Here is a 57,671-nt window from a genome sequence, read left to right on the forward strand (position 1 = left end):
TTATGATGGAGTGTGTGTACTAGGAGCAGTGATCGAGGCGCGACCCTACATTTTTGACTATGGTGAGCCGCGGAAGGGACCACCTTAAAGGGGCACTTTGCCAACACCACGCTAAAGTATGGTCTGCCCGTGAGTTTTGGACTGCTCACCACTGATAACATCGAACAAGCCTTAGAGCGTGCGGGCACTAAGGCGGGCAATAAAGGCTTTGAGGCGATGCAAACCTTGATCGAATTGCTCAATCTCTATCCTCAACTCTAATGGCGACTCGCAGTCAGGTTAGGGAAGCGGTGGTGGGCCTGCTTTACGCCTATGAGAGTGGGAATGAAGCCATGCTTAAGAGTGCTCCAGATTTTCTCACCCAAAAGAAAATTAGAAACGCCCAACAACACTTTGCTCTTGAGCTCTTAGAAGGCACACTTGCGCATTTACCATCTTTGGACAACGCGCTCACACCCCTTTTAAAAGACTGGGATTTGGCACGCATAGGTTCTATGGAGCGTGCGATTTTGCGCTTAGGCGCGTATGAAATTTTGCACACCCCCACTAACCCGGTGGTAGTGATCAATGAGGCGATCGAACTCTCCAAAAACTACGGCGAAGACAACGCGCCTAAGCTCATTAATGCGATCTTAGATGCGCTGTGTAAGCAAAACCCCCACTAAACCTGTTTAAATTGGGCGTGCATTTCCAAAATGCGTTTTTCATCCAACATATCTGGATCGATCTGTTTGCCCAGTAACTTGGCATGGTGGGTTTTAAATCCTCTAGGCTGATCCACTCTATGTCCTTGGGCATGTGGGTGTTGCGCTTTTTCACATAGGAGAAGTGCCATTGCATCAGTTCGGGGTCGCCAATCACATCTTTAGCTGGCAATTCGAATGTTTCGATCGAACGATGGGGATTGCTTTGGTTTGGATTTTCGATGTGGCGACAATGTTTGTTATAAAAAAGGCATTGATCGCCCCAAACAGGCAACCAACCATAATCCCCCCCTTTTTTGTATCCACACCTGTTGATTTTGGACATAAAATTCAATCCTTGAATAGCACAAGAGTTCGTTTTAGATTCCACGCTATAGAAACTCCTGTATAATTTTTTGGCATGGTAAATGTGATCTGCATCGATTTTTATCACCCATTCCTCTTTGGGAATAAAAGAGAGCACATAATTGTAGTAATGGTAAAGTTGGTGGTGGAAATTTGGAGGATCAAACTCCATGATTTTATAAGGATAGGCTATGGGAATAAAAGTAGGGAATTTTTGACAGAAATCCAAGATCACTTCTGCACTCCCATCATCACAATCATTATAGCCAATCACTCCTCTTTGAATAGCCGGTAGCATGGAATGTAAACTTGCCTCTAAAGTCGCTATTTCATTTTTCACACGGATAAACGCCCAAGGGTTGAGGGGGCTTTTGGGGTCGCTGGCTTTGGGATCGTGTTCAAAATATCCCTTGTGCAGGGGCTTGTCCGGAATTAAAAGGGTTTTGTTGTGAATGCTAAGAATTACACCACCTCCACCGCTGGAGCGGTTAGCTTGAATATAGTCTTCATTTTTAAGAGGAGCGATTTTGGCAAAAACCCTCTGTTTTTGAGGATGGTAATAGATCGAATCTGAGAGTAGGCATAGTGCAAGGCGGTAAACATGTCTTAAGCGTTGATACCAATCTTACATCGTTGTTTTAGGGACACGAACACTCCTTTATAAAAGCTCGCATTATATACCAGTCGATTTAATAAGCATGTTAAAATGCGCTATTTATCCTTGTGAGCAAAACATGCGGCATTATCTGCGTATTATTATATTATTGGCGTTTTCTAGTTTTTGCTTGGGGGTAGCCGAATTCATTGTCTCGGGGATTTTAACTCCGCTTGGTGCGTATTATGGAGTTTCTGATAGCGAGGTGGGTAATTTGGCAACTTTTTATGCGCTCGGAGTGGTCTTTGGCGCGCCCATTGTGAGCGTGCTTATTTCCTCTTTTAATTACAGAAACCAGCTCATTTTCACCCTTGGGCTTTTTTCTCTCTCCAATGCGATCATGTTTGTGAGTTCTAGCCTCTGGGTTGCGCTAACAGCGCGCTTTATTGGGGGATTAATGCATGGGCTCTTCTTTGTGATCGCTACTATCATTAGTATCAAGGTTGCGCCCAAGTCCAAGACCACCATGGCGTTAAGCCTGATGGTTAGCGGGCTAACCATTGCGTTAGTTACGGGCGTGCCTATAGGTATTCTAGTATCTAAGCATTATGGGCTTTTAGCCCCCTTTTTGCTGATCGCCTGTGTGAGCTTTTTAGTCGCTCTCTGCGCTCTATTCATCATGCCCAAACTCAGCAGCAAGCAAGCAAACTTTAAAAATCTATGGGTGGCTTTTGGTTTTGCGCCCGTGTGGCAGGGCTTTTTGGTGACTGCCTTTTCTTGTGGCTCGATGTTTGTGGTCTATATTTATTTGCGCATGCTCTTAGAACAACACGGCTTTAGCCCAGTGAGCATTGCCAATGCCTATTTATTCTTTGGCATTGCCGCCATAGTGGGGAATCTCTTTGGGGGCAAATTAGCGGATTTAAGGGGTTCTTTTGCTTCTTTAAGCTTTTTGCTCACCATGCAAATTTTAGCCTTGAGCGCGATGAGTTTTAGCTATTACTTGCCAAAGTGGGTTTTAATCGCTAATGTCATGGGCTTTGGCTTTTTTGGCTTTGCCTGCATCGCCCCGCTTAAAATGTTGTGCAACCATCTAGCCCGTGTTTTCACCCCAAATACCCAAAATGACACCATCGCGCTCAATGAAGCCTCTTTTAATGTGGGGATCACCTTTGCCTCTTTGGCTGGCGGGCTGGTGGCGCATTTTAATGTCAATTTTAACGGGCTGTGTGCGGCTCTCTTTGCTTTAAGTGCCTTGAGTATCTTAAATTTTGGCATTAAAAAGGCAAGTTTTCAAGTAAAGTAGTTATACTTGAGCTAAAAACTTAGGATCACCATGTTACAAGCTACCCAAGTTAGCATGCGCTATGCCACAAAAAAGCTCTTTGAAAATGTCAATCTCAAATTAGACGCACACAAACGCTATGGACTCATCGGGGCTAATGGGGCGGGTAAGAGCACCTTTTTAAAGATTTTAGCCGGAGAAATCGAGCCTAGCAGTGGAGAGGTCAGCGTAGTTCCAGGGCTAAAATTAGGGGTTTTGGGACAAGATCAATATGCCTTTGAAGAGTTTAGCCTCAAAGATGCGGTTTTAATGGGCAATAAGATTCTCTATGACGCGCTCAAAGAGAGAGAAAAGCTCTACACAGAAGCGGATTTGAGCGATGATAAAATCAATGCCCGTTTAGCTGAACTAGAGATGATTTGCGTGCAAGAAGACCCGCTTTATGAATGCGAGGTAGTGGTGGAAAAAATCTTAGAGGATTTGGGAATCCCTGCTAGCCGCCACAATGACTTAATGCAAAGCCTGCCTAGTAGCGATAAATTTAAAATTCTGCTCGCCCAAGTGCTTTTCCCTAAGCCTGATATTTTGCTACTAGATGAACCCACTAACAACCTAGATTTAAACGCGATCGCTTGGCTAGAGGAGAACTTGAAACGCCACGAGGGCACGATGGTCATCATCAGCCACGATCGCCACTTTTTAAACGCCGTATGCACGCATATTTTAGATTTGGATTTTAACACCCTGCGGGAATTTAGCGGAAACTATGATGATTGGTATATCGCCTCTACGCTCATTGCCAAACAAAAGGAAGCCGAGCGCAATAAAAAGCTCAAGGAAAAAGAGGAATTGGAGCGCTTCATCGCGCGCTTTTCAGCCAATGCGAGTAAGGCGCGCCAAGCCACTAGCCGGCAAAAGCAATTAGAAAAGCTGGACATCCAAAGCATAGAGGTTTCTAGCAGACGCGATCCAAGCATTCTTTTTAAGCCCCACCGCACGATCGGTAATGAAGCCCTAGAGTGTAGCCAGATTTCTAAGTCTTATGAGGATTTGGTGGTGTTAAATAAGGTTAGTCTTAAAATCGCCCCAAGGGATAAAATCGCTTTGATCGGACCTAATGGGGTTGGTAAAAGCACGCTGTGTAAAATCTTGGTAGAGGAGTTGGCTCCTGATAGCGGGAGTGTGAAATGGGGGGCTACGGTGCAAAGGGGCTATTTTCCCCAAGATGTGAGCGAGAGCATTCAAGGGGAGGAGAGTTTGTATCAATGGCTTTTTAATTTTAATAAAAAGATTGAGAGTGGCGAGGTGCGTAATGCTTTAGGGCGCATGCTCTTTAGCGGGGCGGAGCAAGAAAAGAGCGTGAGCGCGCTGAGTGGTGGCGAGAAACACCGCATGGTTTTATCTAAGATCATGCTTGAGCGGGGTAATTTCTTGGTGCTGGATGAACCCACCAACCACCTAGACCTAGAGGCGATCATCGCTTTGGGCGAGGCGTTGTATAAATTTGAGGGGGCGGTGATTTGTGTCAGCCATGATAGAGAGCTTATTAGTGCGTATGCTAACCGCATTATTGAACTTGTGCCCACCAACAAGGGCGCAAAAGTAGTGGATTTTAAGGGGAGTTATGAGGAGTATTTGGCGAGCAAGGGGGTTTGACAATAAGCCCAATTTGTGGTTAACATTATATTCTCATTTTATATTGGTAAAGGAGATTTTGGTATGATAACAGCACACAGCACACAGCACACAGCACACAGCACACAGCACACAGCACACAGCACACAGCACACAGCACACAGCACACAGCTTAAGCGGGCATTTTTAGGGTTTAGTGCTCTTGCGCTCTTGTCTCTAGTCCCCTTGGGTGCAGAGGATAGCGGTCTGTTTATACAGGGTGGGTTTCAATATTCAAATTTTTCAGGTAACGATACATCTGTTGTTAAACCAACCAGTGTGCAGGATTTGGTTCAAGGGTTAGCGCAGCAATATATGCAAATCCTTGAAGAACAAGGGATACCGTCAGAAATAGCGCGAGAGATGGTACAATCAAAACTCCCAGAGATTGAAAAAAAGGTAAAGCAGACACACCCCAATGGACTACCCGGTTCTAAGAGTGAAATAACCTCTAATGGCAATCTTTACGGAGCAAATATTCAATTTGGATATAAACAATTCTTTGGCCAGAGAAAACATTTTGGCTTGCGTTACTATGGTACATTTAGTGGACAAGGGGGGAGCTATTACAATAAAAACGATGGGTACAGATTCAACCAACCTTCTGCAAATCTGTTTTATGGCATCGGATTCGATGCGCTTTACAACTTCTATGAGAACAATGACCACACTTATGGCATTTTCGCCGGTGTAATGATTGGAGGGAGCACATGGCTGATGGGGAAGGCTGAAAAAAATGGAAAATGTTTTTTAACAGCGGTGGAGAGTGTGTGAGCATGAACGATTTTTATCGCGATCTAGGGGAAGTGATCAACAAGGAAGAGGGCGATACAGGCAAATCCACTTTCTCCCCCACTTTCGTGCAATTCATTATCAATGCGGGCTTTAGAATGAATTTTACAAAACACCAAGGTTTTGAACTTGGCGTGCGCATTCCTACTATTAACGACCCTTATTTCAAAGTCACAGAAACGAAAGCGGTAGTAAAAGTGGATGATAAAGGGAATTTAACAGGGGAAGGAAAGGGGAGCGAAGCAACTCTAGCCTTTAGGCGCAACGCCTCTCTTTATTGGAACTATGTTTATAACTTCTAGTTAACAACCTAGTTTTATTTTGTTTCTGTTACGATCGTGAACTTGATGTCTGCAATGGCTTTCTTAGATCCCATAGGGAATACTTTAAAAATAGGGAATCATGTAAAAACATTCACACATTTGTAACCTTGAGGGATACCTGCACTATCGGGGCATCAAATCATGATAAAATCAAAAATAGTAATTCTTTCTTAAAGATTTATGAAGATTTTTAAAGAGGCACGAGGTAACAACCTTATCTATTGTGATCCCCCCTATATTGCAGATATGCAGATTATTTTAGTCCGTGGAACTGCGCACACGAGGACAATCCACATCCGCTCAAACGCACACAGGCTAGCTTTCTGCTCTCCACTTGGTATAGTAACGTTTACCAAACCAATCCATATGTCTACTACTAACTACTATTAGAAATACTAAGTAAAAACTCTTGAATCCTTTCTACCATTTGGGTGCTAAAGAAAAAACCACAGCGCCATGGATAAACTTTAGGGCAGTTATGAGGAATATTTAGCGAGTAAGGGGTTTGGCAAATAAGCTAAAAATAACTAGCATTACTTCATCTTTTTTTATTCTTATGTTTAAAGAGTTTTGGTAGAATGGCATAGCACAGCACAAACTTAATTGCAAGTTTTTAGGGTTTAGCACCCTTGCGTTTTTATTTCTAGCTCCTTTAGACGCAGAAGATAATGGCCTATTTATAGAGGGCGGGTTCCAATATTCAAATTTTAGTGGCATGACTACATCTGTTGTTAAACCAATCAGCGCGCAGGATTTGATTCAAAAGATGTTACAGAATCGTATTCGACGCTATGAAGAAGCAGGAATGACACCGGAAGAAGCACAGCGGATTGCGCAAGGCGATCTCCCAAGGATTGAAGACGTAGTAAAGGATGCATACCCCGATGGAGCACCCGGTTTTAAGGATAAAACAGATTATAAGGGCAATCTTTACGGCGGAGATTTTCAAATTGGATACAAACAATTCTTTGGTCAAAGTAAACGTTTTGGCTTGCGTTACTATGGTACATTTAGTGGGCAGGGAGGGAGTTATTATGATCAAGATGGCCGATACGACCAACCCATTGTGAATTTATTCTTTGGCGCGGGAGTTGATGTGCTTTTCAATTTCTATGATGATAATGAGAGAATCTTTGGCATTTTTGCCGGCGTGATGGCTGGGGGAAACTTATGGCTGATGGGGGAAGCTAAGAAAAATGGAAAATATGTTTGGCTCGACAGCAAGGGGAGTTGTGTGAGCATGAACGATCATTTTAAAGATCTAGCAGACAACACCAAAAGCACTGTGGGAGAGCCTAGAAAGGCTACCTTTTCTCCCGGTTATGCGCAAGTCATTGTCAATGCGGGCTTTAGAACTAATATTAACAAGAATCAAGGGTTTGAATTTGGCGTGCGTATCCCCATCCTTGACTACATCATTGACAGACCTTATTACAAAGCAACAATAACAGAAACAGTAACAGACCTAGGGGGTGTAACAACAGTTGTGCAGGGGGCTGAAGTGGTTTATACTTTTAGACGCAAGGTGGCTCTTTATGTGAACTATGTTTATAACTTCTAATTGGCAATCTAGCTTCATTTTGTTTCTGCTACGGTTGCGGACTTGTATTCGCTTGCTTGGTTATGAAGTTGATAGATTTTGGAGTTATAAGATTTAAAGGGTTTAACGGATTTAATGGGTTTGAGAAAATTATAAGATTATGCGCAATCTTGCAGAATATCTGCGCTACTGGGGTATTAGACCATGCTAAAATCCTCAAAAATAAGGATTCCTCCTTTAAAGATAGGGTATCAAGTCTAAGTTGTGTCCCATATCCAACAGCTATTTAGAGACTGGGATATGTCAGGGATTTATTACGAACCTTTCATGGAAAGTGGTGTGGTGGGGTTTAATTTATCCCCCAAAGTAGGCGTTTTTAGCGACAGCAATCCTCATATCATCAATTTTTACAATGCCATTAAAAGAGACGATTTCACTGAGGATTCTGTGCGTGCATTTTTGATTCAAGAAGGCAAGAATTTAGATAGAGACGGGCAAGAGCATTACTTGAGGGTGCGACAAAGATTTAATAAGAGCCAAGACCCTCATGATTTTTTATTTCTCAACCGCAGTTGTTTTAATGGGCTCATGCGCTTTAATGCCAAGGGAGACTTCAATGTCCCCTATTGCAAAAAAGATCGCCACTTCGCTCCCGCTTATATCACAAAAATTACTAACCAAGTTGAGTGGGTGCGTGAGCGCATTGCACAGAATGACTATACATTCCTCTGTTGTGATTTTACGCAGATTTTTAAAGAGGCACGAGGTGGTGACTTTATCTATTGCGATCCCCCCTATATTGGCAGATATGCAGACTATTTTAGTCCGTGGAACTGCGCACACAAGGACAAACTTCACGATCTACTCCAACACACGCAGGCTAGTTGTTTACTTTCTACCTGGCATAGCAATAACTATAGAACTAATCCATATATCTACCGCTATCAAGAGCACCGGATAAAATTCTTGGATCATTTCTACCATCTAGGTGCTAAAGAAAAAAACCGCAACGCTATAAAAGAGGCGTTAGTGCAAGACTTTAAAGGCAGTTAAGAGGGATATTGGCAAAAAGTTGTGTATGCTAAAACTAGCAATCAGCGCGCGCAAGGGGCAGGCGTAAACTTCTAATTTTCTCTCTAGACCTTTTTTGCCCGAGGTTAAACTTCTTTAAAGCATTTAAACATGCTCTTGTAGCCCCGTCTTGATCTTTGTTGACAAACATGGTAAAACCCGCCTCTAATGAGCATAACAACTTTTACTCTAATTTTTCTTTTTGTCTTTTTTTGCATGAACCTCTTTAGCTATCTGAGACTAAGGAAGTCTACCTATCCCTTTTTGCGCTTTTTGCCTATTTGTCTGTATGGTTTAAATATTCTCTATCGGGTCGTGCAGATGAAAGTTTTTGCCCATTTGGAAGCGTTACATACCTTCTTGTATGCCCTAGGGGGGATAAGTATGGCCGCAAGTTTTATTCTCTTCTGCCTGCTATTATTGCACTCCATCGCGCTTAAAACGCTTCCCCAAAGCACAGACACACACAAACGCCAAAGCCTTAAAAAACTCTTGGATATAGGTTTACTAGGGGTTTTCTCTACCTCTATGGCAAAGGGTTTTTATAATTCAACTAATCTTGTAATTACAAGGCGCAGTGTCAAGCTAAAAAATTTAAAAGAAGCGTGCCACCTTGTGATGATCAGCGATGTGCACATAGGCGCGTATCTTAAAAAAGATTATTTGCAAAAGATCGTCGATCGTATCAACGCGCTTCACCCGGATATAGTCGTGATTGTGGGGGACTTGGCGGATTTAAAGGCGGAATTGGTGCAAAAGGATTTAACCCCGCTTAAAAGTATCCAATCTAAATATGGCGCGTATTGTGTGCTGGGCAACCATGAATATTACCACGGGGTGGATGCACTTGTTAAAGTGTTTAAAAAGAATCATTTACGCATGTTGCAAAATGAGAGCGTTCAAGTTGCGGGGCTTAATCTAATGGGAGTAAATGACCTGATAGGGTATCGCTTTAAGCGTTTTGAACCCGATTTTAAGACTATCTTTACCCAAGCCAACCCCAATCTGCCTAGCGTTTTACTCTCCCACCAACCCAAATCCCTAAGGTATTTGGAGCAAAAACCCGATTTACTCTTGTGTGGACACACCCATGCAGGGCAAATATTCCCCTTTAGCCTCTTGGTGTGGCTGGATCAAAAATACATCTATGGGCATTACCATTTAAAAGATTGCCAAATGATTGTGAGTAGCGGTTGTGGCTTTTGGGGTCCCCCTGTGCGCATCTTCACCAAGAGCGAAATCGTGTCTATCCATTTAGAACCTGAAAATCAAGCCTAAAGGCTTGACATATAAGCCAAAAAGGATTAGCATTGCATTGTTTTTTTATTATCACTTTATTCTAGTTTTTAAGGGGTTTTTTGGTATGGTAGTAGCACAACACAACACAACACAACACAACACAACACAACACAAGCTTAAGCGGGCATTTTTAAGTTTTGGTGCGCTCGCCTTTTTCTCTCTCACCCCCTTAAGCGCAGAAGATAATGGCGTATTTATAGAGGGCGGTTTTCAGTATTCTAATTTTCAATATGCCCCCAGGTTTCAAGGCAAGAACTTTGCAGGTTTAGTAGAAGGTGTCCCCACTTATTCTGGCAACCTCTTTGGTGCGGATATTCAAATTGGTTACAAACAATTCTTTGGGGGAGGTAAGATTTTTGGTTTACGCTATTATGGCTTTTTCAGCGGACAGGGAGGGAGCGGTTCGTATACCACGCAGCTATATGATGAAAATGGCAATCCCTACACGGCTAAGGTCAATCAACCCGCTGCAAATTTATTTTACGGCGTGGGTGCGGATTTTCTCTATAATTTTTATGAAAACTCTGATCAAACCTATGGGGCTTTTGTCGGTGTAATGATTGGAGGGAGCTCATGGCTGATGGGTGAAGCTAAATACGATGGGCAATGCGCAATCACAGATAACAATGGCAACTGCCAAACTTTGAACGAAGCTTCTAAACAAGCCGTAGCAGGTTTCAACGATGTTGATGGGGTAAAAGCTACCTTTTCTCCTACCTATGTGCAGTTCTTATTTAACATTGGCTTTAGAATGAACTTTACCAAACATCAAGGTTTTGAGTTTGGTGTGCGCATCCCCACCATTGATGACCCCTATGTCAAGCTTGAAGCAACCAAAAACATAGAAGGTCTTGCTAAGAAGGGCGACTATGGCATGCAAACCCTCAGACGCACAGTGGGGGTCTTTGCTAACTATGTGATCAACTTCTAAACCAACGCCCCCTAGTTTAGAGGGGGCAGATCTTTAAGAATACTATCAAATTCGTGTTTGTAACGCTGGGGGTTTTCGATCTCAAAATCCGCCACGCTTTTAAGAAATTTGTCAAAATTTTCATTGCGCTGGGCTAGTTGTGGTGATTTGGGGAATGCGTGATTGATGGGAAAAGTCAAGCAAAATGGAACATGTGTTTACATTAATGCTAATAGTAATAGAGGTTGAGAAACCATAAACGATTTTTTAGCACTTTGAGAATGAACCCGCATATACTCAAGTCAAAATAATATATGTCTGCCAACTTAGAATAAGCCTGTGCGTTTCCTATATCTGTTGCTTTTAGAAATATTCTAAGACTTTAGAATAGTCAGAAGATAATCCTTTCTTTGAGATGTGGAGTGTTTCTAAGGCGATATATGCGAGAACTTCCCAACCTCCTGCCCTCTCAAGAAAAGCTAGAGCCCTTTTGTCGTCTTGCTGACTAGAATAGACTTGTACCTGTTTAAAAAAATCTCTGCATCCTCCACAGGTAAGCTTGTTCATTATAAATGATCACAAAATCTGTCATTTGTGCTTAAGATTGACTCTAATTTCATAGTTTATACTCTCATATAAAACTCCCTAAGCACCTAATTGCCAAACAGCCTTTTGACATTTTTACAGCCTAGCTCTTCCCCCATTTTGCAGGCTTTTTTAAAATATTCATGGGCCATTTCTTTATCGACCCCCACACCTTCGCCTTTGGTATACATGTTTCCCAAATTATTATACGCTCTAACATCCCCCGCATCGGTGGCTTTTTGGAAGTATTCCAAGGCCTGTTTATAATCCTTAATTGTCCCCTTGCCCTCGTAATACATATTCCCTAAACTCCAATAAGCCCGTGTATCTCCCAAACTTACGGCTATGATGTAACATGTCCATGCCTTGGAGTAATCCTTAGAAACACCTTGACCCTTGTAATACAACTGCCCCAAATAATAGCTAGCCTCCCCATCTCCCATATCTGTGGCTTGTTGGTAATATTGGGCGGCTTTTTGATAATCTTGAGACACGCCATGCCCTTCTTCATAGGCAAACCCCAAGTTTGTATAGGCTTCAGCAACCCCCGCATTAGCGGCTTTTTGGTAGTATTTGAAAGCTTGATGTATATCTTTATGAGTCCCCTCACCATTGCCATACATCAGCCCTAAAGCAAGATACCCCATAGCCTCGCCCGCATTGGCTGCTTTTTTAAAATACTCCAACGCCTTAGCATAGTTATCTCGCTTGTAATAGGTTTGGGCCTGCTTATAAAGCTCTTGTGCACTCCCTGCAGAACACAAGCCTACAGACAAAAACAAAGCCCCTAAGACTTTGATCACACGACCGCTAAAACTATGCAAACTCCCTATAGATTTTTATCCAAATGTTGGGCTAGGGTTTGTACCAGCTGGGCAGTGTTGTGCGTAGTGTGAGCCGAGATGGGCAGAATAAAGGCAGGCTTGGGGTTGAGGTTTGTCTCAAAGGCGTTTAGAGTGCTAACAAGCTTTTCAGTGGGGAGCAGGTCTATTTTATTAAGCACCACCCCAAAAGCGCGTTGTTGCAGAATGGGCGAAAACGCGCCCAATTCGTGGCGCAACTTTTGATACTGCGCCTCTAAATCCAAACTTACATCCAGCACAAAGAGTAAAAACTGCGTGCGCTCAATGTGTCTTAAGAATGCTAGCCCTAAGCCCTTGCCCCCGCTGGCTCCCTCAATGACCCCGGGGATGTCTGCGATCACAAACTCTTTAAAATCCCCTACACTCACCACCCCCAAATTAGGCACTAAGGTCGTAAAGGCGTAATTGGCGATCTTGGGGCGCGCATTAGAGATCACGCTAATTAAAGTGCTTTTTCCCACATTAGGAAAGCCCACCAAGCCCACATCAGCAATTAACTTTAGCTCCAAGCGCACGCTTAATTCCACCCCCTCTAACCCTTTTTGGGCGTAGGTGGGGCGTTGTTGCACGGCGTTTTTAAAGCGCGCATTGCCCATCCCCCCCCTGCCCCCCTGCAAAAGCTTAATAGGCGTGGTGCATTCTATAAAATCCCCTAACAACTCCCCGCTTTGCTGATCGTAAATTTGTGTCCCGGGGGGCACGATGAGAGTAACACTCTCCCCCTTCTTGCCACTGCAATTTTTAGGACCCCCGGGCGCGCCATTTTTTGCCTTATAGTGCTTTTTGCCCCTAAAGGCTCCCAGTGTGTCGGTGTTATTGCTCACCTGCACAAACACATCCCCCCCATCGCCTCCATCCCCTCCATCCGGTCCGCCCTTGATCACAAATTTTTCGCGCCTAAAACTCACCGCACCCGGTCCGCCCTTGCCAGAGGCGATTATAATTTCTACACTATCGACAAACATGGACTAAAAAAAGCGTTGCATGGATTTTTCTAAATGGGGCACGGCGTGTAAGAGTTTTTTAGTGTAGGGGTCTTTAGGATCGCTTAACACACTCTCCACATCGCCGCGCTCCACAATCTCGCCCTGATACATCACCAAAATGCGATCGCTGATGTGTTCCACCACACCCAAATCATGGCTAATAAAGACATAGGTCAAGCCCATTTCTTTTTGCAAATCTAATAGCAAGTTAAGCACTTGGGCTTGGATAGAGACATCTAAAGCCGAAACGGGTTCATCACAGATCACCACTTTAGGGCGGATGATGAGCGCGCGCGCAATGCCGATGCGCTGGCGTTGCCCCCCTGAGAATTGGTGGGGGTAACGGCTGATCCACTCGCGTTTAAGCCCCACATAATCCATCATTTCTAAGACCTTTTCGTGCCGCTCTTTCTTAGAAAAGTTCGTATTAAGCAAGAGGGGTTCGGCAATAATATCCCCCACCTGCCATCTAGGATTAAGACTAGAATAAGGGTCTTGAAAAATCATTTGTACATGTTTGCGGTATTCCTGCCAATCGGCTTTGCTAAATTGGGTTAGGCTTTTGTCATTGAATAAAATCTCTCCTGCGCTAGGACTCTCAATCCCCATTAAAAGTTTAGCTGTGGTGCTTTTCCCACAGCCACTCTCTCCTACCACGCTTAAAATCTCTCCCGGGTGCACCTTAAAGGTGATATTGCGCACTGCGTGGATGAGCTTGGGAGGCTTAAACATCCCTTGAGAGATGCTATAAGTCTTGCATAGATCGTTAGCTCTTAAAATCATCGAATCTCCCTGGGAAACTCTAAATAGTTCATATTTTCATCCACAGTTTGGAGGCGTTTTTTGCGGTGCTCCTTACCCGGTTTAGGGATAGCATTTAGTAGGGCTTGAGTGTAGGGGTGGCGCGGGTCATTAAAAAGCTCTTTGGCGCTAGCTTTTTCCACGACATGCCCCTTATACATCACAACCACCGCATCGGCTAATTGAGCGACCACGCCTAGATCATGGGTGATGAAAAGAATCGAAGTACCCTTAGTGGCTTGCAACTCTTGCATAAGTTCTAAAATTTGGGCTTGGATGGTAACATCTAGGGCAGTGGTGGGCTCATCGGCGATTAAAAGCTCAGGCGCGCACACCATCGCCATGGCAATCATCACCCGCTGGCGTTGCCCTCCGCTGAGCTTAAAGGGATAGTCGTTGTAACGCTCTTTAGCATGCGGAATGCCCACGCGCTCCAATTCAGCCAGCGCGCGCTCATAGCGTTCTTTGCGACTCAAATTGGGGTGGTGGATTTTGAGTGCCTCGCTGATTTGAAAGCCGATCGTATAAGAGGGGTTAAGGCTAGTCATAGGTTCTTGGAAAATCATACTAATTTTCTTGCCTCGAATCTCTTTTTGCATTTGCTTTTGGGTAAGTTTGAGCAAGTCCTGTCTATTAAACTCAATCACCCCATCCACAATCTTACCCGGTTTGTCGATCAGCCCTAAAATGGAGAGCGAGGTAATGCTCTTCCCGCTTCCACTCTCTCCCACAATGCACAGAGTTTGAGACTTTTTAAGCTCAAAACTCACCCCATCCACCGCCTTATTAATGCCCTTATCGGTAAAAAAATAGGTTTTAAGATTGTCTACTCTGAGCAAAGTCTCTTGCATAAGCCACCCCTAGCGTGTGTGTTTGGGATCGAGCGCGTCCATGATCCCATCGCCCAATAAGTTAAAGCCCATCACGGTCAAAAAGATCATCCCGCCCGGGAAAATGATGAGCCAGGGGGCTGTGTTGCGGTATTGCATCGCGTCTAAGAGCATCGCGCCCCACTCTGGTGTAGGGGGTTGTGCGCCCAGTCCCAAAAAGCTTAAACCAGCAGCCTCTAACACTGCAGAGGCAAAACCCATCGTGGCTTGCACGATGATGGGCACGGCGCAGTTAGGAAAAATAACTTTAAACATGAGGCGCAAATGTCCTGAGCCATTAACCTTAGAGGCAATGACATATTCTTTTTCTTTCTCTGCCAAGACAGAGGCGCGCACAATGCGCGCAAAGCCCGGAATGCCCACGATTCCAATGGCTAACATAGCATTAAATAGGGAGGGTCCCAAAATCGCCACTACGATAATAATGAGTAAAATAGAGGGCAAGGAGAGCATTAGATCCATAAGGCGCATGATGATCATATCAGTCCGTCTGCCAAAATAGCCCGCCACTAGCCCTAGCACAATGCCAAGGGAGAGAGCGATCCCTATGGAAACCACCCCGATCGTCAGTGAAATACGCGCACCATAGAGCAGGCGGGTGAAAACATCGCGCCCTAAATCATCTGTGCCAAGCAGGTGTTTAGAGCTCCCTCCAGCCTCCCAAACAGGTACTTTTAATCTCTCTTGGACATTTTGGGCGTAGGGGTTATGTTTGGTGAGCGCGGGAGCAAACAAAGCGCAGAGGATCAAAAAAAGCACGATCCAAGCCCCCACCACCGCTGCTTTATTCTTTTTAAACTGCCCCCAAAATTCTGTAAAGCGTTCCACTATGAGAGCCTTATTCTAGGGTTAATAAAGGCATATAAAATATCCACAAGCAAATTAGCTGTGATGAAAATCACCGCCACAATAAGACTAGAAGTTTGGATGATAGGAAAATCGCGCTGGTTGAGAGCGTTGACCATCCACTTGCCCACCCCCGGCCATGAAAAAGTGGTTTCTGTCAAGATACTTCCCCCTAGCAGGCCAGCTAACATAAGTCCTACAAGAGTGGTAACCGGGATGAGCGCGTTACGCAGGGTATGGATAGCGATCACTCTAAAAGGAGAACAACCCTTGGCTTTAGCCGTGCGCACATAGTCTTCTTTGGCCACTTCAAGCATGCTAGCTCTCGTCATGCGCGCGATAATGGCGGTGGGAATGGTAGCTAAAGCGGTGGCAGGCAAAATTAAATGCTTGAGCGCGTCTACAAAAGCCTCATAATCATGGGCTAGCAGGCTGTCAATTAGATAAAAACCTGTAGGGCCATCTAGGTAGAATTGATCGCTCAAACGCCCATAAGTTGGAAACCAACCCAGTTTGACACCGAAAAAATAAATGAGCATCAAGCCCAGCCAAAAGACCGGCATAGACACCCCAGCAAGAGCTAGGCTCATGCTAGTGTAATCAAAGAAGCTATAGCGTTTAATAGCGGCCAAAATGCCAACAAAAAGCCCCAAGATGATCGAGATGATTAGCGCGCTCAAAGAGAGCTCGATAGTGGCCGGAAAGCGTTGCAAAAACTCTTTAATCACGGGCTCGCCAGACATAAAAGACCTGCCAAAATCGCCATGAAAAATGTGGTTGATATAGAGAAAATACTGCTCTAAGAGAGGTTTATTTAGCCCCATTTGCTCCCGCAAGGCCTCTACAGATTCCTTGCTAGCATGCTCGCCTAAGATCATCAAGGCGGGGTCGCCGGGCACTAAGTGCACCATCGCAAACACGATGATAGTTACCCCAAAAAGGGTGGGGATAGTCCAAAGAATCCGTTTGAGGATGAAACTTAACAAAAGTACCTCCTACGATTCTATCTATCAAAATAAAAATTGGCAAAGCGGTTAAGTTGCACCCCCGTTAACTTGAGACCTTTGAGACTAGCCAAATGCGGGATAATTTCATCTGGATAAACTAGAGGTATCCATGGGACATCTTTATGAAAAACGACCTGCGCCTCTTTGTAAAGCCTAATGCGCTCCTGTTCATCTGTTACTTCTTTGGCGCGTGTTACAAGGTCTGAATAAGCCACACTCTTATAGAAAGAGTGATTTTGTGAGGGAATCTGCAAAGCGGCATGCTTGCTCCAAAGGGTGTAGAGAAAATTGTCCGGATCGCCTGTATCAGCGCGCCAGCCACTAAAAGCCATTTCATGTTCGCCCCTAGCTACCTTCTTTAAATACGCCCCCCATTCCAAAAACTCAATCTTGACCTTTATTCCTACTTTCAGAAGTTGCGCTTGAATGAATTCAGCAGCTTGTTTTCTGTGGCGCGAGGCAGTGTAGAGAGTGGTTTCAAAACCATCTGGATACCCTGCTTGTTTTAAAAGTTGTTTGGCTTTATCTGGATCATAGGGATAAGGTTTAATGTCTGTATTATAGCTCCACATGCCCGGTGGCAGGGGATTAACCGCTTTTTTAGCATACCCCTCATAGACAACTTTAATATAATCATCAAGGTTGACAGCATAATTGAGCGCGAGGCGTACCAAACGATTGCTAAAAGGTTTCTTTTGAGTGTTAATACTAATCCATGAAACCATGAGTGCGGGGTCTCTATCTACTACCACATTGGGAAGACTTTCTAAATTGGCCACTTCACTTTGATTAGGTGCGCTAATCATAGAAACCTCGCCCTTTTGTAAAGCCAAAACTCGAGAAGAAGGATTAGGAATCACGCGAATAACAACCCTGTTTAAGTAGGCTTTGGGACCCCAATATTGATCATTTTTGGTCAGAATGACTCTCTCGTCCTTGATCCAAAGACCAAATTTAAAAGGACCTGTACCGATGGGTTTTTTTGAGAGCTCTTCTTCTCTATTCTGACTGGCAAGATAATCCGCATAATCTGCGCTCAAGATAGAAAGAAAATCCATCCCCAAATCCGCCAAAAAAGGAGCTTCTGGCCTGTTGAGAGTAATTTTGATAGTATAATCATCTAAAGCCTGAATGCTTTTGATGATATCAGACATGTCCATGCTTTCCCAGTATACATAGCTTCTTCCGCTTTTATAGTAGGGTTTGCCAGCTTTCATTTGTCGCTCAAAAGAAAAGAGTACATCCTTAGCTTTAAACTCGACCTTTTTATTCCAATACTTGGTTGTATGAAAATAAACACCTTTTCGTAAATGAAAGGTATAAGTCAGGCCATCTGGGGAAATCTCCCAACTAGTTGCTAAAGAGGGTTCAATCTCTGTAGTGCCGTATTTAAAACGCACCAAAGTTTCATAAATGTTGCCTGTGGTGGCGTAACTCTCTCCATCAGTTACTAGAGCTGGGTCCATACTCGAACCATCTGCGCCCCTAGCATAGATTAGAGTCCCTCCAAACTTGCCCGTTGCTCCCAAGATGCCCCCTAGCAACCAAATCCCAAAAACCCCCAGCAACAAGCCTCTCATATTCGCTCCTACTCTCCTCTCCTAAGGATGATTTAACCCTGATCTTGTTGTGCTAACACGCTCACCTTCTTGCGCTCTTTATTTTTATAGCTAAAACACACCACCCCATCTACCAAGGCAAAGAGGGTATGATCCTTGCCCATGCCTACATTTTTACCCGGATGCACCTTAGTGCCTCTTTGGCGTACGATGATATTGCCAGCTCTGACAAATTCCGAGCCAAATTTTTTAACGCCTAAACGCCTTCCTGCTGAGTCCCTATTGTTTTGTGTACTTCCTTGACCCTTCTTGTGCGCCATATCTTAATCCTTTTACGCTACGATTTTTGTAATTTTTACTCGAGTGAAATCTCGTCTAAAACCTCTTTTAGTTTTGCTATCCTTACGGCGGCGTTTCTTAAAGATGATGACTTTTTTGCCTCGCCCCTCATTGATCACTTCAGCTTCAATTTTAGCCCCACTCACTAGAGGAGTGCCATAAACAACACCCCCCTCCTTAGATACAGCCAAAACTTGATCTAGCTCTAAATGGGCTTTAGATTCTAAATTGAGCCTATCTAGCAAGACAACATCACCCTCTTGCACTTTATACTGCTTGCCTCCATTTTTAAACACTGCGTACATGCCAAAGTCCTAAAAACAAAATTTAGCCTCCATCTTAACACGAAAAAGCTTAAAAATGAGTTGCCATACATGGCATACATCTTGCATGTCTTTTAGTAACTCATGTAAAGGGAGACTTATGCGCATTAGCGATAACGGCCGCTATAATCAAATGAACTACTATCAAAATACCTTGCAGAATAAGCTCAATACCGCTAATACTAAGATTGCTTCTGGACTCAAGATTCAGAATGGATACCAAGATAGCAATATCAATAATCAAAATCTTAAATATGGCTTTGAAGAAAACACCCTTGATCAAAATATTGATGTTGCTAAGAGTGCTCATACCTCAACACTCAACACTGATAAAGCCTTGAGCGAGCTCTCTAGTACAATGGAACAATTCAAAACAAAATTAATCCAAGCCGCTAACGATGTGCATTCTACTACCTCGCGCCAAGCCATCGCTCTTGACCTAGAAAAACTCAAGGCACACATGATCAATGTTGCTAATACCTCCATCGGGGACGAATACCTCTTTGCAGGAAGCAAGGTGGATCGTAAACCCTTTGATTCTAAGGGGAATTACTATGGCAATAACGAAAATCTCAACGCATTGGTAGGGGCAAATAATCTTGTGCCCTATAATGTAACTGGCAAGGCCCTCTTTTTGGGGAAAGATCTTGATAGACAAAAACATATCACCAGCAATATTAAAATGCTCAATCAAAGCAAGTTGCACCCAGATATTATGGATGCGCTCAATAAAACTGCTGAACCTAAAGAGGTGTTTGTGCAAGCAGACGACACTTTGCGCGACCTAATTGGAGACACCGATGATAATCCTAGCAATGACCCTAAAGAGTATTTTTATTTACAAGGTGTGCGCCCTGATGGAAGTGCTTTTAAGGCAAAATTTGCCCTAGATAAGGCTTATGACAAAGAAGAAGATGCCACCACAATTAAAGATCTACTAGAACAAATTGGAAAGGCTTATGGCAATACTTCTAGTAATAAAGTCGTGGATGTCAGCTTGAACGCATGGGGAGAGATTGAGATTAAAGACCTCACCACTGGTAACTCTACCATCGATTTTCACATGGTTTCTAGCGAAAAAAATGTGGATAATCTAGCCGATCTCTACACCAGTAACGCGCGGGTTACTCACTATGTCAAAAGCCCATTTTTAACCGATCGCGCTCTTTCAACATTGCGAGCAATACCTGATCCCTATGATCACCGCATTTTAGACCTCTCTAGTGCTTTTATCACTCAAGATAATACCCCAGCCAATCGCAACACTAAACTTAGCGAGATTTTAGGTCCTAATGCAGCTTCTTTAGAAATTAGTGGGACACGCCCCAACCATAAGGATGGTAGCATTGACTCCACCCCGCTAACTCCGGTGATTTTAGACAAAGACGCTAGCCTGCAAGATTTGATGGATAGCATCAAAACACATTTTCAAGGCAATTTAGAGGTGGAACTTTCTGAGGACGGGCGTTTACGCCTCATTGATAAAAATATCAAAAACAAAGAACATGATAGCAAGACTCCTCCTTTTGATGGTCCGCATGGGCTTAGTCTTACACTTAGAACTTTAGATGCTAAAGGGCAAGAGGTCAAGGCCTTGCCCACAGATTACGCTAGTGAATACCAAAAAACCTACTTCACTCACAGCGGGGCGCGCTTGGTGGGCAATATCTCTCAGGTGATCCCTAAAACGATGGAATATGCCACAGGTGCGACCAAGCTCTCTGAGGTAATGGGCACAACCATAGGTGAACAAAGCTACATTCTTAAGTTCAACGACCACAATGGGATACCCCTAGAGGCCAAATTAGATTTAGATAACAAGGGAGCATTTTTGGAATTACCTAGTAAAAGCGGAGGTGCACCTTATAAAATTCCCCTTTATAACCGCAATGAGACCGCTCCCACGCTCACAAAACCTAATGATTTTACCTATCGCCAGCTTATGGATGCGATTACTTTGGCAATGGACTATAGCAATCAAGATAGCAAGCTTTACAAACAAGTTCAAGCGTCCGTACCCTCCAAAGAGAGTAAGGAGGCCTTTCTGTCTTTACTTCAAGGAGCGGACACCCGCGTTAATGTGAATCTTGATGAAAATGGCAAAATGGTGATTCAAGATAAAATGCGCTCTAAAACTTTAATGCGATTCATGTTCTTTGACACAAAGGCGGATGATTTTTCTGCAGATACTCTCAGAAAAGACGCTCCTTCTATTCGTCTCAATGCCAACAACGCCCTCACTATCGATCAACCCCATATCAACTTTTTCAAGCAATTAGATGGAGTGATCGATTCGGTGCGTGATGGGATTTACCGCCCCGATGCTCTGCAAAATAATTACAATGAGCAAATGCGCAATCTGGGGATTCAAAATAATATCGAGTTGGTAGATCACCTAAGCGATCATATTGAAAAGATTATCGCTACTAATGGCGCGCATAGCCGTAGTTTTGCACATATTTTAAGACGCAACGAAGTGCTCAAATCTCAGGTGCAATCTATCCGTGGCGACACCGTGGGCACAGACATTGCAGAAACCTATAATAAGTTTTCTCAGTTGCGCAATAACTACGATGCCGTGCTCTCATCAAGTAGCAAAATTAATCAAATGGCACTGAGTAACTATGTATGATCAGCTCAAAGCGTGTATGGCCAAACTAGGCCAAGAGCAGAGAAAAGTTTCATGGTATTTGTAACCTAAGAGCTAATAAGGTTTTCTCGCTTTCAATTCTGCGATGTCTTTGGCATAGGTTTTTAGACGCGCTTGGGTAATGCTCTGATCCATCTTTTGCATCACGGATTCAAAAATAGTATTGAGTGCTTTTTTAACAGCATCATTGGAATTGTCTTTGCCCTTATAGAGCGAACTTAGCAAACCTCCGGTATGTTCAGACTTACTAGATTTAATAAAGGGCTCTTTAACATTGATCTCGCTCAAGTCAATCATAAAAGAATCTACAGACTCCCCACTCAAAGGTTCTACAAAGACCACTTTAATGTAGCCCATAGCAACAAGAGTGCCTTTTATTACATCCATACCACTAGAAAAGATGAGCCCGGGACTAGACTTTTTCTGCTCTGTAGTTTTGGGATCGGGGCGCAAGACAATCTCCCCGCTGGTTTCCAGTGCCAAATATCCATCTCGTTTTTGTGCAAAAGGAAGATCGTTTTTATCACTCACATCTACAAGAGTCACTTTATAACCCTGATTTCTAAGAATTTCTTGGATTTTTAAAACGATTTGTTCCCTAAATTTAAGTTCATATTCTCTAGCGATATTATCGCTGTATTGCAATACAGGCTTAAGAAGAATAACTTCTTTATTAGTAATTGGGGCTTGGTGTGCGCTAGTATGGTAAGCCAAACGCAAAGGCACTTGATCTGTAACAACAATATTGGGGCCACAACCAGCCAACAATAACACCAACCCTGCACTTACTAAATGCCGCTTCCACGCCATTCTCACTCCTTATTCCTAAAATATTCTCCGCTTTTCCCCCCACTCTTATGCTCTAAATAAATCTCTCCTATCACCATGGATTTATCCAAGCCTTTTACCATGTCATAGATTGTCAAAAGCCCTATGCTCACACCTGTAAGAGCCTCCATCTCTACTCCCGTCTGCGCTTGGCATCTTACGCTAACTTTGAGGACAAAAGCACATTCCTCCTCTTTTTCCAGCACTTCCACATGGACACCTGCAAGAGGTAGAGGATGACACATGGGGATAAGTGTGCTAGTTTGTTTAGCTCCCATGATAGCTGCAATGATTGCCGTTTGCAACACGGGGCCTTTTTTAATCTGATTGTCTAAAACGGCTTGATAGGCCTGTTTGCTCATGCAAATTTTGCCACACGCTAGTGCAACTCTACTGCTCTGATTTTTAGAGCTCACATCCACCATCAAGGGGTTATTTTGGCTATCCAAGTGGCTCAAATTCATTTTTTAGGGCGGAAAATCTGAATATGTTGAGGATTAGCCTCAATATACGCTCCTCCGATCAAATCGATACAATAGGGGATCGCTGGAAACACAGCCTCTAGGCATTCTTGAATACTCTTAGGCTTGCCGGGCAAATTTACAATAAGGCTAGAGCCTCGAATACCCGCGCTCTGCCTAGAGAGGATCGCGGTAGGGACATATTTTAAACTAGCCGCGCGCATTAACTCTCCAAAACCAGGTAACATTTTAGTACATACCGCCTGCGTGGCTTCTGGGGTAACATCTCTGGGGGCAGGTCCTGTGCCCCCAGTTGTAACAATGAGATCACAACGCGCTTCATCGCTTAAACTGATTAAGGTCGATTCGATGATTGCCTGCGCATCGGGGATCAAATGGTAGGCAAAGTGGAGCGGGTTCAAGATATAGCACTTTAGCACCTCTTGAATCGCCACTCCGCTTTGATCCTCATAAACACCCAAACTGGCGCGATCGCTACTAACTACAATTCCTACTTTAATCTCTTTCATGCCAATAACCCGCTCCCTCTTAAAGGATGACTCTGATTGTGGGCGTACAAGCGCTGATCGCCCCTTAACTCATACTTCCAAATGGGGGCGTTGTGCTTGAAATCTTCAATAAAGCGCGCGTATAACTCTAGTGCCTCTTTGCGGTGTGCAGAAATCAAACCCGCCATATAGGAGCTCTGCCCTACGCCCACATCCCCCCTAGAGTGCGCCATACGCAACGCAACACCTAAGGCGCGCGCCTCCTGATCCCATGCATCAAACCAGTTTTGCAATAAGGGCAAATACACATCAAAGCTCAAGCCTTTAAAGTCTGCCCCCTCTGCACGCACAATTCCGCTAAAAACGCACAAAGCCCCCCCATTTTGTGTTTGGCAAAATCCCCCCCATTGGCTATAGAGTCGCGCTGTGTTTAAAGCCCCATCAAAGACTTCTAGCACCTCTAACCTCCACACACAGGAGGCAAGAGCATGATATGATCGCCCGCCTTCAAGGGGGTGTGCAGATCGTCTATTAAAACCCCATTAAGTGCCACCGCGCTCATGGCCAGCCATGGTTTCAAGCTCTCTTTCTGAGCTAAAATTTCTTTGAGCGCATGTAAAGAGCTTACTTCCAGTTCTAGGGTCGCCTCTTGAATAGGGCCTAAAAACTCCACGCGCACCATTAGAGTAAATGTCCCATCTTATTTTTTTTGGTTTCAAGGTATTGCGCATTATGGCAATTACTGGGCACAATGATACTATGCCGTTCTACTTTCACAAACGCGCTCAACGCTTCCACTTTTTGGGGGTTATTTGTCAATAGGCAGATTTCTTCAATATTGTAATACTTGAAAATCTCTTGCACTACGCCATAATCCCGCTCATCGTCCCTAAAGCCGATGGCGCGGTTGGCTTCAATGGTGTCATAACCCTGATCTTGCAGAGCGTAAGCGTTGATTTTATTAAAAAGACCAATCCCTCGCCCTTCTTGGCGCAAATAAAGGAGCATACCCCCTTGTGGGTGGGCGTAAATTCTCTGTAAAGACATGGCGAGCTCTTCGCCACAATCACATTTTTGCGACCCAAAAACATCTCCAGTTAAACACTCTGAATGCAGGCGCACGAGGGGGGGACTCTCAAGGTGTGCGGTGAAGACCACGAGGTGATCAAAACTCTGCCCCTCTCTTTGTTCTCTAAAAGATTGGATGCGAAATTCCCCAAATTTGGTAGGCAATTCCGCTTGGCTTGAAACTTGCAAAAAACACTCCATAAATTACCTTTGAATAGCACATTCTAGCACGCTAATTTAACATTTTGGTAAAATTAGCTTAATTTTCCTTGAAAGCGTTTTTATTGTGAATGCCCAGCATTTTGGCTAACCCTAAATTTTGGATCATAAAGCCGATAAAATCCATGCCAAAGAGAGCGATTGCGCCTAGACTCTTAGACCCACATAGGCGTTTTTGGCGATCTTGAATGGTGCGTGTGGCGTAAAAAAACAGCTCCCCCACTAAAGGACCTACCGCTGGGGTACAAATGAGGTCCTGCCAGCTAGGGATTTCTACAAAGGCTTCTAAGCCATATTCCCAAAAAAAGGTAGAAACAAGAAAAGTAAAGAGCACGCAGGCGCGTTTGGAATAACCTGCCACGCGCGCTTGCATGTAGTAAATCGCCCCAAAATAAGGGTGCAGTACGCCATTAAAGATGAATAGATCGTGATCAAACTGCGGTCCTAAAAGCACATTCTGACACCAGCTCAACCACCCAAATTTTTCTTTGCTCCAATGGGTAATACTCTCGGGCATCAAATACAGCCCCACAATCCCCAACACAAAGGCTAGACCTAAAATGCCCACGCTAGCACACAAATACTTTAGGCGATCATTGGGGACATAACCCACCATGAACGAATCCAAGGACGGCACAACACACCTTAGTTTTTGGGATTCTCGACAAAAAAAAACTTTAAAATCCATTAGGTTTTTCCTGTTAGAATTCGCGATTTGGAGGATATAATGGCAGTAATAGGTAAACTAGACACTTTGGAACATTTGTTTAGGAAGACTCGAGAGCTCGAAACGCTCTATGATTATCTCAAAAATATGCTTACAAGTGGACATGCGTGGCATCAATCTCTGATGACTCAAAAGGAAGGTTCTACCAAGCGTCCCCTAGAGCACGGCATACATGCGATGGAAATCGTTTATCAACCCACGCAAGAGGGGGTTTTAGAGACACATAGGGCGTATGTGGATTTTCTCTTGGTGGTAGAGGGAAGTGAGCTTATACTTTGGAGTGATATTACAGATTTAAAGGTGCAAGATTCCTATGATGCTAATATAGATCGCCAAACTTACCATGCACATTCCAAACCATGTGCTATCCCTATGCATGCAGGAATGTTGGGCATTTTCATGGATTACGATGCGCACACGACACGCCCTATTGATTCTGAACTTGTACGCAAAGTGGTGGCTAAAGTGCCTAAAGAATTAATTAAACTAAAATTATGAGGTGAAAGAGTTAATGCATTCTTATTGGTTTTTTCTTAGCTCAATCGTGGCTCTTGGAGCTAGCACTTTGGAAGGAGTGTATAAAACCCAGTCTTTTCTCTATATGAAAAGCTCTTATGTGGAATTTTTTAAATATGGAGACAAATACTACGCCTACGGGATTGCTAATGTAGATGGCTCCAGTGCTCGCAAGGACATTTACAATAAAAATCCAGCACTCAGAGATCGTAGCGACAAAGGCGTGGTATTCTTGTATGGATTAACGCATGTGGAAGGAAACATCTATAGAGGAGGGCATGCCTACAACTTCTATGATGGACGGACTTACTATGTGCGCGTGCGTCAAAAGAAAAATGGCGATCTGAAATTTTTACCCAGCCTAGATAGACATGGTTTTTTTGGCAAAACTTTTATTTGGAAGAAGCTCGATAATGCCTATCTTAAAAATCATGACATTGTCAAGCCGGATTTTTCTCAAGTGCTAGAAACTCTTAAAGAAATCCCTAACGATGGCTCTTGATCCGCTCTAGGGCAATTTTCACCGCGTTGCTAGCTGCGCCGACTCTGAGTTGGTCGGCCACACACCACAGGTGTAAAATTTTAGGATCGAAGAGATCGGATCGTACTCTTCCTACAAAGGTTTGATCGGTGTGGCTAGCACTAATGGGCATGGGATAGAGATTTTTGCTAGGCTCATCTAAGAGCACGATGTTAGGCGCGCTTTTGAGCACCTCTTGGGCTTGATAAGCGTCTATAGCTTGCTTGAAGTGGATGCTAATACTCTCGCTATGGCTACGCAAAACAGGCACACGCACACAAGTCGCGCTAATGGGAAACTCCACATGCATGATCTTGTGCGTCTCTTGCACCATCTTCATCTCCTCTTTAGTGTAGCCAGAGGGCATGAAAATATCAATTTGAGGAATCACATTCAAGGCTAAGGGGTGGGGGAAGACTTGAGCTTGCTGGCTACCTGTCATCTGTGCTTGCAACTCTTCAATCCCGCGCTTGCCCGCTCCACTAGCTGCCTGATAAGTGCTCACACAAACCCGCTCGATCCCAAAAGCCTTATGTAGGGGGTTGAGCACCTGCACCATTTGGATAGTTGAGCAGTTAGGATTAGCGATGATATTTTTAGGGCAATCTTTTAAATCCTGCGCGTTAACCTCTGGGACCACTAAGGGGATGTCTTTTTCTAAGCGAAAAAAGCTAGTGTTATCAATGACCAGCGCGCCTGCATTAGCCGCACTAGGAGCAAAGAGCTTACTCACTCCACTCCCCGCGCTAAAAAAGGCGATGTCTATACCCTCAAAACTCTCATGGGTGGTTGGTAAAATCTCATATTCTTGCCCCATAAGTGTGAGTTTTGTCCCAGCACTTCTCTTGCTAGCTAAGGGTTTGAAACTCTTAAGAGGAAAATGCCATTGCTCTAAAAGTGTGATGATCTCCAAGCCCACCGCCCCGCTTGCCCCTACAAGGGCGACATTATAGCCCTTCATTCGCTCACCATCGCCAATGCGCCCAAAAAGCTCAAATGATTCACCTGCACCCCCGTCGTCATGTTCTTGAGGGTTAAGCTCTTGTTACGCACTTCTTCTTCTCCTAAAACCACCACAAATTCATGCCCCTTTTGGTTGGCATAACTGAAAGGTTTTTTGAGTTTTTCAATTTCAGGGTAGAGTTCTGCATTCACATCACTTTGGCGGAATTTTTGGGCAACTTGACTAGCATAGGCGAAGTGGGAGGGGTGCATGCACACCACTAACACCCGCGCGCTCGTGGATTTACTCTCCACTAATTCGAGCTCCTCTAAACCCACTAGCAAGCGATCTAGCCCAATAGATGCGCCCACACCGGGCAAACTCTGGGTGCTAAAGCTCTTAGAAAGATTATCATAACGCCCCCCTGAACATACACTTCCCAAAGTCGCTAGGGCATTGAGGGTGGTTTCATAGACGATCCCGGTGTAATACCCAAGCCCCCTAGCAATGGAGAAATCTACTTTAAAATGCTCAGGATTGATTTCTAAAGAGAGGAGGAGATTAAAGAGGCTCTCTAACTCCTCCAAGCCCTCCTTTAAAGTGGAGTTATAAGCTTTCAAATAAGCCACGCTTTTAAAAAATTCTAAGGGGTCGCCATTTTGCTTTGTGTTGATGATTTCTAGCAGGTCTGCAAACTGCAACTGCGGGAAAAGGGTTTTGAGCTCCAAGAGCACGCCCTCTTGACCGATCTTGCTCAGTTTGTCCACTACCCTTAAGAGTGCGTGAATCTCCTCTTGGGTATGCAAGCCAAAATGTTCGCACAACCCATTTAAAATCTTGCGGTGGTTGATCCACACGCTAAATTCATCCAAGCCTAAAGCTTTCAGACTGGCGATGATCACCTGAATGATCTCGCTATCACAAAGTAAACTTTTGCTTCCGATAAAGTCAAAATCGCATTGCGTGAATTCTCGATAACGCCCCCTTTGGGCGCGCTCCCCCCTAAAGACATTACCAATAGCATAGCGTTTAAAGGGCAGTCCTAGAGCGTGGTGGTGCTGGGCGATAAAACGGGCTAAGGGGATAGTTTGATCAAAGCGCAACCCCACTTCTCTTTTGCCATGATCTTTAAAGAGGTAGATTTCTTTTTGAATCTCCCCCTCCTCTTGGGTTAGAATGGAAGCGTATTCCAAATGAGGAGTTTCGATGGGCACAAATCCAAAACTTCTAAACACACTGGCCAATTTGTCTAGCACCGCTCCCTTAGCCATCGCCTCTTTGGGGAGTCTGTCTTTAAAGCCACTCAAAGTTTTAGGGGTGATCATGGCGATCCTTTGTTAAGATGCACTATTATAGCAGTTTAGTCAAAGTTGCTTTTTAAGCGAGCAGTTTTTCTAGGATTTTCTCATAGGTAAATTCTTGAATGCGTGCGTGCAATTGTTGGGAAATTTGTGCGTAATAATCAGGGTTGCCCAGTAGAGTATCTATTTTGACTGCCATTTGTGAGGCATCTTGCACCACCAATTCTGGACAAAGCCCTAAAGCATTGCCCACCGGTGTACAAATAAACGGAGTGGCAAATTGCATGCTCTCTAAAAGCACCATAGGAAAGGATTCGTAATTTCCCGTGCTGCCATGTAAAAAGAGTGTGGCATTTTTACAAAGCTCTAGGGCAACCTCGCGTCCGATGTCATAGAGAAACAGCACTTCTTTAAAGCCATATATTTCATCTAACTCATAGGTTTTTAACGATTTGAGGCGATCCAAAGTGTGTCCATGATTTAAAGAACCCACAAAGACTAGAGGGATTTGTGTTTGGCTAGCATAATAGGCCCGCAAAACCACCTCCTGCCCCTTTTCAGGGTAATAGTTGGAGATGTTGAGAATAAAAGGTTCTCGAATTAATTCTGCAAGAATGTTCTGTAAACTGGTGCTGTATGTGTTGAATCTGTCGAGTCTTTTTAGTTGCTGGGGGAGGGGGGGGGGGGGGTAAATTGCTTGGGTGCATTAATGTCTTTAGAAAAAACCCCATTGGGCAAAATCTCCACATTAAGAGAATCCAGGCTGTTTAGATACTGGTATAGAGAACTATCTTTATGTAACAAAAAGACTTTATCATAAGCTCTAAGCTGGCTTGCTATATAAACAAGAGGGTGTTCTGATTGTTGTGGCTTTGACTTGTGGTTAAATTTGTGAAACAGCGTCTTCCAAGAAATAGGCGAATGCTGAGGTGCAGGAGGGATATCTTTAAATTCAACATGGTTTCTTAAAAACTTTCTTTTTGCTTTGCAAGTGCTCAGGTGAAGATAGATTGCATCGCTGTTCCAAGTGCCAATTGAAGAATTAACTAAAATATCGCAATCAAAATTTTTGACAAAATCTACATAAGCCTCAAGTTCGCCCTGCCAAACCCACTTTTCATTATAAATATGAAACTCAACAATATAGAGATTGGGCGCAAACTCTAAAGCTTGTTTGGTAATATTGCCACTGGTAAGAGGATGCCTATCCCCCTGCCGCTTTAAGGACATCGCCACTTCTGCATGGTTAAAAGTATCGCTTGTAATCACATAGACCTGATGACCGGCCTGCGCCAGCGCGCTAGTCAGGCCATAATCCGCCGTAGCTGTGCCCGTTTGCAAGGGGATATATTGTTCTGTGCAATAAAGAATAACCATTGTTCAAACTAACCCTAACACTCTCTGAGCGTGGCCTTTGGCTTGGACATTGTAAAGCGCGTGGGCGATCTTGCCCTCTTTGTCAATCACAAAAGTGGAGCGAATCACGCCCTCTATTTCCTTGCCATACATGTTTTTAGCACCATATGCCCCATAAGCTTTAAGCACTTCCAAATTAGGATCGCTTAAAAGTTCAATGCCTAATTTTTCAGACTCGATAAAATGGCAATGACTCTTGGCATCATCTGGGCTCACCCCCAAAATCACCGCGTCCTTAGCTTGGAATGCGCTTTTTAATTTGGTGAAATCCTGCGCCTCAATGGTGCATCCGGGGGTGTTATCCTTAGGATAAAAGTAAAGCACCACGACTTTACCTAAAAAATCTTTTAGGCTTACGCTCTGCCCTTGCGCATTTTTGAGAGTGAAAGCGGGGGCTAGGGTATTTGGTTCTAAACGCATCGTTTCTCCCTAATATAAGATTACACGCACAGCCATAGGGCCATGCACACCAAAGACGGTTTGTAACTCAATATCTGCCGTGCGGCTAGGGCCCCCAATAAGGAGCATGTTAGTGGGCAGGCAATGCTTACAATCCTCATCGCGCATTTTGACATCTTGAGGCATGCCTGCTTTTTTAAGTGCTTCTAAGCCTTGTGCCAAATTGCGTACAATTTTAGATTTTTCCAATAAGATAATGCATTTGAGGGTGATGAGCGAGGTTAAGCGTGGACTAGAGGGGGAGGAGACCACGCCCACAATGCCCAAATTAGCCACCCCGCAAGTCGCCTTTAAGATCGCCGTATCGATATTAAAAATCTCTTCTCTAAAAGCCTCTACAGGCTGATTATAAGGGATTTTTGTGTAATTTCCTCCTAGCGCTTCTATATCACAGGGCAAGTCTGTGGCGTAGAGAAGTTTTTGGCTCTCAAAAGCATTGAGAGCGTTTTCTATCTCTGCGAGCAGATTTTCTGAGCTTGAATCAACCACCTCTGAGCGGTTTAAGTCTTGGTAATACTTATATTCCTCGAGCAGATCCTCTTTGGTATCCACAATCATATTTTTATAGGGAATGTCCACATGCGTAACACTATGGCGTTTGAGCGCGTTTTGGATGCGCTCTAGTACAACTTGCTTACTCATAAATCACCCCCGCTAGAGATTTCACTTTGGCATGCACGCTACCCCCCACTTGGGGCATTTCGCGATGCTTGAGCCACTTATTGAGCACAGGGGTATAATGCCCCACAAACTTGCCCAGCGGGGCAAACCATCCGCTCATTGTGAGCATAAGTCGCCATGCCGTGCCGCTACTGGCCAATTTAGCAAAGACCTTCATGCCCAGCTCCTCTAATTTGCTATGCTTAGTGTCCTTATAACCGCGTACAATCCCCCGCCCTTCATGACTTTTCTCCGCGCGCAAATCCCTAATGAGCTCAGGCAGGGGGATTTTTACCGGGCACACTTCCCCGCAACGCCCACACAAACTGCAGAGATTGGCGATGTGGGCGTAATTATCCAACCCAAAGAGTTGGGGAGTGATCACCACTCCAATGGGCCCGGGATAAGTGGCTAAATAGGCATGCCCGCCGATTTTGTCATAGACTGGGCAGTGGTTGAGGCAAGTCCCGCAACGAATACAGCAGAGAGCGCGGTAATATTTTTCATCAGCCAAGATATTAGAGCGGTTATGATCCAATAAAATAATATGCGCTTCTGTAGGGCCATCTAGCTCGCCCTCTTTGCGTGGTCCGGCGATGATATTTTGATAGCAGGTGATGGGCACACCCACCGCGCTAGGACAGAGCAGGTTATTTAAAAGGGATGCGTCCTCAAAGCTCTCTACCATTTTTTCAATCCCGCAAATAGCGACATGGATATCGCAAGCAGTGGTGCACATGCGTCCATTGCCCTCATTTTCTACTAGCCAAATGGCTCCCTCATTGGCGATCGCAAAATTCACGCCAGAGAGTCCCATTTTAAAGCCCTCAAACTCTGTGCGCATATGTTTTCTAGCAATGCCATTGAGCTTTTCTGGTTCACTTTCTAAAGGCGCGCCTAGCTTTTCTTGGAAGATTTTACCCACTTGGTGGCGGTTTTTGTGGATGGCAGGCACGACAATATGCACGGGGTGTTCGTCAATGAGTTGGATGATGAGCTCACCCAAGTCCGTTTCTTTGGCCACAATGCCCTTTTCTTGCATGAAGTGGTTCAGACCGATTTCCTCGCTGGCCATGGATTTGCCCTTGAGAATACGCTCTACCTTGCGCTCTTTGGCTAAGTTATAGATGATTTCATTGGCATCTCTAGCTGTGCTGGCATAATGCACTACAAAGCCATTTTTGGTGGCGTTTTCCTCAAACTTTTGTACATAGCTATCTAACTGGGCTAAAACTTTGAGCTTGGCGTTTTGCCCCATAGTGCGCAACTCTTCCCATTCAGGAAAACGGTTTGTAAGTAAATCCTTGCGCTTGGCAATGAGAGTGTCCATCGCAGAGCGCAAATTCGTGCGCATCTGCGTATCGCCCAGTTTCTCGTTAATAACATGTTCATAATCATGATCGCTATGAGTGTGTATCATATTAAGCTCCTATGCCTATTCTTTGGGCTAAAAAATCATAAAAGTGCATGGCTTTAGTGGAGCTGCGCATTTTAGCCATTGCCCCACTAATATTGAGTAAGCAACCTGCATCCGCTGAGAGAATGCATTCTACTTTTTGGTTTTCAATATCTTTAATCTTTTCGCGCACCATTGCTCCGGAAATCTCAGGTTCTTTGACCGCGAAAGTCCCTCCAAAGCCACAGCATTCCTCTTCTCTTTGCAAGGGTACAAGCTCTACATTATTTAACTGGGCGATAATTTTTTTCGCGCTTTCAATCACCTTAGACACCCGCAGGGCGTGGCAATTGGAATGCCAAGTAACCTTAATGGGCGCGCCTATGTCCTCATAGCGCGCCTCTAATTTTTTATCCAAAAATTCAGAGAGTTCAAAAACTCTTGAGGCGAAGTTTTTGACCTCCTCATATTCCTTATGCCCTTCAAAGAGCTCTAAATAGTCATGCGCCATCATCCCCACACATGAACCGCTGGGCACAATCACGGGATAATCCTCTTTAAAAAGGCGCACATTGTGCAGGACAATCTCGCGGGTTTGGGTGTAGTAGCCTGAATTATAGCTAGGTTGCCCGCAACAGGTTTGATCTTTTTTAAAGATTACCTCAACCCCTTCTCTTTGTAAAAGCTTGATACAATTAAGCGCAGTTTGGCTAAAAACAGCTCCTCCCAAACAAGTGGCAAAAAAATAAACTCTCATGCAAGTCCTTCTAAAAATAAAACATACCCTTTATTGTAGCTAAAATTGAGAAAAAGCGCGCGAGTAACCTTGTTACTAAGTTGATGGTTTTATTATGTGAAATACGCTTTAGAAAAGTTACTTACGTGTTTTTCTATGATAGTATTGTAAAGTTGATCTACTGATCTACTGATCTACTGATCTACTGATCTACTGATCTACTGATCTACTGATCTACTGATCTACTGAGACTTGTACATTCAGGGTTTGCCTGTGGAATGGGAGTCAAAAACGGAATTATGCAATTCTTTTTTTGGGAGTAGAGTTACTATGAGTTTCAAAACAAAAATTTCACTTGTTTTTGCCATCTTGCTATCTATAAGCTTTATAGCGACAGCCACTATCCTTAACTATAGGCTTTATTCTCGTATGACAAGAAGTGCTAAAGCACAATTGGAGAAGACCGTTGATCTGCTCTCTTATTCTCTCAAGGGCTGGGATGATGCCATTCGTGCCGCACTCATAAATACCTCTAGGCAAATTGAAAAACTAGACTTAAACGACATGGCGATGGTGCAAAAGATTTTAAGCTATGTGCAATATGGAATGGATAGCACAGATTTACATATCGCCTTTGAAGATGGGCGAATTTTTAAGACCGTGGGGCACATTCCTAAGGGCTATGATCCACGCAAGCGATCATGGTATCAACAGGCTAAAAGAAATCGGGGTCTTATCATTACAGAACCCTATGTCGATCTTTTTACCAATCACCTTGTAGTTTCCTATGCAGTCCCCATTATCCAAAATGGCGTATTTAAGGGTGTTTTGGGTTCAAATATTCCCTTAAACTATGTGGAAGATAGTGCTAAAAAACATTCCTCTAGCCAAGTACGCCTCTACTTCTTAGATCAGGGAGGCTTTGTTTTGGGTGCTGGGTCTTTGGAGCAAGGTAAGAAGTTTTTGGAAGTCTATCCGGAAAAAGAAGGCATTCTTAAGGAAATTCTAGCCCGCCATGATGGCTTGATTGAGAGTAGCGTGGATGGCACAGCCAAGTATTATGTTTACACCACGGTTCCGGGCTTTTCTTGGAAGGTGCTTGCTGTGAGCGATAAAAATTTTGTGCTCAAAGATTTAAGCATTATCCAACAAACTATTATTGCCATTTCTATCATCGCTACGGTCATTTCTATTATTTTGCTATTTATCCTGCTCAACATTCTCTTTAAACCCCTGAAAAGACTGACTAAACTCATCCAAGCCTTAGCTTCCAAAGATGGCGATTTGACCATACGCCTAGCCGTGCATGGCAAAGATGAAATTGCCGTGATTTCCAAGAGTTTCAACACCTTCTTAGACAAGACGCATGGCATTATCTCTACTATTAAACGCAATAGCGCGCAAAATACTGAAATCGCTCATAATCTGCAGAGTAGCTCCGATGTAGTTTCTCATAATGCTACTGAAGAGCAGCAACGCATTAAAGTGGTGGTACACAATGGAGAAGAGGTGATCACCAATATTCTCACGAGTGCGGATAATGCAGCGAGCAATAGCGATAATTTGATGAACACCACACACACGCTAGAGAAAGTGCGCACCACTATTGAGGAATTTAGCCGCGATTTGAGCAAAAACGCCCAATCAGGGGTTGATTGTTCCGACAAACTAGAGCAGGCTTCTAAAGACACCGAAGAAATCAAAAAAGTTTTGACCATCATCGCAGACATTGCCGATCAGACCAATCTTTTAGCACTCAACGCGGCCATTGAAGCTGCCCGTGCTGGTGAACATGGGCGCGGGTTTGCAGTGGTGGCTGATGAGGTAAGAAAATTAGCTGAAAAAACTCAATCTAGCTTAGGCGAAGTGCATGGTGTTATTAATGGTGTGGTGCAAAGTGTGAATGATATTAGTAAAGACCTCCACAGCAACGCTCAAGAGATTGTAAAAGTTTCAGAAGCCGCCCATGCTTTACAAGGTGTGGTTGATGAAAACGTACAAGGGATTCAAACCATCATCAATACCACCATTGAGGATGTAAAAGTCTTTAAAGATATAGCTAAGTTAGCTCAAAAGATCATGGAGGAAATTCATACGATTGGGGATCTCACAGCTTCCAACCAAGAGAGTGTAAAGGCTGTTGCCCAAGCGAGTACCTCTTTAAACCAAACAGCCGACATTTTTGCTTACGAATTGGGTAAATTTAAGGTTTGAAATCACAAAGAGGGGGTTTTGTTTTGCAATTTGGGGTTTTTCAAGTACTGATGTGCTTGGCTCATTTTTATAGACCACTTGCTAAGAGATGCTATGTTTGCTAGAATTCATTTATTCATTTATTCATTTATTCATTTATTCATTTATTCATTTATTCATTTATTCATTTATTCATTTATTCATTTATTCATTTATTCATTTATTCATTTATTCATTTATTCATTTATTCATTTATTCATTTATTCATTTATTCATTTATTCATTTATTCATTTATTCATTTATTCATTTATTCATTCGCGCAAAACTCTGTCTTTTAGGGCGGAGATATAAACACTTGGTAATTTTAATTATGCCAAAATCGTCGCATTCGCCCTTTAGGACAAGAAATGGCCTTATAGGCGTTAAACACAAAGCTTTTCGTGTCAGTGTCTGCTGGAACGCTTTGCTTAGGAAATCGCTCTCTTTTAGAAAGAGGCGTTTGACTCATTTAGCCCTATTGTTTTGCGTTGGACTTTCCGCACACTCTTTGCTAGAGACTCCCACTCTCCTAACCCCACACCAAAGACAATACATAGATTTCCTAAGTGAAAATGATGCCTATGTGTATCCAGTCGATCGCTATTACACGGCTGGAAACCGCGTGGGTTATGCAAGTAAAGAGTACAACTTTTGGGGCGCAGCGCATCATCGCTCTTGGATAGCGTGGAGTCGTTATTTGAGCTTGCTTTACAAATCTCCTAAAATGACTCGCTTTAGCATTTCTTTAACCCAAAGCATTTACACTCCGAGTTTAAAAAATCACCTTATTACCGGAGTTGTTCCCCATGATCACCTCTACGCCGGTTGGCTTAGAGCAGATTTAGGGGTGTTTCAACGCAGTAAACATGTTCTAGAAAAATTAGATTTCTCTTTTGGTATGGTAGGGCCTCATGCTTTTGCTAGAGAAATACAAGACTGGATTCATGACATGCGTGGAGATGCGAAATTTTATGGTTGGGCACACCAGTTGCGCAATGAATTTATTTTTGAGTTCACTTACCAATATCTTTATAAACTCCCCCTGCTTACTACGCGTTTTTTCTCTATAGACATGCTCCCGGGAGCTACGATCACTTTGGGCAATGCCATCACGCAGTTTAGACTAGGTTCGATGTTGCGTATGGGTTATAATTTAGATGCAGATTTTGGACCCAATAAGATCAATTCCAATTTTAGTGGGGGTTTTCCTTATAGTGATAAGCTTTCAATCTATGGTTTTGTAGGGGCGAGTGGGACCTATGCTCCTTTAGATATTTTTGTGCAGGGCAATAGCCCGGATACTAGAAATGTAACCTTTCTGCCCCCAGCTCTCTTTGGGATTGAAGGAGGGATTGCGCTACTCTATAAAGGTTTTAGGCTTGCGTTTGTAGCGACAAATCTGAGCAAGACTTTTCGCGACCAACCTTTAAGCCACAATATTGGCACAGCGGAAATTAGTTTGGCTTTTTGAAAAAAACTTAAGACTTAAAGAGTATAATTCGGGCTTCATAGCTAGGCTAATAGGAGCACTCATTAAAAAACTTCTTGCGGTTATCTTTATTTATGTGGGGCAACTTTTCTGTGCTTTGGATGCCCAAGAGAGTCGCATTAAAAGTATTGAATACGAAGATCTTTCCTATATGTCTGACATGCTTGCTAGCGAAATTGTCAAGATCAAAAAGGGCGAATCTCTTGATTTAAAAAAGATTGATGAAGCGATATTAGCTCTGTATAATCAAGGATATTTTGAGGATGTGTACGCGACTTTCAAAGATGGCAAACTCGTTTTCCATTTTAAAGAAAAACCTAGAATTGCAGGAGTAGAAATTAAGGGCTATGGTACAGAAAAGGAAAAAGAAACCCTCTATACTCAAATGGGAATCAAAAAGGGGGATACTTATGACGAGACTAAGTTAGAGAATGCTAAATATATTCTCAAGGCTGCGTTAGAACAACAAGGTTTTTATGGTAGCGTGGTGGAGACTCGTCTTGAACCTTTAGCTAGTGGGGGGGCTTACCGCATTATTTTTGATGTAAATCGAGGCAATCACATCTACATCACTAAGTCCACTTATGAGGGACGCGAGCAATTAAAACCTCGCGTGGTGGAGAGTTTGAGCGCGAACAAACAGCGCGATTTTATGGGCTGGATGTGGGGTTTAAACTCTGGAAAATTACATCTGAGCGAACTTGAATACGATTCGATGCGCATCCAAGATGTCTATTTACGTCATGGCTTTTTAGATGTGAATGTGTCCTCTCCATTTTTGAACACCAACTTTGCCACCCACAAAGCCAAACTCTACTATAAAGTTAGAGAGGGGATTCAATACCGAGTCTCAGGGATAGAGATTCAGATTGATAAGCCCGTTGTACCCATCCCCAAACTTCTCAAAGCCATTAAAATCCAAAAGAACGCCGTATTTAACATCGAAAATATGCGCGCCGATGCGCAGATTCTCAAACGAGAAGTTGCCGATCAGGGTTATGCCTTCGCTGTGGTCAAACCCGACTTAGATAAAGACGAAAAGCATGGCAAGGTGAAGGTGATTTATCGCATTGAAACCGGGGACATGGTCTATATCAATGACATTATCATTTCGGGTAATCAGCGCACCAGCGATCGCGTGATCCGTCGTGAGGTTTACCTCAACCCAAAAGAGCGCTATAGCCTTACAAAGGTAGCTAACTCAGAGAACGCTTTGCGCCGTTTGGGCTTTTTTTCTAAAGTCAAGATTGAGGAGCGGCGCGTCAATAGCCAGCTGATGGATATTTTGGTCAGTGTAGAAGAGGGGCGCACGGGGCAACTGCAATTTGGCTTGGGCTATGGGAGTTATGGGGGACTTATGCTCAATGGGAGCGTGAGTGAGAAAAACCTCTTTGGCACGGGACAGAGCATGAGTCTGTATGCCAATATCGCTACGGGGGGTGGAGGGAACAACTATGGGATTCGAGGGAGTGGGCGGATGTTTTCTGGCAACCTTACCTTAACCAACCCACGCATTTTTGATAGCCGTTATAGCACTTCCTTAAGCCTTTTTGCTGACTACATCATTAGCTATAACTATATCCAACAGGGCGGGGGGTTTAGTGCCACTGTGGGACACATGATCACCAACACCTTTAGTGTGAACTTGGGTTATAACTATAGTCTCAATAAAATCGTGGGTTTTTCTAGTCCTCTTTATGAGATGTTTTATAGTAGTAAAAACACAACTATTCGCTATCCAAATGGTGACCCCGTCGTGGGGCTTGATGGCAAAACTTTGCATGGTCTTTGGAATCGTGATTACCACACCCCCACTACTAGCTCTTTTACTTTAAGCACCAATTTTGACAACACAGACGATTACTACTTTCCTAAAAACGGCTTCACTTTTTCTAACTACACCAGCATGGCTGGACTCCCTTCTGCCGGTGGACTTAATTCTTGGAATGGTTTGGGGGGGAATGTACGCAATACGAAAATCTATGGCAAGTTTGCCGCTTACCATCATTTACAAAAATACCTGCTCATTGACTTGATCGCGCGCTTTAAAACTCAAGGGGGTTATATCTTCCGTTACAACACAGAGGATTATTTGCCATTAAACTCCGTCTTTTATCTAGGGGGGGTAACCACTATTAGAGGCTTTAGAAATAGCTCCATCACGCCCAAAACTCCAGAGGGCATGTGGGTTGGTGGCGATGGCATTTATACGGGTTCTGTAGAGTTGAGTTATGGCTTGCTCAAGGCAGCTAAAATGCGCGTGGCGTGGTTTTTTGACTGGGGCTTTTTGACTTTTAAAAACGACACCAAGGGCAAAAACTTTTGGCAAAACTCTTTGACGACTAATGTAAATTTCAAAGATTATGGCGTAGTGGGTGCGGGCTATGAACATGGCACTTGGCGTGCTTCTACAGGTTTGCAAATTGAGTGGATTTCGCCTATGGGTCCTTTAGTCTTAATTTTCCCCATTGCCTTTTTCAACGATTGGAATGATAAGAGAGGTCTCTTTTTCAACCCGAATTTTGGCGATCTAACCCAACGCTTTGAGTTTTCTATGGGCACGCGTTTTTAAAAGGACACACATGCAACGATTGGATAAAAAAACCCTTTTGGAGTGGATGGAGCGCAAGCCCCTCAAAGAATTGGGGCGTTTAGCTCTAGCTAAAAAAGAGGCCCTGCACCCGGAAAATACTACAACCTTTATTGTAGATCGCAATATTAATTACACCAATATTTGCTTTGTAGACTGCAAATTTTGTGCTTTCAAACGCACCCTCAAAGACAAAGATGCTTACTTGCTCAGTTTTGAAGAAATTGATGCCAAGATTGAGGAATTAATTGCTATTGGAGGCACGCAAATTTTATTTCAAGGCGGAGTACATCCCCAGCTTAAAATTGACTACTATGAAAATTTAGTTTCTCACATCGCTCAAAAATTTCCCACCATCACCATACATGGTTTTTCAGCTGTAGAAATTGATTATATCGCCAAAATTTCGCGCCTCTCTTTAGTGGAGGTCTTGGAGCGTTTGAAAGCCGCAGGCCTTAGCTCAATTCCGGGGGCAGGCGCGGAGATTTTAAGCGACAGGGTACGCGATGTCATCGCGCCTAAAAAACTTAGTGCCGATGCTTGGATTGAAGTGCACAGACAAGCACATAAATGCGGGATTAAAAGCACGGCGACTATGATGTTTGGGAGTGTGGACACCAATGAAGATGTGGTGGAACATTTGGAACGCGTGCGCAATCTACAGGATGAAACAGGTGGTTTTCGTGCCTTTATTCTTTGGAGTTTTCAGCCCAATTTCACCCCCCTGCAACAAGAAAGACCCGATATTAAAAAGGCGAGCGCAAATCGTTATTTACGCTTGCTAGCCTGTAGCCGTCTATTTTTAGATAATATTAAAAACATTCAAAGCTCTTGGGTTACACAAGGGGCGATGGTTGGGCAATTAGCTCTATTGTTTGGAGCAAATGATTTGGGTAGTGTGATGATGGAGGAAAATGTGGTCAAGGCTGCAGGTACAAGCTTTTGCATGGATCAGGAAGAGATGGTTGCCTTAGTGGCAGATTTGGGGGGCAAGGCAGCCAAGCGCAACACTGCCTATGAAATTTTAGAGAGATATTAAACTCGAGGTCTAAAATGAAAAGTGTCCGTTATGCGTTTCTACTGGCTGTAGCTGTGCTGATTTTAATAAGCGTAGGAGTTTGGATGAGAGATACACAACAACAAAAAGCAGAACAAGAACAAACAAAAGTGATCAAGCGCGATCGCGTGGGTGAAGGTATCAAGTATTTTGAGATCAAGGGGGTCAAAATTCCAGTGATCTATGAAGAGAACCATCTATTACCTATGGGTGCGATTCGTCTCATGTTTATTGGCGGGGGGAATTTGATGGACAAGGATAAATATGGATTATCCAAGCTAAGCGCAGAGATGCTCAATGAGGGCACGAAAGAGTTAGGCAATGTTAAATTTGCCGAGCAGTTGGAACAACTGGCTATTACGCTAGATACGGACATTCGTTTAGAATCTTTGCATATTGATTTAGGTTTTCTTAAAGAATACGAGTCAAAGGCGGTTGGTTATTTAATCGATCTTTTGCGCTCGCCTAATCTCACTCCCAGCGCACTTGAAAAGGTGCAAAAGCGCATGACCGCAGCCGCACTGACCAAAATGAGCAATTTTGACTATTTAGCCCAACTTGAGCTCAACAAAATTCTCTTTGCCAATACCCCTTTAGCTAATCCGGCTGTTGGTACACCAAAAAGCATCCAAAGCATTTCTTTGGAGGATGTGAAAAAACGCCTCGAAGATGCACTAGACATCGAGCGACTGATTATTGTAATGGGAGGTGATTTAGACACTAATCAAGTCCTCAATCAGCTCAAACCTCTCTTAGAAACCCTACCTTCCAACAAGCCCTTCTTTTCTCCCCATTTTGCTACCGCCAAAGAACCTCAAGAAAAAATCATTTATAAAGATACCCAACAAGCCTATATCTACTTTGGTTCTCCCTTTTACATGAAAGACTTAGAAAAAGAATTGCCCCTAGCTAAGGTGATGAGTTTTGTGCTAGGCTCTAGTGGTTTTGGATCGCGCTTGATGGACACCATTCGCGTTAAAGAAGGCTTGGCCTATAGTGCTTACATGCGCATACAACTCTCGCGTATCATCAACTGCGCGACTGGGTATCTGCAAACCAAACTAGAAAACCAAGATAAGAGTATCGCCTTAGTTAAACAAGTGGTGAAAGATTTTGTACAAAATGGCATCACTCAAGAGGAGTTAGACGGGGCTAAGAAGTTTTTACTAGGCTCTGAGCCTTTGGCTAATGAAACTTTGGGAGAACGGCTTACCAATAAATTCCATAACTTCTATTTGGGTCTCCCTCTTAACTATGACAAAATTATGCTTGATCGCATTAAAAACCTTAAATTAGAGGAAATCAACGCCTATATCAAATCCCACCCAGAGGTGGCAGATTTGAGTTTCAGCGTCTTGACTATGGACCCCAAACTTCAAGCCAAAAAAGCAGCACAAGAGGAAAAGATGGCCCCAGTGGAGCACAAATAATCTTTTACAAATCTTATTGTCAGGTTTGTAGAGGAACTTGTGTGGGGTTGTTTAAAAGGTATTTTAGAGGTGGGTGATGTTGCAATTATTATTAATTGCATTGCTTGGTATCCCACTAACTTTAGGATTGATCGCCTTGATGTCCTCACTCCCTTATATAGTAGTTTTCATAGTATGCTTGGTGGTAATTGGACTTATAGGGGGCGTTGTGGCGATGTTTAGAGATAACATAAGCGAGCATGGCTCTTGGAGAGGTGTGATGAGGTCTATTTTTGGTCTCATCTTGCTTGCCTTGATTGTCTATTCTTTTTTTGAGTGTGGCGGTCCATTTTGTATTCTTGCTCTGCTTGATACAATACAACATCTGTAACGCAATATTGATCACAAATAAAGGAGTTTTCATGTTTGAAACCATTATCGGGTTAGAGGTACATACCCAGCTCAACACCCAAACCAAAATTTTTTGTAGTTGTCCGACTAGCTTTAAAGACACTCCTAATAGCAACACCTGCCCGGTGTGTTTGGGGTTGCCCGGGGCTTTACCCGTACTCAATGAAGCTGCGTTAAAAAAGGCCATCGCCTTTGGGATGGCAATTAATGCCACGATCAACCAAGACTCCATCTTTGCGCGCAAAAACTACTTTTACCCCGACCTGCCCAAAGCCTACCAAATCTCACAATTTGAAATCCCCATTGTAGGCGCGGGCTATTTAGACATTGAGACAGAAACAGGGCTAAAACGCATCGGCATCGAGCGCGCCCACCTAGAAGAAGACGCAGGGAAAAATATCCATGAGGGGGAATTTTCTAAGGTGGATTTGAACCGCGCGGGCACGCCTTTACTAGAGATTGTGAGTCGCCCGGATTTGCGCAGCGCGCAGGAAGCTATCAGTTATCTTAAAAAATTACACGCACTTGTGCGCTTTTTGGGCATCTCGGATGCCAACATGCAGGAGGGGAATTTTCGCTGCGATGCCAATGTGTCTATTCGCCCCAAGGGTGAGGAAAAACTCTACACCCGCGTAGAGATTAAAAACCTCAATAGCTTTAGATTCATCCAAAAAGCCATTGATTATGAGGTGGAACGCCAGATCGAAGCCTTTGAGCGGGGCACTTATGCGCGCGAAGTGGTGCAAGAAACTAGGCTTTTTGACACCACCAAAGGAGTCACCCAATCCATGCGCGATAAGGAGGGTTCAGCAGATTACCGCTACTTCCCCGATCCTGATCTCAGGCGCGTGCACATTCCCCAAGCCCTCTTAGAGCAAAAAATCCCCGAGTTACCCGATGCCAAAAAAGCGCGCTACATAGAGCTAGGAGTCAAGGCTGAAGACGCGAGCATGCTAGTGAGCGATGTTGCCATTGCGCGCTATTTTGAAGAGATGATTGACATGGGAGCGAGTGTAAAGGCTAGTGTGTCTTGGCTGTGTGTGGAATTGCTAGGACGCTTAGAGGGGCAGGAGTTAGAGCATTGCAAAGTGAGCGCGCAAACTCTGGGCACTTTAGTGCAACGCATTGATAGCAAAAAAATCTCAGGCAAGGCGGGCAAGGAGATTTTAGACGCGCTTCTAGCCCAAGACTCCAGCCAGCCTAGCGATGTAGATGCCCTCATTGAAAAGCTAGGACTAGCTCAAGTGCAAGATGAGGGGGCTTTATTGCACGCTATTGAGGCACTTCTCTCTGCGCACCCAGACAAGGTAGCAGAATACAAAGCCGGCAAAACCAAACTTTTAGGCTTTTTTGTAGGACAGATTTTAAAGAACATGAAAGGGGCAGATCCTAGCGCGCTCAACGCGCTTTTAAAAGAGAAGTTAGAGGGGTAGTTGCAGGCTTTTCACTCTCTCAAAAATCCGTATTGCCAAACTTTGGGGGTGATTTGGACGCGTAAGAGTTCTAAACTCTCTTGCAGGCTGGCGTATAAGTCTTTATAGCGCGTGTCTGTGGCTTTACTTGGGGGGTTGAGCTTGCCCTTAGCATCCCTTCCACTAAAAAACTCCTTGATGTCATACAGGCTTGCATTGGGGTTGGAGTTTTGAAAGGTGTGGTAATAGGCATAGAGTTCACGCCCCTTATTTAAAACCTTTTTAGCTACCGCACCAAAGGTGGGCAAGAGCGATTGGGTAGGGGCAAAAAGCGCGCTTGTTTCTGGCTCTAATTTGCCGGCTAAAAAGTCTAGGAGGGTGTGGTGGGTATAACGCGCTTTGGGTTGGACTTCTTTTTCTGTAAAGGGGATAAAGTGATTAGCCCCTTGCTGGATAGAAATGCGGTTTTTCCCAGAAAAAAGCATAAAGACTAAACAATCGCCCAAAAACTCTAAATCTTCCTGCCAACTTTTATCATAAGGGGCATAGAATTGGTCATTGTGGTTTATCCACGAGTGGGGAATACAACGGCGCACAGAGAAATACACACACAAGGGGAGGAGGTTTTGAGGGGTAATAATAATAATAATATGCCCTTTTCCGGGCTCATTGGTGATACACATTTTATTTTGATTGGCAAAATCCGGCGCGTCTGTGGCTAGATATGCTAAAACGGGTTCTTTGCTTTTTCTAAATTGGCGCACCCACTCATTGATACTAGGCACGCCCTCCAACGCCCTAAAACTTTTCACGCCCATAAACTCCCCCCTAGAATTATAGACATCTAGTTTAACTGGAGTGGGATCACTACTTTTTATCGGCTTCACTCGCAAACGGCTACAAAGCATACTGCTTTTTGCCGGCTCGCCCAAATCCCATAGTAAAAAGCCGATAGGAAAACTTCCCTTCACATTATCAAAAGTGTTCCCCGGGCACATAAAGCCCCCTAAAAAGCGCGCTTTGAAATGCTCCCTAAAGGTTTTAAAATTGCTGGAATTAAGGGTTTTGAGTGTGGAGAAACTGGCTAAGATAGGGCCACTAATTTTAAGAGGAGATTTGTTAGAATTTACTTGCCCCTGAAAGGGGGCAAAACCACCGTTAAGGAGCTCATCGTGGTCAAAAAACCCGATAGAAGCTCTAGCTCCGTATTGTACATCAAAGTCTCTTTTTTGGGGCTTAAAATCTTGGTGTATAAGAGGGACTGAGGGCTTCTCCCCCGTAAGGGGGGCTTCTTTTGGTTGGGATTTTGCTTCAGGGGCAATCTCTTTGAGAATACGCATGAAAAATTGGGCAAAAAGTTCGTTTCTGGCCTTGCCGAGTTCTTTGGCGTAAGTCTCAGCGATCTTAGAACATGCCACTTCACTCTTATTCTTGCCCGTGTTAGAAATCTGGGTCTTGCTCCCCGCCTCTGCATAGGGGGGATTGATGTAAATAAGGAGCTTAGCGCGTTTTTTAGGGTCTTTTAAAATCTCTTGGAGGGGGTGGGGGAGCAGCTCAAAAGGATCCTTTAAAAAATCAAAGGCAAAAATATGCTCTTCTCTTAAGTCTAATTGCCCCTTTAACGCGCGTTCTTTCATAATCTCTACATCATTTTTATCTAAGGTGCTGGCAAAAATACGGTAAGGCTCAGAGAGCCCGGCTAATAAATTACCCGTGCCCGCTGCACAATCCCAAATAAAATACTCTTCTTGGAAATTCACTCCTAAGAAGTAGGCTAAATACTCTTGAGACTTGGCCACCCAAATAGGGGGAGTGTAAAACGCTCCCTTGCGCTCGCGCACATCTGGGGGCACTAAGAGATCGCGCCTGCGGAGGATGAAATCTTGATATTGCGTAGCGGGGGGACGCTTGTAGGTCTTCCAAAACTCTTGGTGCGCTTGTTGCTTGTCCTTGAAGAGCGCGCTTTTGGTGCTAAATAACCCTAATGGGTCAATTTCTCTATCAAATTGGTAATGATCTCCTACTAGGCGAGTGTTGAGCTGGCCTATGGTGTGGTTGTCCTCACAGAGCAGATCGGCTAGGTAAAAATCCGCGTCTAAAATGCCCACTTGTTTAGCCTTAGACCAATCTAAATTAATAGAGGGTTTGACCTTTTGCACCCACGCCTGATACACATGCACAAAGTTATTCTTGTCAATGGGGGTGCCTAACTTCGGAATGGCGTGTAAAGACTGGATAAAGTCTTTTAACTCCTTTTCTTGGGTGGCGAATGCGTAATGGATGAGATGGGCGTCTAAGAGCGGGCTTAGCAGAGTGTACACCTCTTGAAACTCTGCAGATTGCGTATTACTGGGTGCGCTGGTGTAGCTTTTTTGGGAGAGTTGGGCTAGCAGAGGTTCTAACTTCGTGGTGGAGATCACGCTAAAGCGCGCGCCATCAAAAGCCCCTAAGAAAGGGGCTAAATGCTCTTGAGGGCGCTTTAAAAGCGTTAAGATTAATTGAGTTAACGCCTTTTTAGGATCATAAATTCCTGCCTTAGCTTCTGCCCAAAGCAGGGGGATATTTCTATATAAACTACCTTCAGGCGCATAAACCTCAAAGTCGATCCAACTCCCACTACAAGTAAAATCTTTGAAATAGCGTTCCCGCAGGGCGTTTTTAAGGGGTTCTTCACAGAGGTGAGAGAAATGCATCATGGTCCTTAAATTGTCACTAAAGGAGTATTTTACACAATGGAGGTTGATTTTTATCAATCTAACCATAATTAGGATAAAATAAAAAATTCCATTAATAAGGATTGGCATGGCCACGGATAATGATGCCCTTTTTGATCAAATTTCTAAACGACTAGAGGCTTTGGAGGGATTGAGCGCGCATAATGCACATATGAATGTCCATACAGAAATGCAAAAGCAGGGAGTGGATCGGCGCGATTTTATGAAATGGGTGGGCGCAATGACAGCCACTTTAGCCCTGCCCGCTAGTTTTGCTCCACTCACGGCTAAGGCGGTAGAAATGGCTAATCGCCTTCCTGTCATTTGGTTGCACATGGCTGAGTGTACGGGATGTAGTGAGAGTTTATTGCGCAGTGAAGATCCCAGTATTGATAGCGTGATCTTTGATTATATCAATTTGGAATACCACGAAACTATTATGGTCGCTAGCGGACATCAGGCGGATTTGAGCCTAGAACAGGCGATTGAAAAGCACAAGGGCAATTACATTCTCATGGTAGAGGGGGGCATTCCTCAGGGCACAGAATATTTTTTAACCATGGGCGCGCAGGGACGCACGGGAGCCCAAGAGTGTATCCACGCTGCCAAACATGCTAAGGCGATCTTTGCGATTGGGACATGTTCGAGCTTTGGGGGCGTGCAAGCAGCTTATCCTAACCCTTCTAATGCCCAAGCATTGAGTAAAATCATCAGCCAGCCCATTATCAATGTCCCTGGTTGCCCTCCTAGTGAAAAAAACATTGTGGGCAATGTGATCTATTTTTTGATGTTTGATGCATTGCCCCGCTTAGATGCGTATAATCGCCCCACTTGGGCCTATGGACGGCGCATTCATGACTTATGTGAAAGACGCGGGCATTTTGATGCGGGAGAGTTTGTGCAACACTTTGGGGATGAAAATGCCAAAGAAGGTTATTGTCTGTATAAAGTGGGCTGTAAAGGTCCTTATACTTTTAATAACTGTTCGACTCTGCGCTTTAACTCGCATACCAGCTGGCCTATCCAAGCTGGGCATGGTTGTATTGGGTGTTCTGAACCCAATTTTTGGGACACCATGAGTCCCTTTGAAGAACCTATATCTAATCGCCTCATTGTGCCTATTACAAGCGCTTTTGGGGGCGTGGGGGCAGATAAGGTCGCTGATAGTGTGGGTATTATTGCTCTAAGTGCTGCTGGAATAGGTATTGCTATGCACGCTCTTTTGGCTGGATTAAAAAAAGATGATCAAGGAGATGCCCATGTCTAAAAAAATCATTGTCGATCCCATTACCCGTATTGAGGGACATTTGCGCATTGAAGTGGTGGTAGATGAGAATAATGTCATCACGGACGCGCATTCTTCTTCCACACTTTTTAGAGGACTAGAAACCATCATCAAAAACCGCGACCCACGCGATGCGGGCTTTATTGCCCAACGCATTTGTGGAGTGTGCACCTATTCGCATTACAAGGCGGGCATTAGCGCGGTAGAAGACGCTTTAGGCATTGTGCCCCCTTATAACGCCCAATTAGTGCGCTCCTTGATGAATATCGCGCTCATTTTGCATGACCATGTCGTGCATTTTTACACTTTGCATGGACTAGATTGGTGCGATTTATTAAGCGCGCTCAAAGCCGATCCCAAAAAGGCAAGCCAGCTAGCTTTTAGTTATGCAGAATACCCGTTAGGTACGGGCACAGACGAATTAAAAGCGGTGCAAAAGCGCGTGGGGGATTTTGTCAAACAGGGCGCGCTAGGACCCTTTGCCAATGGTTATTATGGACATGCTACTTACCATTTAAGTCCAGAGCAAAATTTGATCGTACTCTCACATTATTTAAAATTGCTGGGCATTCAAAGAGAAGCGGCCAAAATGACCGCTATTTTTGGGGCCAAACAACCCCATCCCCAAAGCCTCACAGTAGGAGGGATCACCTCTGTGCGCGATGTATTAGATCCCACTAGATTAGCCGAGTGGAAAAGCAAATTTGAGTTGGTGCAAGATTTTGTAGATCGTGCCTATTATCCGGATTTGATCATGGCTGCTGGCATGTTTAAAAATGAGCAGAGCGTCTTGCATGGCTGTGGCGTGAAAAATTTTATCGCCCATGAAGAGGTGTTGCTCTCTAGGGGTAAATACCTTCTGCCCTCAGGGGTCGTGTTCAATGGCGATTTATCTACCGTGCATTCCATCAATGAGGATTGGATTAAAGAAGATGTTACACATTCTTGGTACACATATAGCGGGAAAGAAACGCAATTACATCCCTATGAGGGGCAAACCACTCCCCATTATACCGGCTTTAAAGGGGGAGAGAGTATTGGACTGAGTGGCAAGGCAGAGCCTAGCAAGGTGTTAGATACCCAGGGCAAATACTCATGGATTAAAGCCCCGCGCTATAATGGCATGCCTATGGAAGTAGGTCCTCTAGCTTCTTTGGTGGTGGGCTTAGCGGCCAAAAACCCCTATACCACAAAGGTAGCTACCCAGTTTCTCAAAGACACCGGCTTGCCCACAGAAGCGATCTTTAGCACGCTAGGGCGCACAGCTGCGCGCTGTTTGGAAGCTAAAATTTTAGTAGATAATGGCTTGCAAACTTGGGATTCCCTAGTAGAAAACCTCAAGAGCGATCAGAGCACCTGCGCGCCCTATGAAATTGATAAAAATAAGGAGTATAAGGGGCGTTATATTGGGCAAGTGCCTAGGGGAATGCTGAGCCATTGGGTGCGTATTAAAAATGGTGTCGTGGAGAACTATCAGGCAGTCGTTCCCTCTACTTGGAATGCGGGCGCGCGCGATGAAAAGGGACAGAGTGGCCCTTATGAAATGAGCTTAATAGGCACAAAGCTGGCCGACTTGACCCAGCCCTTAGAGATTATCCGCACCATTCACTCATTTGACCCCTGTATTGCTTGTTCTGTGCATGTGATGGACATCAAGGGGCGTGATTTTGGAGAATTTAGAGTCGATCCTAGCTTTGCACGTTTTGATAAACCCCTTAAAGAGGAGTCGCAGTATGTCCAATAATTATCGCGCCACTCAAGAGTATACTGGACTTGTGCGCTTTTTCCACTGGGCACGCGCGCTGGCTATTTTTGCCCTTATTGCTACGGGATTTTACATCGCCTACCCCTTTTTAGAACCGCGCTCTAGCGTGTATCAGAACATGCAACTCTTGCAGGCCTATATCCGTAGTGCGCATATCATGGCTGGTTTTGTGTTGATTGCTATTTGCTTGTTCCGCTTTTATCTCTTTTTCTTCGATCGCAAGAGCTCTGAAGAACGCCTTTCTCTGAAGGGAGTTTTTAGCCTCTCAACTTGGCTAGAACAGCTCAAAATTTACTTTTTAGTGGGCAAACATAGCCAAAAAGAGGGCTTGTATAATCCTATGCAGTTTGTGGCGTATTTCTCCCTTTGTGTGCTCTTGGTGTTGGTGATTTTAAGTGGGATTGTGCTCTATTATAATGTCTATCATTTGGGATTGGGGGGAGTTTTGGAGCGCTATTTTAAATGGTTTGAAGTGCTCTGTGGAGGGCTAGCCAATGTGCGCTATATCCACCACCTCACTACTTGGGCGATCATGCTCTTTATTCCTATCCATGTTTATATGGTGTTTTTCCACTCTATCAAATTTCCTGATGGTGGGGCAGATGTGATGGTGAGCGGACGGCGTTACATAAAGGGTTAAAGTGGATATTTTAGTCCTAGGTGTGGGGAATATCTTACTAGGAGATGAAGGGGTTGGGGTGCATCTGTGCAACCAATTAGAACGCAATTATGACTTTACCTACCCTCATAAACTGGAGTTTATGGACGGGGGCACGCTAGCTCAAGCCCTGATTCCATGGATTGTAGAATTTGATCGGGTCTTGCTTTTAGATTGCGTGAGCGTGGCTAGCGCACGCGTGGGGGAAGTCTTTTGCTTTGAATTTGAGAATATCCCCCCTGAAATCACTTGGGCAGGAAGCGCGCATGAGGTAGAGATGTTGCAAACTTTAAGACTGACCGCTTTAATGGGTGATTTGCCCCCCGTGCGCGTGATAGGTCTTGTGCCCTCTATTGTGCAAGATCAAACAACTTTTCAACTTAGCGCGCCCATGTGTGAGGGCGCGCTCTTAGCCAAAGCGCGTGCCTTAGAGAGTCTAACAGAGTGGGGCGTGCGCGCCACTCCTAAGACTCAAATTCAAAGTTTACAAGAAATTGCTTACCAATCTTATAGGATGGTTTAAATGGTGTTTGTGTTTAAATTCCAATCTGTTGGAGAAGTAGGCGCGCATATAAGCGCGCTTTTTATGGACTTTCTAGCCCATCATGCCCACGCACAAAACTTGGCCTATGCCACTGCGCTTGAGCGTTTTTTCTTGCAAGCAAGTGAGCAAGAGGCGCAAAATTTTGCCCAAATCTTAAGCGATCGCCTCCCTCTCTCCTTAAGTTTTTCTTTTTTAGGCGTGGAGCTCTCTCAGGAAAAAATAGAGTGGCAAACCCAACCCAAAGAATGCCCACTTTTAGACATCCTCCAAGAGCGCGAGGCTCTAGAGAAATGCCTATTAAAACCTTATTTGAGCGCATTTAGATATAAAAACGAGGCGTACACCACTCCTGCGCAAATCCAAAGCGCGTTAGAGCAAATGACACGCACTCTGCAAGAGGGAGACACTCTCACAGTGCAGACCACAAGGGGGCTTAAAAAGCTCTCTTGTACACCCCTAGAGGGCGCGCAGGTGCTCTTTTTAGATTTAGCCAGCGTGCTCTCTTGCACGCGCGCCGATCACAAGAGCGCGCAAGTGTTATGCGCCCTAGAGAAACCTAGCATGATCGCCACACTTAAAGAAGTCTTTGTCAATGAATTTAAAAGTTTGGAAATTTGTGCGTGCTTGCCCTATGATTTTGGCCTAGCCCTTTTGGCACGCGCCCTTTTAAAAAAGGAGATCGCCTATTTATTCATGGCAGATTCTAGCGGGGTAGCAGACTTTAGCTACATCTGCAACGCGCCTAGTTTGCCCGCGCAAGTCTTTAGTGTGGGCAAGAGTGCTCTATTGCTCCCACATGCCTACACCCATGCCCAAGATACCCTAGAATTTGTGCGCCAAGAAGCCCCTAAAGAACCTCATTTACTGATTTATTTGAACTTTGAGCGTCCTAGTTGTTTTTGGGTTTATGAAGAGGGGTATAAACAGCTGATAGACTTAAGTGTACCCACTCACCCTAGCGCGTTCATCGCCCAACTTAAAAGCAATGCTAAGGGGCGCAAGCTCTACGCTAATTACCAAAAAGCTTACCCAGAATTATGTACGCGTTTAGAACAAGAACCCTCTACACCCCCAGAACCTAGCACAAATCTCTTAGATTTTTTGGGTGGACTTGTTCGAGTTCTAGGCTTTGAGAATACGCATAATCCGCGCGCTCTCTTTACCCATGCCAAGAGTTTTTTACGCTCTAAAGGACCTCATATTGACTTTAAGCTAGCCAAAAATCCGCCCAATCTCAACCCCGCGCCCACTATTAGAAGCGCAGTGAGTTACACGCTAGGAGGCACAGACGTGCCCACCATGTGCTTTGGCATCTTGGATTCTTTGGCAGAGTTTTTAGGCAATGTGATTTATGACGCACAAAGCCAATTCAAGTTTAATCAAGTGTATTTGTGCGGAGATGTCTTTTTAGAAAAGGTCTTTCTGGATCTATGCTTAGAATACTTTCCTAAGGGCTGTCTCTTCCCCCTCACCTACATGGATTACCAGCAGAGTGCTTAAGAGAGGGCGCGATCAAGAGGGGCGAATCGATTTTCAAACCCCCCACCACAAGGATAGCGCGCATAGCGCGCAATTCTAGCACGATCGTGCTCTGTACACACAAGATAGAGTTTATCTCCCACAAGATGGCACTGCTTAGAAAGTTGTAAACTTAAGCTTTGAAAACCACCTTGCCCTTTGGCTCGTGCCAAGTTTGCCCATATCTGTGGAGTAATTTCAATTGTATAGGTCATTTGTACTCCTTAAATGAAATGACCACTGCTAGATACAGCGGGTATTTTTTCTAGCCCAAAACGCCTAAATATGTGCTTAAAGATAGTGATCGCCAAGTAGATCGCAAAAATAACGCGTGATTTGAGGGCTTATTGTTTTGTTTTGACTGGCGTGGATAAAATCCTCTTCTAGAGCCTTGAAACGGGCAAAATCTAAGAAGACTTCGCAATTGCGCAGATAGTAGGGAATGTGAGAAATTTGGGTTTTGAACACATCGATATAACAGTAAAGACTGTATTTTTCAGGTGGAACATAGATTGCGTGCGCACTCTCTTGGCTTAAGAATGTTTTAGAACGCGCGAGGGCGTTGATATCTCTGAGTGTATAAAAAAGCGCGCTTTTGTTTTGTACGCGTTGTTGATTAGGGTATTTGTCCACATAAGCACTAATAAAATCCCAATCAGACAGTCTCAAAGTGGAGCCTTCCAAACTTTTAAAGGAAAAATGAGAAATAAAGGTTTCATCCATGCCTATTGAGTCGCGTTTATAAAGGGCTAAAATAATAGGAAAATAGCTTAAAGACTTGGGACAAAAGAGGCGCGAGCTCACTAGAAGACTATCCAATAGGCGGTAGTTTTGGGCGAAATTTTTTAAGGCGCGCAGATTTGTGCGTTTAATAAGATAGGAGAGGGGGTGTAATACACAAATATAATCTGCCTCCAGTAGGGCAAAGGAGCGTAAAAAACTCAAACCCACATCGCGTGCTTGTAAGAGAGTGTCTATCTTTAAGGGGGTCTTGTCTTTGAGTGCAGAGCGTACCCTGGAAGTGCGATCGTTATAAGGGGGGTTACCCATGATGACTAATTTAGCAGAAGAGGGAATGTAAAAACTTTCTCTACTGACATTGTGTAGAGCATTTTGATGGACTAATTTGACATGGGGGCAGATTTGGGTGGCTTGATGTAGGGCTTGCAGATCGCAATCCATGCCTATGTAGGTGTGAAAACCAGGTAAGGTTAAAAAACTCCCATATCCGCACGCGCTATCCAGCAGATAATAATCTTTAGGATCGATATAGGGGCATAACATATCAAATGCCCTTTGCACCAACCACGCTGGAGTATAAAAACTCCCCAAATTGATTTGATCCAAATGGCTTAAATGAATGGGTTGAGGTGCAGACATGAGATTCCTTATGTTGCGCTTTTTAGGATATTATGCCATTTACTAAGACCCACACTGGATAAGGAGGTTTTCATGCAAGAAGGGTTAGAAAAGTTAGAGCAAGAGCTCAAAAATGTTAAGCGGGCTATGCGTTTGGGCAAAAGTGCCCTAGAAGAGGGCTTAGAAGTGCAACAGGAAGCTGAGGAACTTCGTGCGAGTTTTAGCGCATTTTCTGAAGCTTTGGGCAGTGTGCTAAAAGCTTTGCGAGAACATTATGCTAGCTTAGAAGAAGATGACTTAGAGCTAGAAAAAAGCTTGACTAAGCTCAAACACGCCCAAGCTAAGATAGCTGCGCCTTTAAGCGCACTAGAGAAACCCAATAGCACCCAAGAGGTTTTAGAAGTGCTAGAGGGCTTGCAAAACAGCGTTACTAATTTAGAGGGCGTGCTAGAGGGGTTACACAAGTCCAGCCAATCTGCACCCCAAAATTTCTCTACACCTAAAGGTGCTAAGAAATATGTCCCTCAAAGCAAAGAGGAGCTTAAAAAATTGGTCGCTGATGAGAGTATCCATTTGGGGGATATTGATATTAGTCAGATTACAGATTTAAGTTATGTGTTTTCGCATGTAACTGGGAAGGCGGGGGAGCAACCACCCGCTTTTATGCGAAAAAATTTTGAGGGGCTAGAAAACTGGGATGTTTCGCATGTAACCAGCATGCAGGGCATGTTCTATCGGGCAATTTTGTTTAACCATGACATTTCTAATTGGAATGTGGTCAGAGTGGAAAAGATGAATTGTATGTTTTACAAGTGTGGGCTTTTTAACAAGCCTTTGGATCACTGGAATGTTTCCCGTGTTACAGATATGCATAGCATGTTTTTTTGGTGCGAGGATTTTAACCAACCCTTAAAAAATTGGAATGTGTCTAGGGTAAGAGGCATGACATACATGTTCAAAGGATGTGAAAAATTTAACCAAGACTTACGCAACTGGGATGTGTCTAGTGTTTCTGATGGTCTGGAAGACATGTTCGATGATTGTTTGAATCTCACGTATAGCCCAACTTGGTATAAGGGAATGATTCTTGGTAGTGTGCTAATGATGTAGAGTTAAGCATGTTTTCTAGTCGCACTGCCCTCACAACCCTCCCTCACTGGTATCGCGCCTAAGACTGCTTGAGCTACACCACCAACCACCCCTAAAACTTAAGCCCCGCGCTTAAAAGGTAAGGCGCGCACTCAAGGGTGCTAGCCTACCTTGACATGCCCGCCCTGCTTGGCTATCATAGTTGTTTAAGACTAGGAGAGTGCATGCAAAAGGGCGATAGAATTTTTGTAGCAGGGCATAGGGGCTTAGTGGGGCGCGCGATTGTAGCGTGTTTGCAAGAGCAAGGTTTTAATAACTTAATTTTAAAAACCCACTCTGAATTAGATTTAACACGGCAAAATGCGGTCGAACAATTTTTTGAGATAGAACGCCCCGACATCGTCATTTTAGCCGCGGCTAAAGTGGGGGGGATTTTGGCCAATAACACCTACCGCGCCGATTTTATTTACCAAAACTTAGCCATCCAAACCAACACGATCCACTGCGCCTACAAGTATGGGATTAAAAAGCTCCTCTTTTTAGGCTCCACTTGTATTTACCCCAAAGAGTGCCCCCAGCCTATTAAAGAGCAAGCCCTTTTAACTAGCCCCCTAGAACCCACCAACGAACCTTATGCTATTGCTAAGATCGCTGGGCTTAAGATGTGTGAGGCGTATAACGCCCAGTATGGGACTCATTTTATTTCTGCGATGCCCACCAATTTATACGGCGAGCATGATAACTTCGATCTGCAAAATTCGCATGTCCTGCCTGCGCTCTTAAGAAAAATGCACCTAGCCCATTTGCTAGAGAACAACCGCCTAGATTTGGTGTTACAAGATTTGCAAGTGTCTAGCCAAGAAGAAGCCTTAAATCTCTTAGAACAACACGGAGTGAGCGCGCAAGGGGTGCAAATTTGGGGCAGCGGCGCACCCAGACGCGAGTTTTTACATGTGCAAGATTTAGCCCGGGGGTGTGTATTTCTCTTAAAACACCAACAAGCTAGTGCTACACTCAATCATACCAACATCGGCACGGGGGAAGATATTAGCATTAAGGACCTGGCTAACTTGATTAAAGGGATTGTGGGTTTTAAGGGGGCATTGGTTTTTGACAGCTCTAAGCCTGATGGGACTTTGTTAAAGTGTAGCGATGTGAGTAAAATCGCTAGTTTGGGCTGGCGGGCGAGCATTCCCTTAAGAAAGGGCATTGAAGAAGTGTATCAATGGTATCAAAACAGGTAAGAAAACATTCTTGGGCTATCATCTCTATTTTCTTATTCTTCTTTATGCCTAGTTTTGGATTAGGCGCACACACACCTACAAATCCCCAAGAACAAGCCTTTTTCAAGGCGGCTAAGGACCTCTATGATTCGCTTGTAAATGCCCACAACACCGCCTTAAAAGTGGCTCTTAAGGCAGAATGCGTGCCTAGCCAAATGGACCAATCGGCGATGACCCCACAGGTCGTGGCACGGCGTTACAAAACATGGATTAGCCTAGCTACCCAAATGATAGACCATGTGCCCTTTATGGCGCGCTTAAAAAGCCTGCCCCTCTATGACCAAATCAGGGGCTTTGAGGCTTTGCACGCCTTTGGCTTGGTGCGCGCTAAGATTAATAACGAGGTAGATTGTGAGGACGCGCTAGAAAATGGAGCACCCCCTCCAAAGCCCCTTGAAGCCCAAAAACTCTTAGAGGTCTTGCAACAAAACCTAGAGTTTTTTTACCCCTTACTACTCAACGCCTCTAAACAGGGCTTGCCCTTAGAATCTTTCTTACGCACTTTAAATTGGGGAACTGGCTTTGTGTTCAGCACATACGATTACCAAAGCGCCCTGCTAGCACAACTGCACTTCTCCTCAGAGGACTACGACACCAAGCTCAAAACCTTAAAAGACATGTTAGCCAAAGATTCCTCGCCGACTATCTTGCGCCTTAAAACCCTAAGAGCGGGTCTAGATAATTTCCTCTTCAATAGATTCGATTATGGGATTGACGGGCAAGAAGAAATGGCTTACTATAAACAGGTCCAAAAAATTCTAGGCTTGAGCCTGCAAGATATACAGCGTTGGAGAAATTATTACGCTTATCGCTTTCAAACTTGGTTAAATGGTGTGCGCGCCCTAAGCACCTCTAAGCCCCCTATTCCTCTTGATCGTCTAAATATCTATGACTGCCTCAATGCCTCTAAAGAAGACATCCTAGCGTGCCAAGCCTTCTTAAAGAATCCCAGTGCGCCTCTTTATTATTACTTCCGCATAAGCCGCCTCATCGCCTTTGGCGATCAACCCTGCCTCTATCTCACCCCCCAAAACACGATCCAAGCCTTCCCCTCCAAAGACCCCCTTTGTCAAACCCTACAGGCAAACCCTCCCCAAATGGGTATAATCGTGCCCTCCAATTTAGTCAAAGCCTTTCAAGAGGCACAAGACACCTTAATGTACATGTTAGATACACCCCCCCATGACCTCAAACCTTTTAAAAAACGCCTGCAAGCCATTTTACAAGCCACCCCCCTAGCCTCTCTGCAGGGTCCTAAATGGCATCATTTGCTCGATTACGAACGCCTCCATCTTTTAGCCCTTTTGAGAGGCTCTTTGGGCTCTTTTGATTTTGACATGGATAAACACTATCCTGCATTCATTTCTGCCCCCATGTTGGCATACTATTACCTCCGCCTGCTACATTTTTTCTACACTCCCTTAATAGAAGCCACTAAGCAAGGCTTAGACCCTAGCGTGTATTTAAAAGACCTCAAAAAATCCGCCCCCAAATTCCCCAACCCCTGCGCCCAAGATAAACTCTGCGCGCGCCCTGACAATACTCCAGAGAGCCCGTGGCTTGAAGATTTTAGAATCGCCAAATTAGGTAGTTATCTTGTAAGGAGGTATAAAGATGGTTATTCTTCTGAAAGTATTTCCCCTGTAGACTGGAATGTTCCCGCGTGGGATGAAAAGCGCGGGTTTTTATTTTATAGGGATTTAGCCAAA

The 57,671-nt window shown here is 44.2% G+C and carries 55 protein-coding genes and 2 pseudogenes (1 of these 57 cut by a window edge); 27 read left to right on the forward strand and 30 right to left on the reverse strand.

Annotation, left to right across the window (positions count from 1 at the left end):
* A pseudogene (locus C6H00_RS09095) lies at nt 1-261 on the forward strand (6,7-dimethyl-8-ribityllumazine synthase); the annotation flags it as partial.
* A complete protein-coding gene (gene nusB, locus C6H00_RS06610) occupies nt 261-665 on the forward strand; it encodes a transcription antitermination factor NusB (RefSeq protein WP_104750213.1) in 405 nt (134 codons plus the stop codon). The pseudogene C6H00_RS09095 and the gene nusB, both read left to right, overlap by 1 nt.
* Here the strand turns inward: nusB and C6H00_RS06615 are convergent.
* Nucleotides 622-1,614 (reverse strand): beta-1,4-N-acetylgalactosaminyltransferase, encoded by a 993-nt coding sequence (locus C6H00_RS06615; RefSeq protein ID WP_407645543.1) that lies wholly within the window; start codon nt 1,612-1,614, stop codon nt 622-624. The genes nusB and C6H00_RS06615 overlap by 44 nt on opposite strands.
* A gap of 169 nt (nt 1,615-1,783) precedes the next feature.
* Between C6H00_RS06615 and C6H00_RS06620 the strand changes: the two genes are divergently transcribed.
* The 8 genes from C6H00_RS06620 (at nt 1,784) to C6H00_RS06655 (ending at nt 10,559) form a co-directional block, all read left to right on the forward strand.
* Nucleotides 1,784-2,950 carry an MFS transporter gene (locus tag C6H00_RS06620; protein WP_104750384.1) on the forward strand — a complete coding sequence of 389 codons (1,167 nt, stop codon included), beginning with the start codon at nt 1,784-1,786 and terminating at the stop codon, nt 2,948-2,950.
* A 30-nt stretch (nt 2,951-2,980) separates the two neighbouring features.
* Nucleotides 2,981-4,585: an ABC-F family ATP-binding cassette domain-containing protein gene (locus tag C6H00_RS06625; RefSeq protein ID WP_104750214.1), complete on the forward strand. Its 1,605-nt coding sequence runs from the start codon at nt 2,981-2,983 to the stop codon at nt 4,583-4,585.
* A gap of 63 nt (nt 4,586-4,648) precedes the next feature.
* Nucleotides 4,649-5,377: an outer membrane beta-barrel protein gene (locus C6H00_RS09010; RefSeq protein WP_267892008.1), complete on the forward strand. Its 729-nt coding sequence runs from the start codon at nt 4,649-4,651 to the stop codon at nt 5,375-5,377.
* The gene (locus C6H00_RS09015) at nt 5,347-5,697 is read left to right on the forward strand and encodes an outer membrane beta-barrel protein (protein WP_267892009.1); all 351 of its coding nucleotides are present in this window, start codon (nt 5,347-5,349) and stop codon (nt 5,695-5,697) included. Before C6H00_RS09010 ends, C6H00_RS09015 begins: the two co-directional genes overlap by 31 nt.
* Before the next feature lie 736 nt (nt 5,698-6,433).
* Nucleotides 6,434-7,279, forward strand: coding sequence for an outer membrane protein (locus C6H00_RS06640; protein ID WP_233704465.1), 846 nt, complete (start codon nt 6,434-6,436; stop codon nt 7,277-7,279).
* Nucleotides 7,280-7,522: 243 nt separating this feature from the next.
* Nucleotides 7,523-8,311: a DNA adenine methylase gene (locus C6H00_RS06645; protein ID WP_267892010.1), complete on the forward strand. Its 789-nt coding sequence runs from the start codon at nt 7,523-7,525 to the stop codon at nt 8,309-8,311.
* A 234-nt stretch (nt 8,312-8,545) separates the two neighbouring features.
* Nucleotides 8,546-9,607 carry a metallophosphoesterase gene (locus C6H00_RS06650; protein WP_233704466.1) on the forward strand — a complete coding sequence of 354 codons (1,062 nt, stop codon included), beginning with the start codon at nt 8,546-8,548 and terminating at the stop codon, nt 9,605-9,607.
* A gap of 85 nt (nt 9,608-9,692) precedes the next feature.
* The gene (locus tag C6H00_RS06655) at nt 9,693-10,559 is read left to right on the forward strand and encodes an outer membrane protein (protein WP_324728655.1); all 867 of its coding nucleotides are present in this window, start codon (nt 9,693-9,695) and stop codon (nt 10,557-10,559) included.
* Between the two features lie 11 nt (nt 10,560-10,570).
* Here the strand turns inward: C6H00_RS06655 and C6H00_RS08575 are convergent, their stop codons facing one another.
* From C6H00_RS08575 to rplU, 10 genes are all read right to left on the reverse strand, one after another.
* Nucleotides 10,571-10,738 (reverse strand): hypothetical protein, encoded by a 168-nt coding sequence (locus C6H00_RS08575; RefSeq protein WP_158655751.1) that lies wholly within the window; start codon nt 10,736-10,738, stop codon nt 10,571-10,573.
* Nucleotides 10,739-11,191: 453 nt separating this feature from the next.
* The gene (locus tag C6H00_RS06660) at nt 11,192-11,926 is read right to left on the reverse strand and encodes a tetratricopeptide repeat protein (protein WP_233704467.1); all 735 of its coding nucleotides are present in this window, start codon (nt 11,924-11,926) and stop codon (nt 11,192-11,194) included.
* A gap of 26 nt (nt 11,927-11,952) precedes the next feature.
* Nucleotides 11,953-12,951, reverse strand: coding sequence for a GTPase ObgE (gene obgE / locus C6H00_RS06665; RefSeq protein WP_104750218.1), 999 nt, complete (start codon nt 12,949-12,951; stop codon nt 11,953-11,955).
* Between the two features lie 3 nt (nt 12,952-12,954).
* Entirely contained in the window at nt 12,955-13,755 is an 801-nt protein-coding gene (locus C6H00_RS06670; RefSeq protein WP_104750219.1) for an ABC transporter ATP-binding protein, read from the reverse strand.
* On the reverse strand, nt 13,752-14,624 hold the full coding sequence (locus C6H00_RS06675) for an ABC transporter ATP-binding protein (protein ID WP_104750220.1): 873 nt from the start codon (nt 14,622-14,624) through the stop codon (nt 13,752-13,754). The genes C6H00_RS06670 and C6H00_RS06675 overlap by 4 nt, the downstream gene beginning before the upstream one ends.
* 9 nt (nt 14,625-14,633) lie before the next feature.
* On the reverse strand, nt 14,634-15,491 hold the full coding sequence (locus C6H00_RS06680) for an ABC transporter permease (protein WP_104750221.1): 858 nt from the start codon (nt 15,489-15,491) through the stop codon (nt 14,634-14,636).
* Nucleotides 15,491-16,495 carry an ABC transporter permease gene (locus C6H00_RS06685; protein ID WP_104750222.1) on the reverse strand — a complete coding sequence of 335 codons (1,005 nt, stop codon included), beginning with the start codon at nt 16,493-16,495 and terminating at the stop codon, nt 15,491-15,493. Before C6H00_RS06685 ends, C6H00_RS06680 begins: the two co-directional genes overlap by 1 nt.
* 17 nt (nt 16,496-16,512) lie before the next feature.
* Entirely contained in the window at nt 16,513-17,982 is a 1,470-nt protein-coding gene (locus C6H00_RS06690) for an ABC transporter substrate-binding protein (protein ID WP_407645544.1), read from the reverse strand.
* A gap of 146 nt (nt 17,983-18,128) precedes the next feature.
* A complete protein-coding gene (gene rpmA, locus C6H00_RS06695; protein ID WP_104750224.1) occupies nt 18,129-18,395 on the reverse strand; it encodes a 50S ribosomal protein L27 in 267 nt (88 codons plus the stop codon).
* Between the two features lie 12 nt (nt 18,396-18,407).
* Nucleotides 18,408-18,719: a 50S ribosomal protein L21 gene (gene rplU / locus C6H00_RS06700; RefSeq protein WP_104750225.1), complete on the reverse strand. Its 312-nt coding sequence runs from the start codon at nt 18,717-18,719 to the stop codon at nt 18,408-18,410.
* 118 nt (nt 18,720-18,837) lie between these two features.
* Between rplU and flgL the strand changes: the two genes are divergently transcribed.
* Nucleotides 18,838-21,369, forward strand: coding sequence for a flagellar hook-associated protein FlgL (gene flgL / locus C6H00_RS06705; protein ID WP_104750226.1), 2,532 nt, complete (start codon nt 18,838-18,840; stop codon nt 21,367-21,369).
* 72 nt (nt 21,370-21,441) lie between these two features.
* On the opposite strand, the gene C6H00_RS06710 is transcribed toward flgL, so the two are convergent.
* Genes C6H00_RS06710 through C6H00_RS06740 form a run of 7 tightly spaced genes read right to left on the reverse strand, consistent with a single transcriptional unit; the run spans nt 21,442 to nt 25,109 of the window.
* The gene (locus C6H00_RS06710; protein ID WP_104750227.1) at nt 21,442-22,197 is read right to left on the reverse strand and encodes an HpaA family protein; all 756 of its coding nucleotides are present in this window, start codon (nt 22,195-22,197) and stop codon (nt 21,442-21,444) included.
* A gap of 2 nt (nt 22,198-22,199) precedes the next feature.
* Nucleotides 22,200-22,679, reverse strand: a complete 480-nt coding sequence (gene moaC, locus C6H00_RS06715) for a cyclic pyranopterin monophosphate synthase MoaC (RefSeq protein WP_104750228.1) — start codon at nt 22,677-22,679, stop codon at nt 22,200-22,202.
* The gene (mog, locus tag C6H00_RS06720) at nt 22,676-23,206 is read right to left on the reverse strand and encodes a molybdopterin adenylyltransferase (RefSeq protein WP_104750229.1); all 531 of its coding nucleotides are present in this window, start codon (nt 23,204-23,206) and stop codon (nt 22,676-22,678) included. Before mog ends, moaC begins: the two co-directional genes overlap by 4 nt.
* Nucleotides 23,203-23,643: a molybdopterin synthase catalytic subunit gene (locus tag C6H00_RS06725; protein ID WP_104750230.1), complete on the reverse strand. Its 441-nt coding sequence runs from the start codon at nt 23,641-23,643 to the stop codon at nt 23,203-23,205. Before C6H00_RS06725 ends, mog begins: the two co-directional genes overlap by 4 nt.
* A 2-nt stretch (nt 23,644-23,645) precedes the next feature.
* The gene (locus C6H00_RS06730) at nt 23,646-23,867 is read right to left on the reverse strand and encodes a MoaD/ThiS family protein (protein ID WP_104750231.1); all 222 of its coding nucleotides are present in this window, start codon (nt 23,865-23,867) and stop codon (nt 23,646-23,648) included.
* Nucleotides 23,867-24,454, reverse strand: a complete 588-nt coding sequence (gene ribA / locus C6H00_RS06735; RefSeq protein WP_104750232.1) for a GTP cyclohydrolase II — start codon at nt 24,452-24,454, stop codon at nt 23,867-23,869. The genes C6H00_RS06730 and ribA overlap by 1 nt, the downstream gene beginning before the upstream one ends.
* Before the next feature lie 58 nt (nt 24,455-24,512).
* Nucleotides 24,513-25,109 (reverse strand): DUF3943 domain-containing protein, encoded by a 597-nt coding sequence (locus C6H00_RS06740; protein ID WP_233704468.1) that lies wholly within the window; start codon nt 25,107-25,109, stop codon nt 24,513-24,515.
* Nucleotides 25,110-25,199: 90 nt separating this feature from the next.
* On the opposite strand from C6H00_RS06740, the gene C6H00_RS06745 reads away from it, so the two are divergent.
* Both C6H00_RS06745 and C6H00_RS06750 read left to right on the forward strand, forming a co-directional pair.
* Nucleotides 25,200-25,697: a YhcH/YjgK/YiaL family protein gene (locus C6H00_RS06745; RefSeq protein ID WP_104750234.1), complete on the forward strand. Its 498-nt coding sequence runs from the start codon at nt 25,200-25,202 to the stop codon at nt 25,695-25,697.
* 13 nt (nt 25,698-25,710) lie between these two features.
* On the forward strand, nt 25,711-26,217 hold the full coding sequence (locus tag C6H00_RS06750) for a DUF2147 domain-containing protein (RefSeq protein WP_104750235.1): 507 nt from the start codon (nt 25,711-25,713) through the stop codon (nt 26,215-26,217).
* On the opposite strand, the gene asd is transcribed toward C6H00_RS06750, so the two are convergent.
* From asd to C6H00_RS06790, 8 genes are read right to left on the reverse strand one after another with little or no spacing between them, the layout of a single operon-like run.
* Nucleotides 26,201-27,196 (reverse strand): aspartate-semialdehyde dehydrogenase, encoded by a 996-nt coding sequence (gene asd, locus C6H00_RS06755; RefSeq protein WP_104750236.1) that lies wholly within the window; start codon nt 27,194-27,196, stop codon nt 26,201-26,203. The genes C6H00_RS06750 and asd overlap by 17 nt on opposite strands.
* A complete protein-coding gene (gene hisS / locus C6H00_RS06760) occupies nt 27,193-28,503 on the reverse strand; it encodes a histidine--tRNA ligase (protein ID WP_104732756.1) in 1,311 nt (436 codons plus the stop codon). The genes asd and hisS overlap by 4 nt, the downstream gene beginning before the upstream one ends.
* Before the next feature lie 52 nt (nt 28,504-28,555).
* On the reverse strand, nt 28,556-29,095 hold the full coding sequence (locus tag C6H00_RS06765; RefSeq protein WP_324728718.1) for a glycosyltransferase: 540 nt from the start codon (nt 29,093-29,095) through the stop codon (nt 28,556-28,558).
* Between the two features lie 44 nt (nt 29,096-29,139).
* Nucleotides 29,140-29,856, reverse strand: coding sequence for a glycosyltransferase family protein (locus C6H00_RS06770; protein WP_104750238.1), 717 nt, complete (start codon nt 29,854-29,856; stop codon nt 29,140-29,142).
* A gap of 3 nt (nt 29,857-29,859) precedes the next feature.
* Nucleotides 29,860-30,315: a peroxiredoxin gene (locus C6H00_RS06775; protein ID WP_104750239.1), complete on the reverse strand. Its 456-nt coding sequence runs from the start codon at nt 30,313-30,315 to the stop codon at nt 29,860-29,862.
* A gap of 9 nt (nt 30,316-30,324) precedes the next feature.
* Nucleotides 30,325-30,996, reverse strand: a complete 672-nt coding sequence (locus C6H00_RS06780) for a LutC/YkgG family protein (RefSeq protein WP_104750240.1) — start codon at nt 30,994-30,996, stop codon at nt 30,325-30,327.
* Complete coding sequence (locus C6H00_RS06785; protein WP_104750241.1) at nt 30,989-32,434, reverse strand: LutB/LldF family L-lactate oxidation iron-sulfur protein; 1,446 nt, start codon at nt 32,432-32,434, stop codon at nt 30,989-30,991. The genes C6H00_RS06780 and C6H00_RS06785 overlap by 8 nt, the downstream gene beginning before the upstream one ends.
* A 1-nt stretch (nt 32,435) precedes the next feature.
* Nucleotides 32,436-33,167, reverse strand: coding sequence for a (Fe-S)-binding protein (locus C6H00_RS06790; RefSeq protein WP_104750242.1), 732 nt, complete (start codon nt 33,165-33,167; stop codon nt 32,436-32,438).
* 432 nt (nt 33,168-33,599) lie between these two features.
* Here C6H00_RS06790 and C6H00_RS06795 point away from each other — a divergent pair, with 432 nt between their 5' ends.
* From C6H00_RS06795 to C6H00_RS06820, 5 genes and pseudogenes are all read left to right on the forward strand, one after another.
* Nucleotides 33,600-35,360, forward strand: coding sequence for a methyl-accepting chemotaxis protein (locus tag C6H00_RS06795; RefSeq protein ID WP_158655752.1), 1,761 nt, complete (start codon nt 33,600-33,602; stop codon nt 35,358-35,360).
* Nucleotides 35,361-35,839: 479 nt separating this feature from the next.
* On the forward strand, nt 35,840-36,850 hold the full coding sequence (locus C6H00_RS06805; protein ID WP_199769211.1) for a lipid A deacylase LpxR family protein: 1,011 nt from the start codon (nt 35,840-35,842) through the stop codon (nt 36,848-36,850).
* A gap of 139 nt (nt 36,851-36,989) precedes the next feature.
* A pseudogene (gene bamA, locus C6H00_RS06810) lies at nt 36,990-39,440 on the forward strand (outer membrane protein assembly factor BamA); the annotation flags it as partial.
* Complete coding sequence (locus C6H00_RS06815) at nt 39,412-40,497, forward strand: dehypoxanthine futalosine cyclase (RefSeq protein ID WP_104750244.1); 1,086 nt, start codon at nt 39,412-39,414, stop codon at nt 40,495-40,497. The pseudogene bamA and the gene C6H00_RS06815, both read left to right, overlap by 29 nt.
* Before the next feature lie 83 nt (nt 40,498-40,580).
* Complete coding sequence (locus C6H00_RS06820) at nt 40,581-41,945, forward strand: M16 family metallopeptidase (protein ID WP_407645540.1); 1,365 nt, start codon at nt 40,581-40,583, stop codon at nt 41,943-41,945.
* 145 nt (nt 41,946-42,090) lie between these two features.
* Here the strand turns inward: C6H00_RS06820 and C6H00_RS06825 are convergent, their stop codons facing one another.
* Nucleotides 42,091-42,348, reverse strand: coding sequence for a hypothetical protein (locus tag C6H00_RS06825; protein WP_104750245.1), 258 nt, complete (start codon nt 42,346-42,348; stop codon nt 42,091-42,093).
* Here C6H00_RS06825 and gatB point away from each other — a divergent pair.
* The gene (gatB, locus tag C6H00_RS06830; protein ID WP_104750246.1) at nt 42,347-43,768 is read left to right on the forward strand and encodes an Asp-tRNA(Asn)/Glu-tRNA(Gln) amidotransferase subunit GatB; all 1,422 of its coding nucleotides are present in this window, start codon (nt 42,347-42,349) and stop codon (nt 43,766-43,768) included. The genes C6H00_RS06825 and gatB overlap by 2 nt on opposite strands.
* Nucleotides 43,769-43,779: 11 nt before the next feature.
* Here the strand turns inward: gatB and C6H00_RS06835 are convergent, their stop codons facing one another.
* Nucleotides 43,780-46,440 (reverse strand): hypothetical protein, encoded by a 2,661-nt coding sequence (locus C6H00_RS06835; protein ID WP_104750247.1) that lies wholly within the window; start codon nt 46,438-46,440, stop codon nt 43,780-43,782.
* 109 nt (nt 46,441-46,549) lie between these two features.
* Here C6H00_RS06835 and C6H00_RS06840 point away from each other — a divergent pair, with 109 nt between their 5' ends.
* From C6H00_RS06840 to C6H00_RS06860, 5 genes are read left to right on the forward strand one after another with little or no spacing between them, the layout of a single operon-like run.
* A complete protein-coding gene (locus tag C6H00_RS06840; RefSeq protein WP_104750248.1) occupies nt 46,550-47,728 on the forward strand; it encodes a hydrogenase small subunit in 1,179 nt (392 codons plus the stop codon).
* Nucleotides 47,721-49,490, forward strand: a complete 1,770-nt coding sequence (locus C6H00_RS06845) for a nickel-dependent hydrogenase large subunit (protein ID WP_104750249.1) — start codon at nt 47,721-47,723, stop codon at nt 49,488-49,490. Before C6H00_RS06840 ends, C6H00_RS06845 begins: the two co-directional genes overlap by 8 nt.
* Complete coding sequence (gene cybH / locus C6H00_RS06850) at nt 49,480-50,151, forward strand: Ni/Fe-hydrogenase, b-type cytochrome subunit (protein ID WP_104750250.1); 672 nt, start codon at nt 49,480-49,482, stop codon at nt 50,149-50,151. Before C6H00_RS06845 ends, cybH begins: the two co-directional genes overlap by 11 nt.
* 1 nt (nt 50,152) lies before the next feature.
* Nucleotides 50,153-50,692, forward strand: coding sequence for a HyaD/HybD family hydrogenase maturation endopeptidase (locus C6H00_RS06855; protein WP_104750251.1), 540 nt, complete (start codon nt 50,153-50,155; stop codon nt 50,690-50,692).
* The gene (locus C6H00_RS06860; RefSeq protein WP_104750252.1) at nt 50,693-52,213 is read left to right on the forward strand and encodes a protein hydE; all 1,521 of its coding nucleotides are present in this window, start codon (nt 50,693-50,695) and stop codon (nt 52,211-52,213) included. It abuts the gene before it with no gap.
* On the opposite strand, the gene C6H00_RS06865 is transcribed toward C6H00_RS06860, so the two are convergent.
* Both C6H00_RS06865 and C6H00_RS06870 read right to left on the reverse strand, forming a co-directional pair.
* Nucleotides 52,210-52,446 carry a hypothetical protein gene (locus tag C6H00_RS06865; RefSeq protein ID WP_104750253.1) on the reverse strand — a complete coding sequence of 79 codons (237 nt, stop codon included), beginning with the start codon at nt 52,444-52,446 and terminating at the stop codon, nt 52,210-52,212. The genes C6H00_RS06860 and C6H00_RS06865 overlap by 4 nt on opposite strands.
* 76 nt (nt 52,447-52,522) lie before the next feature.
* Nucleotides 52,523-53,611: an SAM-dependent methyltransferase gene (locus tag C6H00_RS06870; protein ID WP_104750254.1), complete on the reverse strand. Its 1,089-nt coding sequence runs from the start codon at nt 53,609-53,611 to the stop codon at nt 52,523-52,525.
* 72 nt (nt 53,612-53,683) lie between these two features.
* Between C6H00_RS06870 and C6H00_RS06875 the strand changes: the two genes are divergently transcribed.
* The 3 genes from C6H00_RS06875 to C6H00_RS06885 all read left to right on the forward strand — a co-directional run.
* Nucleotides 53,684-54,700, forward strand: a complete 1,017-nt coding sequence (locus C6H00_RS06875) for a BspA family leucine-rich repeat surface protein (RefSeq protein ID WP_104750255.1) — start codon at nt 53,684-53,686, stop codon at nt 54,698-54,700.
* 203 nt (nt 54,701-54,903) lie between these two features.
* Nucleotides 54,904-55,923 carry a GDP-L-fucose synthase family protein gene (locus C6H00_RS06880; protein WP_104750256.1) on the forward strand — a complete coding sequence of 340 codons (1,020 nt, stop codon included), beginning with the start codon at nt 54,904-54,906 and terminating at the stop codon, nt 55,921-55,923.
* 44 nt (nt 55,924-55,967) lie between these two features.
* Nucleotides 55,968-57,671, forward strand: partial view of a glycoside hydrolase gene (locus tag C6H00_RS06885; RefSeq protein ID WP_233704470.1) — the 5' portion only. The gene runs 417 nt beyond the window's last position; only the first 1,704 of its 2,121 coding nucleotides appear in the window; the start codon lies at nt 55,968-55,970; the stop codon falls past the right edge of the window.

The organism is Helicobacter cynogastricus (assembly GCF_900197855.1).
Lineage (GTDB): Bacteria > Campylobacterota > Campylobacteria > Campylobacterales > Helicobacteraceae > Helicobacter > Helicobacter cynogastricus.

What these genes read in the sequence shown, in the direction of transcription:
- nusB (WP_104750213.1), top strand. Translation starts at nt 261, where the DNA reads ATGGCGACTCGCAGTCAGGTTAGGGAAGCGGTGGTGGGCCTGCTTTAC.
- C6H00_RS06620 (WP_104750384.1), top strand. Translation starts at nt 1,784, where the DNA reads ATGCGGCATTATCTGCGTATTATTATATTATTGGCGTTTTCTAGTTTT.
- C6H00_RS06625 (WP_104750214.1), top strand. Translation starts at nt 2,981, where the DNA reads ATGTTACAAGCTACCCAAGTTAGCATGCGCTATGCCACAAAAAAGCTC.
- C6H00_RS09010 (WP_267892008.1), top strand. Translation starts at nt 4,649, where the DNA reads ATGATAACAGCACACAGCACACAGCACACAGCACACAGCACACAGCAC.
- C6H00_RS09015 (WP_267892009.1), top strand. Translation starts at nt 5,347, where the DNA reads ATGTTTTTTAACAGCGGTGGAGAGTGTGTGAGCATGAACGATTTTTAT.
- C6H00_RS06640 (WP_233704465.1), top strand. Translation starts at nt 6,434, where the DNA reads ATGACTACATCTGTTGTTAAACCAATCAGCGCGCAGGATTTGATTCAA.
- C6H00_RS06650 (WP_233704466.1), top strand. Translation starts at nt 8,546, where the DNA reads ATGAACCTCTTTAGCTATCTGAGACTAAGGAAGTCTACCTATCCCTTT.
- C6H00_RS06655 (WP_324728655.1), top strand. Translation starts at nt 9,693, where the DNA reads ATGGTAGTAGCACAACACAACACAACACAACACAACACAACACAACAC.
- obgE (WP_104750218.1), bottom strand. Translation starts at nt 12,951, where the DNA reads ATGTTTGTCGATAGTGTAGAAATTATAATCGCCTCTGGCAAGGGCGGA.
- C6H00_RS06670 (WP_104750219.1), bottom strand. Translation starts at nt 13,755, where the DNA reads ATGATTTTAAGAGCTAACGATCTATGCAAGACTTATAGCATCTCTCAA.
- C6H00_RS06675 (WP_104750220.1), bottom strand. Translation starts at nt 14,624, where the DNA reads ATGCAAGAGACTTTGCTCAGAGTAGACAATCTTAAAACCTATTTTTTT.
- C6H00_RS06690 (WP_407645544.1), bottom strand. Translation starts at nt 17,982, where the DNA reads ATGGACCCAGCTCTAGTAACTGATGGAGAGAGTTACGCCACCACAGGC.
- rpmA (WP_104750224.1), bottom strand. Translation starts at nt 18,395, where the DNA reads ATGGCGCACAAGAAGGGTCAAGGAAGTACACAAAACAATAGGGACTCA.
- rplU (WP_104750225.1), bottom strand. Translation starts at nt 18,719, where the DNA reads ATGTACGCAGTGTTTAAAAATGGAGGCAAGCAGTATAAAGTGCAAGAG.
- flgL (WP_104750226.1), top strand. Translation starts at nt 18,838, where the DNA reads ATGCGCATTAGCGATAACGGCCGCTATAATCAAATGAACTACTATCAA.
- C6H00_RS06710 (WP_104750227.1), bottom strand. Translation starts at nt 22,197, where the DNA reads ATGGCGTGGAAGCGGCATTTAGTAAGTGCAGGGTTGGTGTTATTGTTG.
- moaC (WP_104750228.1), bottom strand. Translation starts at nt 22,679, where the DNA reads ATGAATTTGAGCCACTTGGATAGCCAAAATAACCCCTTGATGGTGGAT.
- mog (WP_104750229.1), bottom strand. Translation starts at nt 23,206, where the DNA reads ATGAAAGAGATTAAAGTAGGAATTGTAGTTAGTAGCGATCGCGCCAGT.
- C6H00_RS06730 (WP_104750231.1), bottom strand. Translation starts at nt 23,867, where the DNA reads ATGGTGCGCGTGGAGTTTTTAGGCCCTATTCAAGAGGCGACCCTAGAA.
- ribA (WP_104750232.1), bottom strand. Translation starts at nt 24,454, where the DNA reads ATGGAGTGTTTTTTGCAAGTTTCAAGCCAAGCGGAATTGCCTACCAAA.
- C6H00_RS06745 (WP_104750234.1), top strand. Translation starts at nt 25,200, where the DNA reads ATGGCAGTAATAGGTAAACTAGACACTTTGGAACATTTGTTTAGGAAG.
- C6H00_RS06750 (WP_104750235.1), top strand. Translation starts at nt 25,711, where the DNA reads ATGCATTCTTATTGGTTTTTTCTTAGCTCAATCGTGGCTCTTGGAGCT.
- asd (WP_104750236.1), bottom strand. Translation starts at nt 27,196, where the DNA reads ATGAAGGGCTATAATGTCGCCCTTGTAGGGGCAAGCGGGGCGGTGGGC.
- hisS (WP_104732756.1), bottom strand. Translation starts at nt 28,503, where the DNA reads ATGATCACCCCTAAAACTTTGAGTGGCTTTAAAGACAGACTCCCCAAA.
- C6H00_RS06770 (WP_104750238.1), bottom strand. Translation starts at nt 29,856, where the DNA reads ATGGTTATTCTTTATTGCACAGAACAATATATCCCCTTGCAAACGGGC.
- C6H00_RS06775 (WP_104750239.1), bottom strand. Translation starts at nt 30,315, where the DNA reads ATGCGTTTAGAACCAAATACCCTAGCCCCCGCTTTCACTCTCAAAAAT.
- C6H00_RS06780 (WP_104750240.1), bottom strand. Translation starts at nt 30,996, where the DNA reads ATGAGTAAGCAAGTTGTACTAGAGCGCATCCAAAACGCGCTCAAACGC.
- C6H00_RS06785 (WP_104750241.1), bottom strand. Translation starts at nt 32,434, where the DNA reads ATGATACACACTCATAGCGATCATGATTATGAACATGTTATTAACGAG.
- C6H00_RS06790 (WP_104750242.1), bottom strand. Translation starts at nt 33,167, where the DNA reads ATGAGAGTTTATTTTTTTGCCACTTGTTTGGGAGGAGCTGTTTTTAGC.
- C6H00_RS06820 (WP_407645540.1), top strand. Translation starts at nt 40,581, where the DNA reads ATGAGAGATACACAACAACAAAAAGCAGAACAAGAACAAACAAAAGTG.
- gatB (WP_104750246.1), top strand. Translation starts at nt 42,347, where the DNA reads ATGTTTGAAACCATTATCGGGTTAGAGGTACATACCCAGCTCAACACC.
- C6H00_RS06825 (WP_104750245.1), bottom strand. Translation starts at nt 42,348, where the DNA reads ATGAAAACTCCTTTATTTGTGATCAATATTGCGTTACAGATGTTGTAT.
- C6H00_RS06835 (WP_104750247.1), bottom strand. Translation starts at nt 46,440, where the DNA reads ATGCATTTCTCTCACCTCTGTGAAGAACCCCTTAAAAACGCCCTGCGG.
- C6H00_RS06840 (WP_104750248.1), top strand. Translation starts at nt 46,550, where the DNA reads ATGGCCACGGATAATGATGCCCTTTTTGATCAAATTTCTAAACGACTA.
- C6H00_RS06845 (WP_104750249.1), top strand. Translation starts at nt 47,721, where the DNA reads ATGTCTAAAAAAATCATTGTCGATCCCATTACCCGTATTGAGGGACAT.
- cybH (WP_104750250.1), top strand. Translation starts at nt 49,480, where the DNA reads ATGTCCAATAATTATCGCGCCACTCAAGAGTATACTGGACTTGTGCGC.
- C6H00_RS06860 (WP_104750252.1), top strand. Translation starts at nt 50,693, where the DNA reads ATGGTGTTTGTGTTTAAATTCCAATCTGTTGGAGAAGTAGGCGCGCAT.
- C6H00_RS06865 (WP_104750253.1), bottom strand. Translation starts at nt 52,446, where the DNA reads ATGACCTATACAATTGAAATTACTCCACAGATATGGGCAAACTTGGCA.
- C6H00_RS06870 (WP_104750254.1), bottom strand. Translation starts at nt 53,611, where the DNA reads ATGTCTGCACCTCAACCCATTCATTTAAGCCATTTGGATCAAATCAAT.
- C6H00_RS06875 (WP_104750255.1), top strand. Translation starts at nt 53,684, where the DNA reads ATGCAAGAAGGGTTAGAAAAGTTAGAGCAAGAGCTCAAAAATGTTAAG.
- C6H00_RS06880 (WP_104750256.1), top strand. Translation starts at nt 54,904, where the DNA reads ATGCAAAAGGGCGATAGAATTTTTGTAGCAGGGCATAGGGGCTTAGTG.